The following is a 57,671-nucleotide window of genomic DNA, read 5'->3' as shown; positions in this document are numbered from 1 at the left end:
CTGCTGGGATGGCTGGTGTTGGCCTTCTCCCTCGGCCGGTTTGGTGAGCGTACCTCGGCGCTGATCGGGGTGGGATCCATTGGCCTGTCGGCCCTCACTACCCTGTGGGTCGGCATCGACTTTCTGGGCAACCCGCCTGAGGGTGGCGTCTATATCCAGCGCCTGTGGCAATGGATGGCGGTAGGCAACTTTACCCCGAGCTTCTCGCTGGCACTGGATGGCCTGTCGCTGACCATGCTGGGGGTGGTGACCGGGGTGGGTTTCTTTATCCACCTGTTCGCCTCCTGGTATATGCGCGGAGAAGAGGGTTACTCCCGCTTCTTTACCTACACCAACCTCTTTATCGCCAGCATGCTGTTTCTGGTGCTGGCCGATGACCTGCTGTTTGTCTACCTCGGCTGGGAAGGGGTGGGGCTGTGCAGCTATCTGCTGATCGGCTTCTACTACAAGGATCGCAAGAACGGAGCGGCCGCCCTCAAGGCATTTGTCGTGACCCGGGTGGGTGATGTCTTCCTCGCCATCGGCCTGTTTATCCTCTATCGGGAACTGGGCACCCTCAATATCCACGAGCTGCTGGTTCGTGCCCCGACCCTGTTTGCCGAGGGCTCCCCTGCCCTGTCACTGGCCTGTCTGATGCTCTTGGGCGGCGCGGTCGGTAAATCGGCACAGTTGCCGCTGCAAACCTGGCTGGCGGATGCGATGGCAGGCCCGACCCCGGTCTCCGCGTTGATCCACGCCGCCACCATGGTGACCGCCGGTGTCTACCTGATTGCTCGTACCCACGGCCTGTTCCTGCTGGCGCCGGAGATCCTCCATCTGGTCGGGCTGGTTGGCGCCATCACGCTGGTGCTGGCAGGTTTTGCGGCGCTGGTTCAGACCGACATCAAGCGGATCCTCGCCTACTCCACCATGAGCCAGATTGGTTACATGTTCCTGGCACTCGGTGTCGGCGCATGGGAAGGGGCCATCTTCCACCTGATGACCCACGCCTTCTTCAAGGCGCTGCTGTTCCTCTCCGCCGGTGCCGTTATCGTCGCCTGCCACCACGAGCAGAACATCTTCAAAATGGGTGGCCTGCGCAAGAGCCTGCCGCTGGTCTATGCCTGCTTCCTGGTGGGTGGCTCGGCGCTGGCGGCGTTGCCGCTGGTCACCTCCGGTTTCTACAGTAAGGACGCCATCCTGTGGCAAGTAGAAGCCTCTGGCCAAAGCGCGCTGCTGTGGGCAGGTCTGGTAGGGGCATTCCTCACGTCGCTTTATACCTTCCGGCTGATCTTTATCGCCTTCCATGGCCAAGAGCAGACCAAAGCCCATGCGGGCCATGGTCTGGCTCACCACCTGCCGCTCTTGGTGTTGCTGGTGCTCTCTACCGGCATCGGGGCGCTGATCACCCCGCCGCTGGCTGGGGTACTGCCCGCAGGCCCGGGGGATCACATCGAAGAGGGTCGCCATGCACTGGAGGTAGCCTCCGGCATCATTGCCATCGCAGGCATTGCGCTGGCCGCGTTTCTGTTCCTTGGTGAGCGCCGTCTGGCCACCTCCATTGCCAACAGCGCGCCAGGCCGGCTGCTCAGCACCCTCTGGTTCAACGCCTGGGGCTTTGACTGGCTCTATGACCAGCTGTGGGTCAAACCCTATCTGCTGGCGACCCGTCTGGTCGGGCAGGATCCGCTGGACTGGATGATGGGCCTACCCGCCTGGCTTGCCCTGCGTGGCAACCAGCTGCTGGCCTGGACCGTGACCGGCAAGTTGCGCTGGTATGCCGCCTCCATGGGGATCGGCGCCGTGCTGGTGCTGGCGCTGTTGCTGCTGGGATAACGCGATGAACAACACGAAGATCGTACAGCCGGGCTGTTTGCTCTCCCTGATGGAACAGGGAGCGCAATCTCATATGAACTTGAACGAGAGCTGATACCGTGACCTTACTCTGGATCTTGCTAATTCCTTTTATCGGCGGCTTGCTCTGCTGGCAGATGGAGCGTCTCGGCGGGCAGTTTGTCCGCTGGGTAGCCCTGCTCTCCATGAGCGCCAGCCTGCTGCTCTCCTGTGCCATCTGGCTAAGTGGAGACTTCTCCCTTGCCACCACGGGTCTCGACAGCGCGGGCGTCTCTGGTGCTGCCTCCGCCTGGGCCGCCGAGTGGCGCCTGCCTTGGATCCCGCGCTTTGGCATCTCTTTGCATCTGGCGGTGGATGGCTTGTCACTGTTGATGGTGATCCTCACCTGCTTTATCGGGGTACTGGCCATTCTCTGTTCGTGGAAAGAGATCGTGCAGCGCATCGGCTTCTTCCACCTCAACCTGCTCTGGATCCTGGGCGGCGTGCTCGGGGTCTTTATGGCGCTGGACCTGTTCCTCTTCTTCTTCTTCTGGGAGATGATGCTGGTCCCCATGTACTTCCTGATTGCGCTCTGGGGCCATTCGGTCACTGACGGCAAATCACGGATCAACGCAGCAACCAAGTTCTTCATCTACACCCAGGTAAGTGGCCTTATCATGCTGGTGGCCATCATCGGGCTGGTGCTGACCCACCAGCATGCCACCGGAGTCTTCACCTTCAACTATCTGGAGCTGCTCAATACCCCGATGAGCAAGGGCGTTCAGTGGCTGCTGATGCTGGGCTTCTTTATCGCCTTCGCGGTCAAGATGCCGCTGGTACCGCTGCACGGCTGGCTGCCGGATGCCCACAGTCAGGCGCCGACCGCAGGCTCGGTGGATTTGGCCGGTATTTTGCTCAAAACCGCCGCCTATGGTCTGCTGCGCTTTGCCTTGCCGCTCTTCCCCGAGGCGTCCGCCGAATTTGCTCCCTACGCCATGGTGCTGGGTCTTGTCGGCATCGTGTATGGCGCCATCGTGGCCTTTGCCCAGACCGACATCAAACGGCTGGTAGCCTACACCAGCATCTCCCACATGGGCTTTGTGATGATCGCTATCTACTCGGGGAGCGAGCTGGCCCTGCAGGGCGCCGTGGTGCAGATGATCGCCCACGGTCTCTCCGCAGCCGGCCTCTTTATCCTCTGCGGTCAGCTCTACGAGCGGTTACACACCCGGGATTTGCGCCAGATGGGCGGCCTGTGGGGACGCCTGCGCTATCTGCCCGGCGTGATGCTGTTCTTCTCGGTGGCGTCGCTCGGCATGCCGGGCACCGGCAACTTTGTCGGCGAGTTCCTGATCCTGGTCGGCAGCTTCCAGGTTGCCCCTGTCATCACGGCAGTCGCCACCTTCGGTCTGGTACTGGCCTCGGTCTACTCCCTCATCATGTTGCAGCGCGCCTGCTTTGGCCCCGCCAAGGATGAGAGCATGCTCAAGGGACTGGATCGCCGCGAGCTGACCATGATGATGGTGATCGCGGGCCTGCTGGTTCTGCTTGGCCTCTATCCCCAACCCGTGATTGACACCGCCAGCAGCAGCCTTATCAACGTGCTGCACTGGTATCTGCTGCCGACTGCTGGAGCCCTGCAATGACTTTCTCCGCTTCCCAACTGCTGGCACTGCTTCCCCTGCTGTTGACCACCGGGGCCATGGCGGCCCTGATGCTGGCCATCGCCTGGCGCCGCTGTGTCACCACCGCCTTTACCGTGACCATTGTTGGCCTCAACCTTGCTCTGTTCTCGCTGCCCATCGTGATGGCGCAAGGGGATCAGGGGGTCACCCCGCTGCTGCAAGTGGACAGTTACGCCGTCTTCTACATGGGACTGGTGCTCATCGGCGCCCTGGCCACCTGCACCTTCGGTCAATCGTGGCTGAAAGCCTACCCGGATAACCGGGAGGAGTTCTTCCTGCTGCTGCTGATCGCCACCGCTGGTGGTCTGGTGCTAGCCTGCTCCCGTCACCTCGCCTCTCTCTTTATCGGGATCGAGATGCTGACCCTGCCAATGTTCGGTCTGGTGGGTTACGCCTACCGCGAGCGCCACTCGCTGGAAGCCGCGGTGAAATACATGGTGCTCTCTGCCGCCGCCACCGCCTTCCTGTTGTTTGGCATGGCGCTGCTCTATGCGCAGGCAGGCAGCCTGAGCTTTGCAGCCCTGGGGCAGACCCTGGCCGAGAGCCCGGCTCACCATCCGCTGCTGATGGGCGGTTTGGGGTTAATGCTGGTCGGCTTTGCCTTTAAACTCTCCCTGGCCCCCTTCCACCTCTGGACCCCGGATGTCTACGAAGGTGCCCCGGCACCGGTCGCCACCTTCCTCGCCACCGTCAGCAAGGTGGCGGTCTTTGCCGTGCTGCTGCGCTTCTATCTGGCGGTACCGGCGGCGAGCGATCCCATGATCCACTGGCTGCTGGCAGCCATGGCGGTCATATCCATCCTGGTCGGCAACCTGCTGGCCCTGGTGCAGACCAACGTCAAACGGATGCTGGGTTACTCCTCCATCTCCCACTTCGGTTACCTGCTGGCGGTGATCGTGGCGAGCCGATTCGGCCAGATGCCGGTGGAAGCAGCCGGGGTCTACCTGCTGATGTATCTGTTCACCAGCCTGGGTGCCTTTGGGGTGGTGAGCATGATGTCGAGCCCCTATCGCGGCAAGGATGCCGACTCCCTGCACAGCTATCGTGGTCTGTTCTGGAAGCGCCCCTATCTGACTGCCGTACTGACGGTGATGATGTTGTCACTCGCGGGCATCCCGATGACCCTCGGCTTTATCGGCAAGTTCTACCTCATCGGCGTCACCGTCGAGGCGCAGCTCTGGTGGCTCTCCGGTGCCATCGTGCTCGGCAGCGCACTGGGTCTCTACTACTACCTCAAGGTGATGGTGACCCTCTATCTGCGCGAACCGGGTATGCAGCAGCGCGATGCCAGCGCCGACTGGGCTGGGCACTCTCCTCCGGTGGTTTGGTAGTGCTGCTCTCTGCAGCGCTGGTGGTGTTGCTCGGCCTCTACCCACAACCGGTCATCTCTCTGGTACAGAGTTTCCAGAACGTAGTTCTGCAATAATCCCCTTCTCCAAATCAAAACCGGCAGCCTTGGCTGCCGGTTTTTTTTATCCTCATCCTTTCCCCCGAACCCATTTGCAGAGCATGGATCAACTCTCTCCCTCATCAACATACGCTGCGACAAAGCCATTGGCTGACTGGCCACCTCGCTTGCCTAACCCACTCAGTTGCTCCATAAAAAAACCGGCCAATTGGCCGGTTTCTGTTTTTATGCGCTCGTGCTGTCTCTATTAACCCAGACGAACCCGGGCGTTGCGGAACATCCGCATCCAGGCGCCGTCCTCGCCCCAGTTGTCGGGGTGCCAAGAGTTGGCCACTGTGCGGAACACCCGCTCCGGGTGCGGCATCATGATGGTGGCGCGACCGTCGGTGGTAGTCACTGCGGTGATGCCGTCCGGCGAGCCGTTCGGGTTGGCCGGGTAACGCGAGGTCACCTGACCGCGGTTGTCGACAAAGCGCAGCCCTACCAGACCGCTCTGCTGCAGTGCGCTCAGGTGAGCGGCATCGCGCACCTCGACACGCCCTTCCCCGTGGGAAACGGCAATAGGCATCACCGAGCCTGCCATGCCGGCGAAGAAGGCCGATGGGGACTCCTGCACCTGCACCAGACTAAAGCGGGCCTCGAAGCGCTCGGAGCGGTTGCGCACAAAGCGCGGCCAGAGATCGGCACCCGGGATGAGATCCCGCAGGTTGGACATCATCTGGCAACCGTTGCAGACACCCAGAGAGAGGGTATCGCCACGCTCGAAGAAGCGCTGGAACTGCTCGCGGGCGTTGTCATTGAACAGGATGGACTTGGCCCAGCCTTCCCCCGCCCCCAGCACGTCACCGTAGGAGAAGCCGCCACAGGCCACCAGGGTCTGGAACTCCTCCAGCTTGATGCGACCGGAGAGAATGTCGCTCATATGGACATCGACCGCCGCGAAACCGGCGCGATCGAACGCCGCCGCCATCTCCACGTGGGAGTTGACCCCCTGCTCACGCAGCACCGCCAGACGGGGGGAGACCCCACGGGCAATGTAAGGTGCAGCCACATCCTCGGACGGGTTGTAAGTCAGCTTGGCATGCAGACCCGGATCGGTGGCGTCCTGACGAGCAGCATGCTCCTGATCCGCGCACTCGGGGTTGTCGCGCAGGCGCTGCATCTGCCAGCTGGTCTCGCCCCAGATGGTGCGAAGAGCGGTACGGCTGGCACGATAGACCTCCTGACCGCCCCGCTGCAAGGTGATGAGATCCCCTTCGCGCACTGTGCCGAGCACATGGGAGCAGGCTGCCAGACCGTGACCGGCCAGCAGGGTCATCACCGCCTCTTTATCTTCACGACGCACCTGAATGACGGCGCCCAGCTCTTCGTTGAACAGCGCCGGCAGCAGCTCGCCGCCGATGCGATCGAGCTGGATGTCGAGGCCGCAGTGGCCGGCAAACGCCATCTCGGTCAGGGTGACGAACAGGCCACCGTCGGAGCGGTCGTGGTAGGCGATCAGTTTGCGATCAGCCACCAGCGCCTGAATGGCGTTGAAGAAGCCCTTGAGCTGGACCGGATTGTCGAGATCCGGCGCCTTGTCACCCAGCTGGCGATAGACCTGCGCCAGCGCCGAGGCGCCGAGGCGCTGCTTGCCATTGCCAAGGTCGACGAGGATAAGGTCGGTTTCACCGAGATCGGTACGCAGTTGCGGAGTAACCGTGTTACGCACATCCTCGACCCGGGCAAAAGCGGAGATGAGCAGGGAGAGCGGCGAGGTGACGCTGTGCTCCTTGCCATCCTGCTGCCAGCGGGTCTTCATGGACATGGAGTCCTTGCCCACCGGAATGGTGATACCAAGAGCCGGGCAGAGCTCCTCGCCCACCGCTTTGACCGCCTCATAGAGACCGGCATCTTCCCCCGGGTGACCGGCAGCGGCCATCCAGTTGGCGGAGAGCTTGACCCGCTTCAGCGACCCGATATGAGCCGGCGCCAGGTTGGTGAGCGCTTCCGCTACCGCCATGCGAGCGGAGGCGGCGTGGGAGAGCAGCGCCACCGGGGTACGCTCGCCCATGGACATGGCTTCGCCGTGATAGCTGTCGTAGGTGGCAGCAGTGACGGCGCAATCGGCCACCGGGATCTGCCAGGGACCAACCATCTGGTCGCGATTGACCAGACCGGTCACGCTGCGATCGCCGATGGTGATAAGGAAGGACTTCTCCGCTACGGTCGGCAGACGCAGAACCCGCTCGGCCGCGTCACTCAAAGTGATGCCATCGAGCTGGAGCGCTTTGCCCTGTGCTGGGAGGGTCACCACGTCACGGTGCATCTTGGGCGCCTTGCCGAGCAGCACGTCCAGCGGCAGATCGATGGGCTGATTGTCAAAGTGGCTGTCAGAGAGGGTCAGATGCTTCTCTTCGGTCGCGGTGCCGATGACGGCATAGGGTGCGCGCTCACGTTCGCACAGGGCCTTGAACAGCGGCAGCTTGTCCTGCGCTACCGCTAGCACGTAACGCTCCTGGGATTCGTTGCACCAGATCTCCAGCGGGCTCATGCCCGGCTCGTCGCTCTGGATGGCGCGCAGATCGAAACGACCGCCACGCTCACCGTCGTTGACCAGCTCCGGCATGGCGTTGGAGAGACCGCCCGCCCCCACATCGTGGATAAAGACGATGGGGTTGTCGTCACCCAGCTGCCAGCAGCGATCGATCACCTCCTGGCAACGGCGCTCCATCTCGGGGTTGTCACGCTGCACCGAGGCAAAGTCGAGATCTTCGGCTGACTGGCCGGAGGCCATGGAGGATGCGGCACCACCGCCCAGACCGATGTTCATCGCCGGGCCGCCCAGCACGATCAGCGCAGCGCCGACCGGGATCTCCCCTTTCTGGACATGTTCGGTGCGGATGTTGCCGATGCCGCCTGCCAGCATGATGGGTTTGTGGTAGCCACGCACCTCGACGCCGTTGTGGCTCGGCACCTCCTCTTCGAAGGTACGGAAGTAGCCGAGAATGGCCGGACGGCCGAACTCGTTGTTAAACGCGGCTCCGCCGAGCGGCCCCTCCTGCATGATGTCGAAGGCACTGACGATACGGCTCGGCTTGCCGAAATCCTGCTCCCAGGGCTGCTCGAAGCCGGGAATGCGCAGGTTGGAGACGGAGAAACCGACCAGACCCGCCTTGGGCTTGGCACCGCGACCGGTGGCTCCCTCGTCGCGGATCTCGCCGCCGGAGCCGGTGGCTGCGCCCGGGAACGGGGAGATCGCGGTCGGGTGGTTGTGGGTCTCCACCTTCATCAGGATGTCGACCTGTTCCTGGTGATACTGGTATTCGCCGTTGGCCGGGCTCGGGAAGAAGCGGCCACCCTGGCTCCCTTCCATCACGGCGGCGTTGTCTTTATAGGCAGAGAGGACATGATCCGGCGTCTGCTCGAAGGTGTTCTTGATCATCTTGAATAGCGACTTGGGCTGCTGCTCGCCATCGATGGTCCAGTCGGCATTGAAGATCTTGTGACGGCAGTGCTCGGAGTTCGCCTGGGCGAACATGTAGAGCTCGATGTCGTTGGGGTTGCGACCCAACTTGGTGAAGTTCTCCACCAGATAGTCGATTTCGTCGTCGGCCAGCGCCAGACCGAGCGCCACGTTGGCGTCGGCCAGGGCTGCGCGACCACCGCCCAGCACATCCACCTGGGTGAAGGGGCGCGGCTCGTGGTGAGCAAACAGGGCGGCAGCTTCGCTCATCTCGGCAAACACCACTTCCATCATCCGATCATGGAGCACGGCGGCAATGGCGCTGCGCTGGGCGGCACTCAGCTCACCCTGCCCCTTGATGGTCAGGTAATAGGCAATACCACGCTCCAGCCGCTTGACCTGTTTCAGGCCGCAGTTGTGGGCGATGTCGGTTGCTTTGGAAGACCAGGGGGAGATAGTGCCGGGGCGGGGGGTAACAAGAAACAGCTGACCGCTGGGGGTGTGTTCGGGGATGGTCGGGCCGTAGCGCAAGAGCTGGCCCAAGGTCGCTCGCTCGGGGGGAGAGAGGGGACTTGTCAGCTCGGCAAAGTGCACATACTCGGCATAGACATCCTCTATCTCTACTCCGCTCTCTACTCCACTCTCGTTTCTCATCTGTGCGAAGCGTTGCAGCAGTTTTTGGACACGAAAATCAGACAGTGCTGGGGCACCACGCAAGATATCCATATGACCTTTCTCACCAAGTTTTAAAGTGGGGGGGAATTGAGACGCGCGTATTATAGGGATCTGGCTCACAGCGGACAAACGTTTTTCTCACTTCGTGCAGTGTGACTCTGCGCACACTCTCTGGTATAAAGGTGCCTCTTTTTTGACAAATGCCGATTTTTTCAACAAAGGTACTCACCTACTTGCGCTGCATTTTTCGACTGTTTATCGGGCTGTTGTTGACGCTGACGCTGGTTGGCTGCGACTTCTATAGCCCCTCCAGCCAGCTGGAGCAGATCCGCCAGCGAGGCGAGATCCGGGTTGGCACCATCTATGGTCCCACCTCCTATTACCAGCGTGACGACCTCGCCCAGGGGTTCGATTACGAGCTGGCGCAAAATTATGCCGACTGGTTGGGGGTGAAACTCACCATCATCCCGGTCGACACCACTGACCAACTGGTCACCCTGCTGAAAAAGGGCAAACTCGATCTGGCAGCTGCCGCCATCATGGTCACCCCCGAACGGCGCGAGCTGTTTCGCTTCGGCCCAGGCTTCTATCAGGTCTCTCCCAAACTGGTCTACCGCAACGGCAAACCCAAGCCTGCCTCGTTAAACGATATCAAGGGCAAGCTGGTGGTGGCCGCCGGCTCCACCGGTGAAGATCTGCTCAAAGAGATGAGCAAAGAAAATCCGAAACTAGCCTGGAGCACCAGCGACAACGCCGATGTGGAGGAGCTGCTCAAGCAGGTGGTGGATGGCAAGATTGACTACACGGTGGTGCAGGATACCGTGCTGGCCCGTACCCAGCGCTACTACCCGGAGCTCACCGAGGGGCTGACCCTGGCCCAGAAGCAGACCGTTGCCTGGGCCATGAGCAAGCTGCCCGATGACAGCCTCTATGCCAGCGTGATCGACTTCTTCGGTCAGCGCTTTATGGATGGTGCCATCGCCAAGCTGGACGAGAAGTACTTCGGCCACGTGCAGAACTTCGACTTTGTCGATACCCGCACCTTCCTCAAGCGCGCCAAGAGCCTGCTGCCCAAGTACCAGCCGCTGTTCCAGACTCACGCCAAGAATATCGACTGGCGTCTGCTCGCCGCCATCAGCTATCAGGAGTCCCACTGGGACCCGCAGGCCCGCTCCTACACCGGCGTGCGCGGCATGATGATGCTGACCGAGCCCACCGCCAAGGCGATGGGAGTCAACGACCGGCTTCATCCGGAAGAGAGCATCAAGGGTGGCTCCCTCTATCTGCAACAGATGATGGAGAAGGTGCCGGATTCGGTGCCCGATGACGAGAAGGTGTGGTTTGCCCTCACCGCCTACAACATAGGTTACGGCCACATGATGGACGCCCGCCGCCTGACCAAAGAGCTCGGCAAGAATCCTGACGCCTGGAGCGACGTGAAAGAGGTGCTGCCGCTGCTACAGCAAGCGCGCTGGCACCGCAAGGTACGTTACGGCTATGCCCGTGGCAGCGAGGCGCGCAACTATGTCAACAACGTGCGCCAGTATTACCAGAGTCTGCTCTGGCTCGACAACGAGCAGCAGAAGGCACATCAGCGGGAGAGTCTCGACAACGACAGCGAGCCCGAGCTAGCCGAGCGCCCCACCGCCATCGCCGAAGTGGTCAATCAAATCACCATGCGCTAACCAGCCATTATTCGGCTGTTTTCACGCAAACTTCTCTGTTACCATCGATTCACATCGGAGCCTATCCGAAATCGCATTGTTTTCATTATGTTGAGAGATTAAATAACAGCAATTTCGGATGGGCTCCATCAATGACCCAAGGCCGGGATGGCCACCTGAGTTGGGAGGAGACCAAGATGCAAAAACGTAGAAAAATCAGTCTGGTCAGAAAAGCGAAGTGCAGCTGGAGCCCCAGACGCAAACTCAAGCTTAATGACATCAAGCGCAACCTGTGGCGCAGAAATCGATCCTATACCCTGCTTATTGCAGAGCACACAGCATAAACCCGGCATTCGCCGGGTTTTTTTATCTTCTTTCTCACCTGATTATCGTCTTACACCAGCGCCGCCTTGAACTGTACCGTCCGCTTGGAGATCAGCGAGTTGCAGTGGTTGCAGAAGTAATCCACCGCGCCGCACGCCTTGAGACGCTCCAGCTCCTGCTGGCAGGTGGGGCAGATGGCCGTGACGCGGACATTGACCTGACACTGGCCACAGGTTTGCTCCTTGCTGCGGGTATCCAGTTCAGCCTGGCATGACGGGCAAAACAGGGCTTCCATAATCAACTCCTCGAAAGTGGATCTGCCATGGTCTTGTTCCATGGCAGATCCCCCTCCCCTTATTCCTCACCTTAACATGGCGAGGATAACAAAGCGGCTGCCGGTGAGGGCAGCCGCAAGGACTTATTTCTTCTTCATTTTCAGCAGGCGTTTGCGCTGACGTTCCTGACTCAGGGTCATGGTGTTTTTCTTGCCTTCAAACGGGTTGACCGACTCCTGGAACTCGACCCGGATCGGCGAGCCCATGATCTTGAGGGACTTGCGGAAGTAGTTGATCAGATACCGCTTGTAGGAGTCCGGCAAGTCGTTCAGCTGGTTGCCGTGGATCACGATGCGCGGCGGGTTGTAGCCACCGGCGTGGGCATACTTGAGCTTGACGCGGCGACCATTGACCATCGGCGGCTGGTGATCTTCCTGCGCCATCTGCATGATGCGGGTCAGCATGGCCGTGCTGGTACGACGGGTGGCGGACTGGTAAGCCTCCTGAATGGATTCAAACAGGTGGCCGACGCCGCTACCGTGCAGGGCGGAGATGAAGTGGACGCGGGCGAAGTCGATGAAGCCCAAGCGACGATCCAGCTCGTTCTTCACATCCTCTTTCACCTTCTGATCCAGACCATCCCACTTGTTCACCACCAGCACGACGGAGCGACCGGCGTGGAGCACATAGCCAAGGATGCTCAAGTCCTGATCGGTGATGGTCTCCTGGGCGTCGATCACCAGCAGGCAAACGTTGGCATCTTCGATGGCTTTCAGGGTCTTGATAACGGAGAACTTCTCCACCGTCTCGTGCACCTTGCCACGACGACGCACACCGGCGGTGTCGATAACCACATACTTCTGCTCGTCACGCTCCATCGGAATGTAAACGGAGTCACGGGTGGTGCCGGGCATGTCATAGACGATGACCCGATCTTCACCCAGCATGCGGTTGGTCAGGGTAGATTTACCGACGTTGGGACGACCGACGATGGCGAACTTGATGGGCAGGTCGGCGAACGGGGTCTCCTTGGTGTCCTCTTTGGTATCGAGTTCACCGGCAGCCACCATGCGCAGCAGGGCTTCTTCGTCGAAGTCCTCCTCTTCCTCATCCTGCGCATCTTCATCGGTAGCGGAGTCGACCAGGGTCTCCAGATGGGGAGCCAGGGCCAGTTCCAGCAGGCTCAGCACGCCACGACCGTGTGCGGCCGCGATCTGGTAGACCTCGCCCAGCGCCAGACCGTAGAACTCGGAGACCGCGGAATCACCGTCGATACCGTCGGTCTTGTTGGCCACCAGAAATACCTTCTTGTGGGCCTTGCGCAAGTGCTCGGCGATGGCTTGATCCGCCGCGGTCAGACCGGCACGGGCATCCACCATGAACAGCACGACGTCCGCTTCTTCGATGGCCAGCAGAGATTGCTCGGCCATCTTCAGCTCGATCCCCTCTTCGGTGCCATCGATACCGCCAGTATCGACCACGATAAATTCCAGCTCGCCCAACTTCGCCTGACCGTATTTACGGTCCCGGGTCAGACCGGGAAAATCGGCAACCAGGGCATCCCGAGTACGGGTCAAGCGGTTAAACAGGGTGGATTTCCCCACGTTGGGGCGGCCCACCAGGGCTACTACAGGAGTCATAAAAGCCTCATTCTCAAGACGACAAAGGCTCCGGGTCCGAAGACCAGGAGCCGGATATTCACATTATCGGACGATCAAGGACGCTTGAGGGCGTACAACTTGCCGTCACGGCTCTGCACATACAGGGTCTCGCCATCCACCAGCGGGGCGGCATAGAGACCACTGCTATCGAGCTGCTGCATCGCCTTGATGGTACCGTCGGTACGATCAAGCCAATACAGGTATCCTTCCACATCACCCACCACCACATAGTCACCGAAGATGACAGGTGCAGTGACGGTACGATTTTCCAGCTGGGTGTTGGACCACAGCTCCAGACCGTTGCGACGGTCGATGGCAAACAGATGGCTGCGACTGTCGGTCAGCACGATGGCATTGCCGGTCATCGCCAGATCGCGATAGCCGGAATACTTGCGCTTCCACACTTCATCGCCGGTCATCAGTTTGCGCGCCATCAGCTGACCGTTGTAGGCGATGGCATAGAGCTCATCACCGGCAATCAGCGGGCTGGCATCGACGTCAACCATGCGGTCCAGCTCGGTGGCACCGCGCGGATCAGCCACCTTGGACTGGCGCACAGGCTGGCCGTTGCTCAGCAGGGCGATGCCCACCTTGCCATCGGCACGACCGTAAATCACGGCGCCGTTGGTGATCACCGGTGCACCGACACTGCGCAGGGTCAGCGGTGGTTGCTCTTCGGAGAGCGACCACTGCATCTTGCCTTCATCAGTGTCGAGGGCGATCAGGCTACCGGAGGTGGTCAACACCACCACGCGGCCATCTTCCACCGCGGGGCTTGCCACCACTTCACCGGGCACATTGGTCTGCCACAGCACTTCGCCATTCTCTTCGTTCAGGGCGTAGACCACCCCGTTCTCGGAACCGAGGAACAGCTTGCCGTAACGGGAAACCAGGCCGCCGGAAAGGCGGGCGCTGCGCTTGTCGGCGTTGACCGGCAGGTCGGCCAGATCGACGGTCCAGAGGCGATCACCACTGGCACGGTCAAAGGCGCTGACATCGCCGTCACGGGCCGCCGCATAGATACGATCCTCTTCCACCACCGGCTTGAGCTGGGAGTAGAAGTCACCGATGCCATCACCCACAGTAGATGACCATGCAGTGTCGGCAGTGAAGGCAGATTCAACCTTGGGCAGCGGCGCCATCGGGTTGAGATCCTCTTCGGAACTGAACAGGGAGCAACCCTGCAGAGCGAAGGAGACCGCAGCCCCCAGCGCCACCATCTTGAATAGATTACGCATCCGGTGCCTCACCAGTCGCAACGGCTGGCAAGGCCAGATCGTCCATTTTCAGCTTGAGCTCGGCGCTACCCTGCAGGCCGCCGGCATCCGCCGCCGCCTGATAGGCATCACGAGCCTCTTCGGTCTTGCCCTGCTTTTGCAGCACATCACCACGGGCTTCGGCTACCTGCGCCTTGAAGGCCTCATTCTGGATGGTTGCCAGCTTGGCCAGCGCTTCATCTGCCTTGCCCTGATCATTCAGCACACGGGCCAGACGCAGCGCCGCGATGGGACGAATGCTCTCGTCACCCGTGGTCGCCACCAGCTCCAGCTGCTCGACAGCCAGATCCAGCTTGCCCGCCTTGACGGCAGCTGCAGCCAGTTGCAACGCGGCCAGTTCACCGTAGGAGTCACCCTTGTTGGCGGTAACAAACTGCTGTGCCTGCTCGAAACCGGCGGCATCGCCCTTGGCCAGCTGCTCAATCACCTGGTTGTAAGAGTGGGAGGAGGCCTCCATGGTCTCTTGCTGGTGCTGGTTGTAATAGCGCCAGCCGAACAGACCGACCAGACCGATCACGGTCCCGGCAATCACCGAGGTTCCGTTCTCTTTCCACCACTCCTTGATAACCTCAACCTGTTGTTCTTCGGTGGTATAGACTTCCACAGCTTACTCTCCTTTGGCTGCCAGCAGGGCAATGGCGGCGTCAACCTTGACGGTCTGTTGCTCGGCCTGACCACGCAGATATTTGATAGTGATCTCCCCGTTTTGCACCTCGGTTTCACCAAGGATCAGGGCGATTGCCGCGCCGCTCTTGTCGGCACGTTTGAGTTGTTTCTTGAAGTTGCCACCACCGCAGTGGCTGATCAGGCGCAAGTCCGGCAGGGCATCGCGCAGACGCTCGGCCAGCTGGAAGCCAGCCTGCTCGGTCCCCTCGCCCACCATCGCCAGATATACATCCACCGCCGGGCGGATATCGGCGTTGAGCTCGAGGGTCTCCAGCATCAGCACCAGACGCTCCATGCCCATGGCAAAGCCCACGGCCGGGGTCGGTTGACCGCCCAGCTGTTCTACCAGACCATCGTAGCGGCCACCGGCACAGACGGTGCCCTGGGCACCCAGACTGCTGGTGACCCACTCGAATACGGTCAGGTTGTAGTAGTCAAGACCACGCACCAGACGCTCGTTCACTTCGTATTTGATACCGGCAGACTCGAGCAGGCGCTTGAGTCCCTCGAAGTGGGCCAGGCTCTCTTCGCCCAGATGGTCGAACAGACGCGGGGCATCTGCCAGAATGGCCTGCACCTTTTCATCCTTGGAGTCGAGCACCCGCAGCGGGTTGCTGTACATGCGGCGCTGGCTCTCTTCGTCCAGCTGCTCCTTGTACTGCTCCAGATAGGCCACCAGCGCATCGCGGTAAGCGGCACGCTCGGCGCTCTGACCCAAGGTGTTGAGCTGCAGGGTGACATGCTCGCTGATGCCAAACAGACGCCACAGACGGTGGGTCAGCATGATCAGCTCAGCGTCGATGTCCGGCCCGTTGATGCCAAACAGCTCGACACCGAACTGGTGGAACTGGCGATAACGGCCCTTCTGGGGACGCTCGTGACGGAACATGGGGCCCATGTACCACATCCGGCGTTCCTGGTTGTAGAGCAGACCGTGTTCAATACCGGCACGGACGCAGCTGGCGGTCCCTTCCGGACGCAGGCTCAGGCTGTCGCCGTTGCGATCTTCAAAGGTGTACATCTCTTTTTCGACCACGTCGGTCACTTCACCGATGGCGCGCTTGAACAGATGAGTCTGCTCGACAATCGGCATGCGCACTTCGCTGTAGCCATAGCTGGCAACGACCTGGCGCAGGATCTGTTCAACCTTCTGCCATACCGGGCTCTGCTCCGGCAGGCAATCATTCATACCGCGAATAGCTTGGATCTGTTTTGCCACGTTGATACTCGAGAAAAAGAGGTAAAATTTGGCCGCATTATAGGGATTTTCCCCCCAAGGTAAAATCAGGGAATCCGGATGCGGGATTTAAAATCAGTCACCTGGAAAAAGGGCCACCCAATGTGGCCCTGTTTCGCTCACTCCTTGTCCATCGGGATCCGGTTAGCGGGATCCAGCATGGCGGCGCGGGCGCGAATGCGGCGCTCCAGAGTTGGAATGAGATCCTTGTTGTCGAGCCGATCGACCCGCTGGCCCCCTTCATAGAAGGCACTCTTGTTGGCGGCACCCGCCAGACCAAGATCGGAGACGAGTGCTTCGCCCGGGCCATTCACCACGCAACCGATGATGGAGACATCCATCGGGGTGATGATATCTTCGAGCCGCTCTTCCAGCGCATTGACGGTGGCGATCACATCGAACTCCTGCCGTGAGCAGGATGGGCAAGCGATAAAGTTGATGCCACGGGAGCGAATACGCAGGGATTTGAGGATATCGAAACCGACCTTCACCTCCTCCACAGGATCCGCCGCCAGCGAGATACGCAGGGTATCGCCGATGCCGTCGGTGAGCAGCATGCCCAGACCGATGGCAGACTTCACCGCGCCGGCACGGAAACCGCCCGCTTCGGTGATGCCAAGGTGCAGCGGCTGCTCGATCTGCTTGGCCAGCAGGCGATAGGCACCGACTGCCAGGAACACATCAGAGGCCTTGACACTCACCTTGAAGTCCTGGAAATCGAGGCGATCGAGGTAGTCCACGTGACGCATGGCGGACTCCACCAGCGCTTCGGGGGTCGGCTCGCCGTACTTCTCCTGAATATCTTTCTCCAGCGACCCGCCATTGACCCCGATACGGATCGGGATATTGAGGTCGCGCGCGCAATCGACCACCGAGCGCACCCGCTGCTCGTTGCCGATGTTGCCCGGGTTGATACGCAGGCAGTCGGCACCGTACTCGGCCACTTTCAAGGCGATGCGATAGTCGAAGTGGATATCGGCGACGATGGGGATGCGGGTCTGCTGTTTGATCAGCCGGAAGGCTTCCGCCGCCTCCATGGTGGGCACGGAGACACGGACGATATCGGCACCGACCCGCTCGATCCGCTGGATCTGCTCGATGGTGGCGGCGATATCTGTGGTCTTGGTGTTGGTCATGGTCTGCACGGTAATGGGGGCATCGCCCCCAACCGGTACATTACCAACCATGATCTGTCTGGATTTACGACGAATGATGGGTGATTCGTGAGAAGACATGGGAAACAGATTACTCCTGCGGCAGTGAGAAGCGGGCTGTACGACCGTTGTTGTAACGGCTCATATCAAACGACTGCCCCTTGTAGTCAAGCTTGACGGCCATGGGCGCGCCAATGATGAACTTCAGGGGCTCGGCGCCTTCCAGCACCAGCTCGTCGTTGGCCTTCTTCAGACCACTGAACAGGGTCTTGCCGTTGGCATCCTTCACATCCAGCCAGCAATCGGCGGTGAAGCTCATCTTCAGTTGCGGCGCAGTCGCCGGATCAACGACAGCCTCTTCAGATTCGGTGCCATTGGCACCGGATACCGCAGCATCAGTCGCAGTGCCGACAGCCGCACTGACATCGCTCGGGGCCACAGCCGCAGAAGCAGGCGCCAGGGTAGCCGTCGCATCGGAAACCACCACTGGGGCAGTCATGTCAGTTGCGGCCGGTGCGATGGCTGCGCCTTCCACCGGGGCGGTGTTGATCGCATCGGGCGGCGTGATAGCAGGTTCAGCCGGAGTCGAACTGGTTGCACTCATCTCGGTGGCTGCCAGCGCTTCATCACCGGCGGAGCGGCGTGAAGTACTCTGCCACCACCAGGCGACCGAGAGCGCAATCAACACCAGGATCACCAGCCAGGTCACCACCTTGAGCCGACTGTCGTTGGCTTGCTGGCGGGAGCGACGGGAGAAGCTCTGCATGTCGATATTGTCGGGAGGAGTCAGACCCAGCTTGTCGTAAGCGGCCAAAATGGTCTCGTCGGGGATCCCGACCAGCTTGGCATAGGTACGCAGATAGCCCCGAATAAAGGTATGGGAGGTGTGCTTGTCGTAGGTATCCGATTCGATAGCGGCGATCAGGGTCAGACGAAGGTGAATGCGGGACGCAACTTGTTCTCGTGTCCAGCCAAGCTGTTCACGGGCGTTGCGCAGCAATTGGCCTGGGCCTACTGCCTGGGAGTCGTCTTGGAAATCGTGTTGCTGTTCAATAGTCATTGGCTAAATAACGCTTGGCTTGTTGCGAAGTGGGATATTGCCTTACCAGCTCAGTCCCGAATTGGTGAAGTAATGCCGGCTTGTCCATCGCCTGTGCCAGCTGAAGTCTCAACCAGAGACTCTCCTCGTTCTCGTCTGACACATCGGCAAAACGGGCGAGGTAGGATTGCACATCAGGCAGCTTGCCATCTTTCATGGAAAGCTCGGCCAAGTCCAGCAATAACCCTGGATTGCGGGGATTATACCCCAAGGCCAGGCGATAGTACTCGCCTGCTTTATCATTTCTGCGATTTTGCAGCGCACAAAGTGCCGCATTTTCATAGGTATCGGCAATTTTTACATAGCCTGGCTGAATAACAGCCTGGTTGAACGCCTGATCTGCCTCGGCATACCTGCCGCGATCACAGAGGAAGGCACCATAGTTGTTCATTGCGTCAGCATTGGACGGATCCATGGCAAGGGCGTTCTTGTAATGGGTCTCGGCTGCCTTGAAATCTCCTACCTTCTGGTAAAAGTAGGCAAAACCGATCTGGATCTGGGGGTTGGAGGGGTCATACTGGAGGGCGCGGTCAAGATTGAACTTGGCCTGCTCGGCATTGCCCTGACGCAGGTACTGGATACCCAGGTCAAGGCGGGTTTGGGCAGCCGCCTTGAGGTCAGGACCCACTTCACGCTGGGTCGAGTTCTGGCCAGCGTAAGTGGTCTCGGTCACACAGCCAGGCAGCGCGCAGAGCGCTGCCACTACGATCAATGTACGTGTATCCATTCCCTGTCTATACAATGGCTTAGCATTTAAACCATTTTGACGGAAATCCCATCCTGTTGCATCCGATTTTTGATAGTTCGCTTGGTACGGTCAATCACGTCACCCACCAGCTGACCACAGGCGGCATCGATGTCATCACCACGGGTCTTGCGGACAATTACGGTGAAACCGTACTCCATCAGCACCTTGGAGAAGCGATCGATACGACTGTTGCTCGGCTTGCCGTAAGGGTTGCCCGGGAAGGGGTTGAACGGGATCAGATTGATCTTGCTCGGGGTATCCTTGAGCACCTTGGCCAGCTCGTGAGCATGCTGCATATCGTCATTGATATGATCGAGCAGCACATATTCGACGGTCACCCGACCACCATTGGCATTGGATTTGGCCAGGTAACGACGGACACCGGCGAGGAACTCCTCGATGTTGTACTTGTCGTTGATCGGCATGATCTCTGAACGCAACTTGTCGTTCGGGGCGTGCAGGGAGATAGCCAGCGCCACGTCGATCTGGTCACCCAGCTTGTCCAGCGCAGGTACCACGCCAGAGGTGGAGATGGTCACCCTGCGCTTGGAGATGCCAAAGCCGTAGTCATCCATCATCAGACGCATGGCGGGCACCACGTTGGCGAGGTTGAGCAGCGGCTCGCCCATCCCCATCATCACCACGTTGGTGATGGGACGCTTGCCACCGACCACGCGGGCCGCACGCCACACCTGACCGATGATCTCGGAGACTTTCAGATTGCGGTTGAAGCCTTGTTGAGCCGTGGAGCAGAACTTGCACTCCAGCGCACAGCCAACTTGAGAGGAGACGCAGAGGGTCGCGCGGTCATCTTCCGGGATGTAGACGGTCTCTACCTCCTGATCGCCCACCTGCAGAGCCCACTTGATGGTGCCATCGGCAGAGCGCTGCTCGCGGCTGATCTCGGGCGCCTTGATCTCGGCGATCGCCTTGAGGCGCTCTTTGAGCACCTTGTTGACGTTGGTCATCTGATCGAAATCATCACACCCAAAGTGATAGATCCACTTCATGACCTGATCTGCCCGGAATGGCTTCTCGCCCAGTTCGACGAAAAAGGCACGCATGGCATCCCGATCAAGATCCAGCAGGTTGATTTTTGTTTCGCTCATCAATGGCCTCAGTTCAAACACTTCATCAATTATTGGCTGACGACGTCAGGGGGCGGCATTGTACAAATAATGGGTCTGGCTTTCCACCTGGAGAATAGAGGGATATTGCGTAAACGGCGAAAACAACAAAGGGAGCCGAGGCTCCCTTGGGTCATCATCCACAAAAATCAGCCGCGCGGGCAGATCTCGTTGTCAGAGAAGAAGTAGGCAATTTCGCGGGCAGCGGATGCAGGTGCATCAGAGCCATGCACTGCGTTGCGATCGATGCTCTCGGCATAACAGGCACGCAAGGTACCAGCCAGCGCCTCTTTCGGGTTGGTAGCACCCATGATCTCGCGATTGCGACGGATGGCGTCTTCCCCTTCCAGCACCTGCACCATGACAGGACCAGAGGTCATGAAGCTGACCAGATTGTCATAAAAAGGCTTGCCCTGATGCTCGGCATAGAAACCGGCAGCCTGTTCACTGCTCATGTGCAGCATTTTGGATGCCACCACTTTCAAGCCTGCGCTTTCGAAACGGCTATAGATGGCACCGATCAGGTTCTTGCTGACAGCATCCGGTTTAACGATAGAGAAGGTACGTTCGATGGCCATTGATATCTTTCCTTAACTACAGAGTTTTATTGTTAGAATCCATGTTCGCTGGCGATTATACGTAAACAAAAACCGGAAAAACACACAAACAAGCAACTTTTTATTAAACATCACTCCCTTGCAATCAACATCCACACTCATCTTGACCGAGCAGAGCCGGAAAATATGTGCGCTTGCGCACGATAGTTACCTTAAGCCGCCAAAACCCCATCTTTTGTTCACAATTCGAACAGCATGAAAAAGGCACCCGAAGGTGCCTTGTCTCGCCTATTTGGCTTCCGCCAGCAGGGCCCGCGCTATGGTGCGCATCCCCAGGGTATTGGCCCCCGGCGCCCAGAGGGCATCGCCGTTGTCACTGAAGCAGGCGGCCAGATCGATATGCAACCAGCCCATCCCTTCGTTGGCAACGAAACGGGAGAGGAAACCCGCCGCGTTGGAGGCGCCACCCGGCCCGCCCCCCTTCACCGGACGGCTGTTGGCCGTGTCGGCGTAATGGGAGGGGCACTGCTGGCGGTGCCAGGCCTCCAGCGGCAGCGGCCAGGCAGGCTCATGCTCGGCATCGGCATAGGTCATTGCGCGGCTTACCAACCCTTTGTCGAGGCCGAACAGAGCATTGTAGCGCCCACCCAGCGCCATCACGGCAGCACCAGTCAGAGTCGCGGCATCGATGATCAGCGGTGCGCCGGACTCGCTCGCCAGTTGCAGGCCATCGGCCAGTACCAGCCGCCCCTCGGCATCGGTATTCACAATCTCGACCGTGGTGCCGTTCTTGTAGGTGAGGATGTCGCCCAGCTTGTAGGCGTGGCCGGAGACCAGGTTCTCGGCGCAGCAGAGGATCAGCTTCACCCGCTTGTCGAGCCCGCGCAGCATAGCCAGCGCCAGCGCACCGGTGACAATCGCCGCACCACCCATGTCGCACTTCATGGTGAGCATCCCCTCGGAGCTCTTCATGGAGTAGCCGCCGGAGTCAAAGGTGATCCCCTTGCCCACCAACGCTGCCGCCACCGGCGCCTTGGGGTCACGCCCCGGGTTGAAGTCGAGCTCCAGCAATACCGGTTCACGCGCACTACCGCGGCCCACCTGATAGAGGCCGACCCAGCCCGCCTGTTGCAGCGCTTCGCCTTTCAAAATGCGATGACTCACCTTATCCGGCGCCAGCTCGGTGATAAATGAGGCCGCTTCCACCGCCAGCTCCAGCGGGCCCAACTGCTCCGGGGTGGCATTGGTCATCTCGCGCACCCAGCGGCCGCAGAGCCAACGCGCTTCCAGCTCCTCTCTGTCCTCTTCCGAGGACATGGCCCACTGCAGTTGCACCTCCGCCTTGGGGGTTTGCAGCCCTTGGGCAAAAGCCCACTGCTGTTCACGCTCCCAGTGACCAGCCAGGGTCACTTTCTGGATCCCCTGCTGGCAGAGGCGACGGGCCGCCTGCTGGATATCGAGCAGCGGATTGGCCGTCACCAGATGGATCACCATGCCGTCGGCACGGTGAGAGAGCAGCGCCCCCTCCCCCCACTCGGCCGGTGCAAATTCACGACTCAGCCAGACATTCATGCGGTCACCTCCTGCAGCCAGCGTGCGATGGTGCGCAGACCGTGGCCCTTGGCGCCGGTTGCCCAGAGATCATTGCCCGATTTCTGATAGGAGGCTGCCAGATCCAGGTGCACCCAGCCTTTGCCCTCATCACGTACGAAACGGGAAAGGAACGCAGCAGCCGTGGTGGCACCGGCCGTGCCTTCGGCCGAGGCGACGTTGCCCAGATCGGCAAAGGCCGAGGTGAGCTGGCTGGCATGCCAGGGCTCCAGCGGAAGCGCCCACGCCTGCTCGTTTTCCAACTTGGCGGCGGCCAGCGCACGCAGCTGTTCGGTCTCATCGAGGGCAAACACCGCATTGTAGTCGCGCCCCAGCGCCATCTTGGCGGCGCCGGTCAGGGTGGCTGCGTCAAGGATATAAGCCGCACCGCTGTCGGAGGCCGCCATCAGGCCATCGGCCAGCACCAGACGCCCTTCCGCATCGGTGTTCTGGATCTCGACCGAAACCCCGTTCTTGTAGGTAAGGATGTCGCCCAGCTTGAAGGCGTGGCCGGAGACCAGGTTCTCGGCGCAGCAGAGAATGAGCTTCACCCGCTGGTTCAGACCGCGGCTGATAGCCAGCGCCAGCGCGCCGGTCACCATGGCCGCGCCGCCCATATCGGACTTCATCGGCAGCATGTTGTCAGAGGACTTCATGGAGTAGCCGCCAGAATCGAAAGTGATCCCCTTGCCCACCAGCGCCGCTACCACGGGCGCATTGCGATCACCGGTCGGGTTGTAGTCAAGCTCCAGCAGCACCGGCTCGCGCTCGCTGCCACGGCCAACCGACCAGATCCCGATATGGCCGGACTCGCGCAGCGCTTCACCGGCGGTGATGCGGGCAGTAACCTGATCCCCGGCGATACCACGAATGAGCAACAGGGCCGATTCCGCCAGACTCATGGGGTAGATCTCTTCCGGACAACCATTGGTGATGTCACGTACCCAGCGAGCCGCCTTGAGCAGCGCATCCAGTTCACGGGCTTCCGCGTCGCTCTGCTGGCCAAAATCCAGTTCACGCGCACCCTTGGCGGCGTAGAACCCCTGGGCGAACGCGTAGCGACGCTCCAGATCCCACCCCTCACCAGCCAGCGTCACCCGCTTGATCCCGCTCGATTCGAGGCGACGGGCGGCGCGCTGAACGGTACGCAGAACATCCTTCTCCTGAGCGGCGGCACCAAGATGGATCAGTGCCTCGTCGCCATTGAAACTGAGCTGGGCGCCCTCGCCCCAATAGGCGGCCGCAGCCTGGGTGGATAACGCTACCTTCATCATGTCAGCCATCGTGTTTGCTTCCTTTTTACTGGCACTATGTATAAGCACTCTTTATGGGAAAGAGCTTATTGGCAAAGAGAGAATAACGAATACAAAAAAGGCCGTGCCCCCGAGGGTCACGGCCTTCCACCATATCACTGAAGCACCACAGGATGCTGCACGTGCAATTCACTCATGTGTAATTAATGGCGTTCAGAGGCAAGGTTCAGGGTGTACTTGGGCAGTTCCACCACCAGATCCTCGTCCGCCAGTTTTGCCTGGCAGCTGAGACGGGATTCCGGCTCCAACCCCCACGCCTTGTCCAGCATGTCGTCTTCCAGCTCGTCACTTGGCTCGAGCGAGTCAAAGCCCTCGCGCACCACGCAGTGGCAGGTAGTGCAGGCACAGGATTTCTCGCAGGCATGCTCGATTTCGATACCGTTGCGCAGCGCCACATCCAGAATGGTCTCGCCGCTTTGCCCCTCGAGGGCGGCGCCATCCGGACAGAGTACGGGATGAGGAAGAATGATCAGTTTTGGCATATTACACCTTGTTGACGTTTTGTCCGGTCAGCACCTTGCGGATGGAGGCGTCCATCCGGCGGGCTGCAAACTCGCCACTGACAGCATCGGCTGTCTCAATGGCTTCTTTGATTTGATGGGTTGCGCCGCTGTTGCGCATGGTCAGCAGATGGGCGATGGCGGCATCAATCTCGGCACGCTCTGTCGCATTGAGCAGAGCATCGCCATCGGCGGCCAGCGCCGCATTGAGACTCTCGACCACACGGTCGGCTTCAACCTGCTGCTCGGCCAGCATGCGGGCATCCATATCCTGCTGGGCATTCTCGATGGAGGCACTCAGCATGTTGAGGATATCCTGCTCCGCCAGCCCGTAAGAGGGCTTGACCTGGATCTCGGCCTGCACGCCGGAGGATTTCTCCATGGCGCTGACCGAGAGCAGACCATCCGCATCCACCTGAAAGGTGACGCGAATATGGGCGGCGCCGGCTGCCATCGGCGGAATACCGGTCAGGGTAAAGCGGGCCAGGGAGCGGCAATCGGCCACCAACTCGCGTTCACCCTGTACCACGTGAATGGCCATGGCGGTCTGACCATCCTTGAAGGTAGTGAACTCCTGGGCGCGGGCAACCGGGATGGTAGTGTTGCGCGGGATCACCTTCTCGGCGAGGCCACCCATGGTCTCCAGACCCAGCGACAAGGGGATAACGTCCAGCAGCAGCATCTCGGCATCGGGCTTGTTGCCCACCAGAATATCGGCCTGGATGGCGGCGCCAATGGCGACCACCTTGTCAGGATCGATACTGGTCAGCGGCGTACGCTGGAAGAACTCGCCCACCAGTTCGCGCACCAGCGGCACCCGGGTGGAGCCACCGACCATCACCACTTCCAGCACTTCCACCTGCTCGAGACCGGCATCGCGCAGGGCGCGGCGACAAGCCAGCAAGGTCCGTTTCACCAGCGGGGTGATGAGTTCATCAAACTGGCTACGGCTCACTGAGCCCTGCCAGCCAGCAAAGGTGCACGCCACCTGCTCGGCATCGGTCAGGTCGTGTTTGACGGCAGCGGCCACATCCAGCAGCTCGCGCTGCAGATGGGCATCCAGCTCGCCGGAGAGGCCCGCCTGCTCCTTGATCCAGTCCGCCAGCAGGTGATCAAAATCATCACCGCCGAGGGCGGAATCGCCGCCGGTCGCCATCACTTCAAACACACCGCGGTGCAGACGCAGGATGGATATATCGAAGGTGCCGCCCCCCAGATCGTAAACCGCGATCACCCCTTCCTGACCGGAGTCAAGGCCATAGGCGATCGCGGCTGCGGTCGGCTCGTTGAGCAGACGCAGTACGTGCAGACCGGCCAGACGGGCCGCATCCTTGGTCCCCTGACGCTGGGCATCATCGAAATAGGCGGGCACGGTAATGACCACGCCATCGAGATCGCCCCCGAGTGTCTGGGCGCCACGCTCGGCCAGCTTTTTGAGAATTTCGGCCGATACCTGCACCGGATTGACCAGTCCCTGACGGGTTTGCAGTTGCGGCATGCCATTGTCGGCAGCGATGAACTGGTAGGGCTGCTGGCGGGTATCGATATCGGCCAGCGCCTTGCCCATCATCCGTTTGACCGAGACGATGGTGTTGTGAGGATCGAGCGCCGCTTCGCGCTTGGCATCAATCCCCACTCGAATGGCGTCGCTTTGATAGTGCACTACTGACGGGAGCAGGTCGCGCCCTTGCTCATCGCAAAGGGTATCAGCGTGACCACTGCGAACCGCAGCGACGAGAGAGTTGGTGGTGCCGAGATCGATGCCGACGGCACGTTTGTGCTGATGAGGAACAGCGCTCTGGCCGGGTTCGGCGATTTGCAGTAATGCCATGGGTAATGAAACTTCCAGCGTTAAAGGATCAAGACTCGAGAAGCGAGTCTTCGAATCGTTCCAGCTCTTCGAGGAGCTTGTCGACAAACTTGAGTTTGCGAACGCAATCAGCGGCAACGAGATCTCTGCCGGCGGCAAGAGACTCGGTCAGCTGCTGCATCAACATCTGGTGATCATGCCTGATCTCGCTGCGAAAATCCTTGATGGCGCGCTCAGGGTCGGCGTCATCTTTCAGATCGGCCAGACGCTCACGCCACTCCAGCTGCTGCATCAGAAACGCGGTATCTTGCAGAGTCTGCTGTTCACCACGGATATCAGTGCCACGCAGGGAGAGCAGATATTCTGCACGGCGCAGCGGCGCCTTGAGGGTGGTGAATGCTTCGTTGATCTGGGCGGCACGTTGCACCGCAGCCAGCTGCTCCCGTTCGGGGGCGGTGGCAAAACGATCAGGATGGAATTGGGTTTGCAGCTGGCGGTAGGTATCAGCCAACTGACGGGTATCGAGCTCGAAGCCTTCAACCAGCCCAAACAGCTCGAAATGATTCATGCAAACCTCTCGGAAACGTTCGCCACAACCTCACTCGCCCCTAGCAAATGAGATGTGGTTGAACGGGTCATGGGCGACCCGCTCAACCACAGACGAAGGATCATTGACGTCAAACATCTCAGACACTGAAGCTTTCGCCGCAACCACACTCGCCTTTGGCGTTGGGATTGTTGAACTGGAAGCCCTCGTTGAGGCCCTCCTTGACGAAATCCAGCTCGGTGCCATCCAGATGGATCAGACTCTTGGCATCGACAATAATCTTGACGCCCTGCTGCTCGAACACCTGATCCTCATCGGTCAGTTCATCAACGAACTCAAGCACGTAGGCCAGACCGGAGCAGCCGGTGGTTTTGACGCCGAGGCGCAGGCCAATGCCCTTGCCCCGGTTAGCCAGAAAAGAGGAAACCCGTGCCGCGGCGGCATCTGTCATGGTAATAGCCATACTGCTCTCCGGCGCTTAGAGACCTTTCTTCTGCTTGTAATCGGCGATGGCGGCCTTGATGGCGTCCTCAGCCAGAATGGAGCAGTGGATCTTCACCGGTGGCAGGGCCAACTCTTCAGCGATATCTGTGTTCTTGATGCCAGCCGCTTCGTCCAGGGTCTTGCCCTTGACCCATTCGGTCACCAGGGAGCTGGAGGCGATAGCGGAACCGCAGCCGTAGGTCTTGAACTTGGCATCTTCGATGATGCCTTCGTCGCTGATCTTCAATTGCAGCTTCATCACGTCGCCACAAGCGGGCGCACCGACCATGCCGGTTGCAACGCTGGGATCATTCTTGTCGAAACCACCGACGTTGCGAGGATTCTCGTAGTGGTCGATTACTTTTTCACTGTAAGCCATATCTCACTCCTGCTAATTCTGTTACTCACTGACCAAATAGATCAGTGATGAGCCCATTCGACCGTGTTCAGATCGACGCCGTCTTTGTACATCTCCCACAGGGGGGACATCTCGCGCAGACGACCGATGGAGTCACGAATAAGCTTGACCGCGTAGTCAATCTCTTCCTCGGTGGTGAAGCGACCCATGCTGAAACGGATGGAGCTGTGTGCCAACTCGTCGTTCAGACCCAGTGCGCGCAGCACATAGGAAGGTTCCAGGCTGGCGGAGGTACAGGCCGAACCGGAAGAGACCGCCAAATCTTTCAGCGCCATGATGAGGGATTCCCCTTCCACATAGGCAAAGCTGACGTTGAGGTTGCCCGGAACACGTTGATCCAGATCACCATTGATATAGACGGCTTCAATGTCCTTGATGCCATTCCACAGACGCTGGCGCAGTGCCAAGATACGCTCGCCTTCACTCACCATCTCTTCTTTGGCGATACGGAAGGCTTCGCCCATCCCGACGATCTGGTGGGTCGGCAGAGTACCGGAACGCATGCCGCGCTCGTGGCCGCCACCGTGCATCTGGGCTTCCAGACGAACGCGGGGTTTGCGACGAACAAACAGTGCACCAATCCCTTTAGGACCATACACCTTGTGCGCAGAGACGGAGAGCAGATCCACTTTCAGTGCCTCCACATCTACCGGGATCTTGCCCACACTCTGAACGGCATCCACGTGCAGCAGGATCTTGCGGGAACGGCACAACTCGCCGATGGCGGCAATGTTCTGAACCACGCCGATTTCGTTGTTCACATGCATGATGCTGACCAGGATGGTGTCATCACGCATGGCATTCTCAATCATCTCGATAGTGAACAGGCCGTTGGGCATCGGCTCAAGATAGGTCACCTCGAACCCTTCACGCTCCAGCTGGCGACAGGTATCGAGCACCGCCTTGTGTTCGGTCTTGGAAGTGATGATGTGCTTGCCCTTGCTGGCATAGAAGTGGGCAACACCCTTGATGGCCAGGTTATTGGATTCGGTCGCACCGGAAGTGAAGACGATCTCGCGGGGATCGGCGCCGATCAGATCTGCCACTTGATTACGGGCCAGATCCACCGCCTCTTCGGCTTGCCAGCCAAAGCGGTGAGAACGGGAAGCCGGATTGCCGAACAGGCCATCCATGGTGAGACACTGCATCATTTTTTCTGCGACACGCGGGTCCACCGGACAGGTTGCCGAATAATCAAGGTAAATAGGCAGTTTCATGTTTTTCTCCGTCACAGTCCGGGTCATACAGAGTCCCGCTGTGGAAAGCACGTTTATAGTTGGACTTTCAAGCTCACATCGCCGTGTTCTGCCCGATCAACCAGGGACAACACGGTCTTCATTTGTTCATCTTGCTTGCCGGCAATGCGGCGCACATCGGCCTGGCGTACCAGCTCGGCCAGGGTGATATCCCCGAGGAAGCTGGAGATCCGCTCACTCAGGTCACGCCACAGGGAGTGAGTCAGGCACTGGGTACCGCCGTGGCAGCCGCCCTTGCCGAGGCACTTGGTAGCATCGACCGACTCATCGACCGCAGTGATCACCTGACCAACCGAAATCTCGCCTGGGGCCAAACCGAGGCGATAACCACCGCCCGGGCCACGTACACTGCTCACCAGACCATGTTTGCGCAGGCGGGCAAAGAGCTGCTCGAGATAGGACAACGAGATGCCCTGGCGCTCGGAAATATCGGCAAGGGGGACGGGCCCCTGCTCTGCATGCAGCGCCACGTCGAGCATGGCGGTTACAGCGTAACGTCCTTTTGAAGTCAGTCTCATGTGCCTTACCGTCTTGCGAAGCAATTTAATGGGGCACATGGTCACATACCCGACCAAATCAGTCAAGTATATGGTTGAGTAAATCAGTCGGATTAATCCGGTACGCGCGCTTTCTGCACCGAGGTCAGAATACCGCGCAGAATGTTGAGCTCAGCCGCTTCCGGCCGAGCCCGATTGAACAGGCGACGCAGCTTGCTCATCACATGACCCGGATGGTCATCGGCAATAAAACCGGTCTTCATCAGGGTTTGTTCCAAGTGCTTATAAAACCCTTCCAGCTGGGCGGCACTCGGATAGGCCATCTCCTCTTCAGGCTCGGCGGCCTGCCCCTGCAGCCAGCGCATCCGCACTTCGTAACAGAGGGTCTGCACCGCCATGGCCAGATTGAGAGAGCTGTAATCAGGATTGGCCGGAATGGCCACGTGGTAGTGGCACTTTTGCAATTCGTCGTTGGTGAGACCGGTGCGCTCACGACCAAACACCAACGCAACCGGGTGCTGCATCCCCTCAACCACCGACTTTTCGCCGGCCTCACGGGGATCGAGCATGGGCCAGCTCAGGGTTCGAGAGCGGGCGCTGGAGCCAATCACCAGACCACAATCGGCGATCGCGTCGTCCAGTGTCGGGACGATACGGGCATTGGCAAGCACATCGCTGGCACCAGCCGCCAGGGCGAAGGCATTGTCATCCGGCAAGGCTTGCGGATCAACCAATACCAGCTGGGTCAACCCCATGGTCTTCATGGCGCGTGCCGCAGACCCCATGTTGCCGGTATGAGAGGTGTTTACCAAAACGATACGAATCTGATCCAACATGCCCAGTCAATCTTCAGTCAAAAATGGCGCGCAATTGTAACATAAGAGAACACCATGTTGGCACCGTAAAAGCCGAGCCATTTCAGAACAAAACCACCCGTTTGTATAACAAACCAGCATGAGGGAAGTGAGAGGGGGGGGGACTAAACTTGATGGATATCCGATAAACGGCACAGGAGACACCACGCCATGCTTCCTCCCTTTATCTATGAGAGATTGCCCAGCCTCTACCTGCTGGCAGCCATTGCCATTATTACGTTGAGTGAACAGCCCCTGCTCTGGTTTGCAGGCGCCTTGCTGTTTATCGCCGGAGCGGTGACCTGGATGATGCGCTCCAGCTACCGACGTACCGATCTGATTATCTTTCCGAGCAAACGCTGGCTACAGCCGGAGTGGCTGTATGAAGCGCAACCCTTTATCTGGCTGGCTGCGGGGCTGGCCATGTCACAGCTGCCCGCCCCTGCGGCACTCATCGCCTTGGTGCCCTGTCTGTGGGCCTGTCGTTGCCTCTGGGCACGGCACCATTATCGTCGCCATGCCCATGGGGTGATTGTCCACTTAAGACGGGATCCCGCCCGGCGCCGTCTGCACCGGAGCCTGCGCTGACTCGGTGCGGGCGCGTTCGATAAACGTCGCCAGATCCATCAGGGGATACTTCATCAGGCTTGGCAAGCCATCGAGATCCAGACTGTCCATCAGGTTTTTCACCTCAAGGCCCAGTTCGGTATCCCCTTCTATCTTCAACTTGCGCTGGAAAAAGAGCGAATCCGGATCCTCTTTGCGACCAGCGATGAGGATCAGGTCGTTGGCGGTACCGCTGAAGCAGACATCGGCCTTGTCACACTCGCGAGCTACCACCAGCAGGCCATTCTGCTCACTGATAAACCAGCACAGCTCCAGATCAGAGACTTCGACTTTCAGCCACTTGTCTGCCAGAAACTCGAAATCGCCATCTTCGATAGCCTCTTTGAATACCCGGGCCAGCAAACTCTCCATCAGCTGCTTTTGCAGATTGAAGGGAACCAGCTTGAGGGGATGGCGCAAGAAGCGCGGAGCCTGTTCGACCAGGCGGCGTTGCAGTTGTTGAAACACGATAGACTCCCTTTTTTGCGCATTCAAACACAGGGAGAGTGGCAAGATCCTGTTGGAAATCAAACTTGTGCAGGGTTACCTCAAGAAGGGTAAAGCCACATAAAGCTGCCTCAGGTCAAAAAGCGGGAGTGCATGGCTGCATACAATCAGGGCTCGTTTGCCCTTCATATGCACTCTCGGAGCGTACCAATGGAATTACTCTGTCCGGCAGGCAGTTTGCCGGCACTGAAAACCGCCGTGGATAACGGGGCCGATGCCGTTTATATCGGTTTCAAGGATGACACCAATGCACGCCACTTTGCCGGTCTCAACTTTACCGACAGCAAGCTGGAGAAGGCGGTAGATTATGTGCATCAACATGGTCGCAAGCTGCATATTGCCATCAATACCTTTGCCCATCCCGGGGCCGATACTCGATGGAAACAGGCGGTTGATCGCGGGGTGGCCCTCGGCGCCGATGCGTTAATCATCGCCGATCTCGCCGTGCTGGAATATGCCAGCCGCCACTACCCCGAGATGGAACTCCATGTCTCGGTGCAGGCCAGCGCCACCAATGCCGCCGCCATTCGCTTCTATCAGCAGCAATTCAATATCACACGGGTGGTGCTGCCCCGGGTGCTCTCCATGCATCAGGTCAAGCAGCTGGCCCGCGAGACCGATGTTGGCCTTGAGGTATTCGCTTTTGGCAGCCTCTGCATCATGGCCGAGGGGCGCTGCTATCTCTCCTCCTACATGACTGGCGAGAGTCCCAACACCGTCGGCGCCTGCTCACCGGCCAAGTTCGTCCGTTGGGAAGAGACCGCGAACGGCCTCGAGTCGCGACTCAACGAAGTGCTGATCGACCGCTATGGCCCGGGCGAAAATGCTGGCTATCCGACCCTGTGCAAGGGGCGTTTCGACGTGGATGGCCAGACCTACCACGCGCTGGAAGAGCCCACCAGTCTCAATACCCTGGGTCTCCTGCCCGAGCTGTTCAAGACCGGGATCCAGTCGGTCAAGATTGAAGGGCGCCAGCGCAGCCCCGCCTATGTGGAGCAAGTGACCCGGGTCTGGCGTGCGGCCATCGATGCCTATCAGGCCAATCCCGAGGCCTATCAGGTCAAAGCTGAGTGGGATGCCCAGCTCGCCCGCGTCTCCGAAGGTAGCCAGACTACCCTCGGCGCCTACCATCGTCAGTGGCAATAAGGAGTCCACCCATGCAATTTTCTCTCGGGCCTCTGCTCTTCTACTGGCCCAAAGCCGATACCGAGGCCTTTTACCATGCCGCGGCCGACAGTCAGGCCGACATCATCTATCTGGGGGAGACCGTCTGCAGCAAGCGGCGCGAACTCAAAGTCGATGACTGGATTGCGCTGGCCCGTCAGGTCGCAAACTCCGGCAAGCAGGTAGTGCTCTCGACCCTCGCCCTTATCTCCGCCCCTTCCGAGCTCAAGGAGGTGAAGCGGCTGGTCGACAATGGCGATCTTATGGTCGAAGCCAACGATCTCGGTACAGTGCAACTCGCCTGGGAGGCAGGGATCCCCTTCGTCTGTGGTCCCGCCATCAACGCCTATAACGCCGATGTGCTGCGCATGTTGCTCAAACAGGGGATGAAACGCTGGGTCATGCCGGTGGAGCTCTCCCGTGACTGGCTGATCCAGCTCAATCAGGATCTGGGCTCCCTGCGCGACCAATTTGAGGTGGAGGTGTTTGCCTACGGCCATCTGCCGCTCGCCTACTCGGCGCGCTGCTTCACCGCCCGCTCCCTCGACAAACCGAAAGACAACTGCGAGCTAGCCTGCATCAACTACCCCACCGGACGACTGGCCAACAGCCGCGAGGGGCAGCGGGTGTTCAATCTCAACGGGATCCAGACCCAGTCCGGTTACTGCTACAACCTGGGTAACGAGCTGGCTGGTATGGAAGGTCTGGTAGATGTGGTCAGGCTTTCGCCGCAAGGGATGGAGACGCTGGAGATGCTGGCCCGCTTCAAAGTCAACCGGCAGGGCCAGGCTCCCCTCTCCTTGCAGCAAGGAAGTGACTGCAACGGCTACTGGCGCCAGATCCCCGGCATGAGCCTGGTGGAGTAAACCCGCCATACGCCCAACAAAAAGGCCTCATCGCGAGGCCTTTTTACCACTATCTGGCAGTGGTTCAGGAGGGCTGATCACCCTTGTTACGAGCGCTCTGGGCACCTGGCGGCAAGGGCTTGCGCGCCATCAACTCCAGCTCCAGCAGCGCATAGCGGTGCTCGATGAAGTCATAGACGTTGTTAGATAAGGCCAGCTTGAAGTAGCTGATGGCTTCCTTGCGGTTACCTTTGCCCAGCTCGAACTTGCCCAGATAGAAGTAGGTTTCACACAGGCGCTCGGCAAGCTCCCGGTTATCCTTCACCCCTTTCACCACGTTGCCCATCAGCTGGGAAGCGTTGATCTCGCCGGTATAGAGGCGAACCAGATCCCAGTTCCAGGCGTCGTCATCGTACTTGTTGAGACGCTCGCGCATCCGGCTCATGGCGGCCGACGGGTCGAGTTTCTGCTCAGCCAGATAGAGCCAGATCACCCGATAGGGGTCTTCCGGCTGCGCCTCGTAGAAACGCTTCATATCGGCCGCGGCCAGCTCGGGACGGTTACCGTAATAGAGGGCGATGCCACGGTTGAGATAGGCATAGTCATAGTCCGGCGCCAGTTCGAGGGCGGAATCGAACGCATCATAGGCTTCGTCGTAATTCTGCTGCTGTACCAGATAGACGCCGATGAAGTTGTAGGCTTCGGCGAAATCCGGCTTCTCCCGCAGGGCACGGTTGAAATCGAGCCGCGCGAGGGAACGCAGACCAACCCGATCAAACACCACGGCACGCTCATAGAACAACTCTGCCCGTTGCTCGGTGGTCAGTTCCATTTCACTGAGCATCTGCCCGAGTCGGGCGAGCGCCAGCTCACTCTGGTAGGAGACCTGCAGGGGGGTCGCCAACACCAGTGAAGCAGGCTGCGGCTTGGGAACCTTGGGGGTGTTAACCTGACTGCTACTGCTGCAACCCCACATGGGAAGCAACAACAGGATACCGAGGAGGTATCCAATCCCTTTCCTGACGTTCAATGAACACTCCGACGCTTACGCTTGACCCCGCATATGGTAAAGGTCAACTGCCGCTTTGTCATGTAGCTGTGCCCCTCTACCTCAAATAAATCAGGATTCGACAGGGTATCCGGCATCGCACCAACCGCGAAACCCGCCGTCGACGCTGATCACCTTGCGATAACCCATCTGTTGCAGGTTGTCCGCAGCCAGAATGGAGCGAAAACCACCACCACAATAGAGGTAGAGCTCGGTCTCAAGATCCGGGAACTGGGTCTCGATATCCCGCTCAATCACGCCACGCCCCAGGTATCGGGCACCGGGCAGATGGCCTTTGGCCCACTCGCTCTCTTCCCGCACGTCGATTAGGTGAAACGTGCGCCCTTCGTCCTGCCAGCGCTTGATCTGGTGAACATCGGTTTCGGTAATGCGGGAGCGGATCCCGTCAACCAGCGCCAAAAAACGGGGATTGTGATGCATGACAAACTCCTGTTGTTTAAATCATGTGCGTCAGCAAACGACACGCAGAGATAAGAAAAGAGCGCCATGAGGCGCTCTTCACTGTTACGGCAGGATTTCCTGTTGGTCCGCACCCTCTTTCTCTACCTGGGTGGGCAGCATGTGCTCGCGCTTGACGCCGAGGAACATGGCAAACGCACTCGCCACATAGATGGAGGAGTAGGTACCGAACGCCACACCGATCACCATGGCCACGGCAAAACCGTGGATCAGCGCACCACCCTTGAGCAGCAGCGCCAGCACCACGATAAAGGTAAGGCCGGAGGTGATGATGGTACGACTCAGGGTCTCGGTCATGGAGAGATCCAGAATGTACTCGGTATCCCCTTTACGCACCTTGCGGAAGTTCTCCCGCAAGCGGTCGAACACCACGATGGTATCGTTCAGGGAGTAACCCACCAGGGTCATCAGTGCCGCCAGTACGGTCAGGTCGAACTCGTACTGGAAGTAGGCAAAGACACCCAGCGTGATCACCACGTCGTGCACCAGGGAGAGAATGCCCCCCAGCGCCAGACGCCATTCGAAACGCACTGCCACGTAGGCCAGGATACAGAGGATGGAGGCCAGCATGGCCAGCGCACCGTCTGTCGCCAGTTCATCACCCACGGAAGGGCCGACGAACTCGACGCGTTTGAGCACTGCGCCCTCGTCGAGCTGCTTGGCCGCCGCCAGCACTTCGTTACCCTGTTGTTCTACCTTGACCCCCTCTTTCGGGGTCAGGCGGAACAGCACGTCACGGCTGGAGCCAAAGTGTTGCAGGGTTGCCCCTTCAATCTTCTGCTCTTCCAGAGCGTCGTGGATCTTGTCCAGGCTCACCGACTGCTGGAACCCCACCTCGATGGTGGTACCACCGGTAAAGTCCAGACCCCAGTTCAGCCCCCGATCAAACAGGAAGAACAGGGCTACCACCATCAGCACGGAAGAGAAAACCACACCCGGCTTGGCATAGCGCATAAACGGGATCGGTTTTTCAAAATGTAGAATCTGAAACATCTCTCTATCCTCAGATGGGCAGCTTGTCGATACGCCGTCCACCCCAAGCCAGGTTGATAATGGCACGGGAAACTGTGATGGCAGTAAACATGGAGGCGGTCAGACCAATGCCCAGCGTCAGGGCAAAGCCCTTGATTGCGCCAGTACCGATACCGAACAGGATCACGCAGGTGATCAGCGAGGTCACGTTGGAGTCGGCGATGGTGGAGAATGCCCGATCAAAGCCCAGATGGATGGCTTGCTGAACACCGCGACCGTTGCGGATCTCTTCACGAATACGCTCGTAGATCAGTACGTTGGCATCCACCGCCATACCCAGCGTCAGGACGATACCGGCGATACCCGGCAATGTCATAGTGGCCCCCGGGATCATCGACATGATGCCGACAATCAACACCAGGTTCATACAGAGCGCCAGGTTGGCAACCCAGCCAAACGCGCGGTAGTAGATCCCCATGAACAGCACGATCACCAGCATGGCCCAGCCGATGGCTTCCATACCGCTGTCGATGTTCTGTTGACCCAGGCTCGGGCCAATGGTGCGCTCTTCCACGATCTGGATCGGGGCGATCAGAGCACCGGCACGCAGCAGCAGCGCCAGGTTGTGGGCTTCGTTGGCGTTGTCGATACCTGTGATACGGAACTGGCTGCCAAGACGCGACTGGATGGTGGCGACGTTGATCACCTCCTCCTGCTTGCGGAACTTGCGCTTGCCATCCGGACCCGGTTGACCGACCGGCTTGTACTCGATGAAGACGGTCGCCATCCCTTTACCGACGTTGTCCTTGGTAAAGTTGGCCATCTTGTTGCCACCCTGGCCATCCAGCTTGATGTTGACCTGGGGACGGCTGTACTCGTCGAAACCGGACTGGGCACCCACGATGTGGTCACCGGTCAGGATCACCCGCTTTTGCAGCACCACGGGACGACCATTGCGATCGTTGTAGACCTTGGAGCTGGGCGGGACACGGCCATCGGCCGCAGCCTGGATGTCGGCAGTCTCATCGACCATGTGGAATTCCAGGGTCGCGGTTGCACCCAGGATCTCCTTGGCGCGGGCGGTATCCTGAATACCGGGCAGTTCAACGACAATGCGCTCGGCGCCTTGCTGTTGTACCAGCGGCTCGGCCACGCCCAGTTCGTTGACCCGGTTACGGATGATGGTGATGTTCTGCTCGAGGGCGTACTTCTTCACTTCCTTGATCTTGGCTTCGCTCAGACCAGCCAGCAGGATGAACTCATCCCCTTTCTGCTCGGTAGTGAAAGTCAAATCAGGGTTCTGACGACGCAGATGAGAAACGGCGCGTTCCTGATCGGCTTCGTCACGGAAGATCACCTGCACCTGATCACCGACCCGGCGCACGCCGGAGTAACGGATCTTCTGGGTGCGCAGCTCGGAGCGGAAATCCTGCACCATCTGCTCTTGCTGCTTGGTCAGTGCTTCGGCCATGTCCACTTCCATCAGGAAGTGCACACCACCGCGCAGATCAAGACCCAGCTTCAGAGGCGCCGCACCGATGGCTTCGAGCCAGGCGGGAGTGGAAGGTGCCAGGTTGAGTGCGGTAATGAAGTTGTCGCCCAGCTTGTTGGCAACGATATCGCGCGCCTTCAGCTGGTCTTCGGTGTTCTTGAAACGGATCAGGATAAAACCGTGCTCGAATGCAGCATGTTTGACCGGGATCTTGGCCGCTTCAAGGGTCTCTTTCACCAGATCAAGAGTATCTAGCTTGACTTCGGCACCACGGCTGGCAGAAACCTGCAAAGCCGGATCTTCGCCGTAAAGATTGGGGGCTGCATATAGAAAACCGATGGCGATCACCAGGATCACCATCAGGTATTTCCACAGCGGATAGCGATTCAACACGCTGTGCTCCTTGGGAGATTAAAGGGACTGGATAGAACCCTTGGGCAGAACGGCAGAGACGAAGTCCTTTTTGATGGTGACTTGAGTCTGGTCGTTCAGGGCGATCACCAGGTAATCGCTGTCTGCAGCCACTTTGGCAATTTTGCCAACCAGGCCACCGGAAGTGAGCACTTCATCACCCTTGGACAAGGAGCTCATCAGATTGCGATGATCCTTGGCACGCTTGGCCTGGGGACGATAGATCATGAAGTAGAAGATCAGGCCGAATACGGCCAGCATGATGATCATTTCCATACCACCACCCTGTGCACCCGGTGCTGCGCCTTCTGCATACGCCTTGGAGATAATGCTCATTTAACAACCTCTTATTGATGTAGATTTAAAAAAACAAAATTATATGTTGTTGTTATTTAACGTCATTTTCAGCTAACGGAGGCACAGGCTTCCCTTGCCGACGGTAAAACTCTGTTACAAAGTCGTCTAATTTACCCTGCTCGATCGCGTCCCGCAAACCCTGCATCACACGCTGGTAGTAACGCAGGTTATGAATCGTATTCAGACGGGCACCGAGGATCTCGTTGCACTTGTCGAGATGGTGCAGGTAGCTACGGCTGTAGTTCTTGCAGGTGTAGCAATCGCATTCGGCATCCAGGGTGCTGGTGTCGTTGCGGTGCTGGGCATTGCGGATCTTCACCACGCCATCGGTGGTGAACAGGTGGCCGTTGCGGGCGTTGCGAGTCGGCATGACGCAGTCGAACATGTCGATACCACGGCGCACCCCTTCCACCAGATCTTCCGGCTTGCCGACACCCATCAGGTAGCGCGGCTTGTCAGCCGGAATTTTCGGGCAGACGTGCTCGAGGATGCGGTGCATGTCCTCTTTGGGTTCGCCCACTGCCAGACCACCGACCGCATAACCGTCGAAACCGATCTCCAGCAGCCCCTTGAGGGAGACATCACGCAGATCTTCGTAGACCGAGCCCTGGATGATGCCGAACAGGGCGTTCTTGTTGCCCAGCGCATCAAACTTGTCGCGGGAGCGCTTGCCCCAGCGCAGGGACATCTCCATGGACTTGCGCGCTTCTTCATAAGTGGCCGGGTACGGAGTGCACTCGTCGAAGATCATCACGATGTCGGAGCCCAGATCGTACTGGATCTCCATGGACTTCTCGGGGTCGAGGAAGATCTTCTCGCCATTGATGGGGTGACGGAAGTGGACGCCCGCTTCGGTGATCTTGCGAATATGGCCCAGGCTGAACACCTGGAAACCACCGGAGTCGGTCAGGATCGGGCCCTGCCAGTTCATGAAGTCATGCAGATCGCCGTGGGCACGCATCACTTCCTGACCCGGACGCAACCAGAGGTGGAAGGTGTTACCCAGTAGGATCTGGGCGCCGGTTTCACGCACTTCTTCCGGGGTCATCCCCTTGACGGTGCCGTAAGTCCCGACCGGCATAAAGGCCGGCGTTTGTACCACACCACGTTCAAAGACCAGTTGACCGCGACGGGCACGGCCGTCGGTGGTTTTCAGTTCAAATTTCATTGCTACCTCGGCTGCGTCAGATAAACAGTCTGACAATAGGAGGGCCGCTCACGACCCGGTAAATAAGCTGAAGCTTATGCTTCAACCTGGCGACGGGTGACGAACATGGCGTCCCCGTAGCTGAAGAAACGGTACTGCCCGGCCACGGCTGCCTGATAGGCCGCCATCACGTTGTCATAACCGGCAAAGGCGCTGACCAGCATGATCAGGGTCGACTCCGGCAGATGGAAGTTGGTGACCATGGCATCGACAATCTGGAACTGGTAGCCAGGGAAGATGAAGATATCGGTGTCACTAAAGAAGGGCGCCAGCGGTTTGCCCTGTGCCAGGGTGACCTTGGCCGCGCTCTCCAGCGAACGGACCGACGTGGTACCTACCGCAATCACCCGACCACCACGGGCACGGGTGGCCGCGATGGCATCCACCACCTCTTGCGGCACTTCCGCATACTCGGAGTGCATGTGGTGATCTTCAATCTTCTCAACCCGCACCGGCTGGAAAGTCCCCGCCCCTACATGCAGGGTGACGAAGGCCGTTTCAACCCCTTTGGCCCGAATTTTCTCAAGCAGCGGCTCATCAAAGTGCAGACCGGCGGTCGGCGCCGCGACGGCGCCCGGCTTTTGATTGTACACGGTCTGGTAGCGCTCCTTGTCGGCATCCTCGTCGGGACGGTCGATATAGGGGGGCAGCGGCATGTGGCCGATGGCCTCCAAAATCTCCAGCACCGGACGCGGGTCGAGGAAGTGGATCTCGAACAGGGCGTCGTGGCGGGCGCGCATCTCTGCCTCCACACCACCATCCATGATCATCCGGGTGCCGGGCTTGGGCGCCTTGGATGCACGGACATGGGCCAGCACGCTGTGCTCGTCCAGAATGCGCTCGACCAGTACCTCCAGCTTGCCGCCGCTAGCCTTCTGGCCAAACATGCGCGCCGGAATGACACGGGTGTTGTTGAATACCAGCAGGTCACCCGGATTGAGCTGATCCAGCACATCCACAAATTGACCGTGGCGCAGGGCGCCAGTCTGACCATCGAGCTGCAACAGGCGGCTGGCAGTACGCTCTGCCATCGGATAGCGGGCAATCAGCTCGTCTGGCAGATCAAAATGAAAATCGGATACTTGCATCTTTCACCTCGGGGGGAATCGGCGGCTAGTCTAGTTATCCCCATCTTCCAAGGCAACCCAAAAGACCAAAAACCCAAGAGAGACAAGGGGTAGCGAGCAATATTGAGACACACCTCCGGTTAATGATTCTTTAATGTTCTGTATTGACCCTGATCATGTTTTGCCAATGGGCGCTGGGCTAGGGTGAAAGCAGATACACAAGGAGGCCCACCATGATGACCCTATCCGAAATCATGACCGAACACCCCTTCACTCTGGGTCCGTCAAACAGTGTCAAACAGGCGATGGACCTGATGCAGCAGGAGCGGATCCGACACATTCCCATCGTCGACGAGCAGCACCACCTGCTGGGGTTGGTAACCCTCACCGATATCCTGGCCACCCGGGAATCCAAGCTGCTGCTCATCAGCCCGGAGCGGGAAGCCGAATTTACCGACAGCGTGCAACTCGACGAGATCATGACACGGCAAGTGGCGAGCGTAGATCCTCACGCCGGCATCAAGGAGGCGGCACTCTACCTGCAGCGGCACAGATATGGCTGCCTGCCGGTACTCAAAGGACGCAAGCTGATCGGCATTGTCACCGAGTCGGACTTCATTGCCGTGGCCATCAACCTGCTGGAATTGATGGAAGAGCAGGAACCACCTACCGACTTTTGATAGATTGCCATGTAATTAAATTACAATAAAAGCGTTTTCAGCCGTCAAAATGAGCTGAAATGATGAAACACTTTCATTTTGATTGAAAAATTACACCAAATGCTTGCCTTGTGATCTGTGTCACACTATCATCCCTCTCATGCAATAGTTGCCGAGGGGGAGACGAGGGATTGTGCACCCATTATCTTCCTCTCATATGTCTGCAAGTTTGCACACCCCGTAGTTAGTCTTTGCTGTAAAGCATTTGTTTATATAGCCATTCCTTGTTTGATGACCCGGCCCTGTCGTTGCGATAGCGCCGGGATTTTTTTATCTGCGCTTTTCGGCTTCCCCCTTACCAGCACATCCCCCATCGCTGCGAGCAGCGGCCTCAATCTCCTGCGCCACCTGTTTGCTCCACCGTTTATCTCATCGCGTCATCGTGGCTCTGCAGACCCCTTCTCATGCCTTGAAAAGGCGATGTAGCGCACAGATATTGAACCACGACAAGGAGTTATCTCAGTAGGCCAGAGATATTCATGTTAGGTACAGCCATAGTGAGCTATCTAATAAGTAGATTTAAGCGATTCAAAATTGCGGCTTTTATCGATTAACGGAAGCCCCTATGATGAATCCATCGAAAGTTAAGCGCCTCGTCTGGCAAGACTCTTCAACACCAGACCGGCATATGTACATCACCAAGGAGCAATTACATGTCTACCTACATCAACACTGAAATCAAGCCGTTCAATGCTACCGCCTACCACAATGGCAAATTCGTTCAGGTGTCTGACGCTGACCTGAAAGGCAAGTGGTCCGTGGTCTTCTTCTACCCGGCTGACTTCACCTTCGTTTGCCCGACCGAGCTGGGCGACCTGGCTGACAACTACGCTGAATTCCAGAAGCTGGGCGTCGAGATCTACTCTGTCTCTACCGATACCCACTTCACTCACAAAGCATGGCACGACACTTCTGACACCATTCAGAAGATCCAGTACCCGATGATTGGTGACCCGACTGGTACCATCACCCGCAACTTCGGCGTGATGATCGAAGAAGCTGGTCTGGCTGACCGCGGTACCTTCGTAATTGACCCGCAGGGCATCATCCAGATCGTCGAGATCAACGCTGGCGGCATCGGCCGTGACGCACTGGAACTGCTGCGCAAAGTTAAAGCGGCCCAGTACGTTGCTTCCCACCCGGGTGAAGTGTGCCCGGCTAAATGGAAAGAAGGCGAAGCCACTCTGGCCCCGTCCCTGGACCTGGTAGGCAAGATCTAAGCCTCCCGCTTCCAAGACCGGCCCGCATAAGGGCCGGTCTGCTTTCCGGCATTTCCAAATAGGCCTGAAAGCAGACCGACTCACATTTAATGCCAACTCGCCATTACAAGAAGGAATTCGACCATGTTGGATACCAACCTCAAACAACAGCTGAACACCTATCTGCAGTACATCGTCAATCCCATCGAGATCAGCGTGTCCGGCAACGACAGCGACAAATCTGCAGAGCTGCTGGCACTGGCCAGCGAGATCGCCGAGATGTCCCCCAAGATCACCCAGACCTCTGGCACTGCCGCTCGCAAGCCTTCCATGAGTGTCGCGCCGCAGGGCCAAGCCCCGCGCGTTCACTTTGCCGGCATCCCCATGGGTCATGAATTTACCTCTCTGGTGCTCGCCCTGCTGCAAAGCGGCGGCCACCCCTCCAAGGCCGATGCGGCCGTGCAGGAGCAGATCCGCAATCTCAAGGGTGAGTTCCACTTCGAGACCTATATCTCCCTCTCCTGCCACAACTGCCCGGATGTAGTACAGGCTCTCAACCTGATGGCGACCCTGAACCCCGGCATCACTCACACCATGATCGATGGCGCCCTGTTCCAGGAAGAGGTTGCCGAGCGTCAAATCATGGCGGTACCGAATGTCTACCTGAACGGCCAACCGTTCAGCCAGGGCCGTATTTCACTCGAAGAGATCGTCGCCAAACTCGATACAGGTGCTGCCGAGCGCAAGGCCGCCGAGCTGAATGAGAAAGATCCCTACGACGTGCTGGTGGTGGGCGGTGGCCCGGCTGGCGCCGCAGCGGCCATCTATGCCGCTCGTAAAGGCATTCGCACCGCCATCGTTGCCGAGCGTTTCGGTGGTCAGGTGATGGACACCGTCGGCATCGAGAACTTTATCTCCGTGCCCTATACCGAAGGCCCCAAGCTGGCCGCCAGCCTGGAGCAGCACGTCAAAGAGTACGGCGTTGAAGTGATCACCGAGCAGCGCGCCGCCGCCATCAGCAAAGATGGATATGTGAACGTGGATCTCGCCTCTGGCGCCACTTTGAAGAGCCGCGCCGTGATCCTGGCTACCGGTGCCCGCTGGCGTGATCTGAACGTACCGGGCGAGCTTGAGTACCGCACCAAGGGCGTGGCCTACTGCCCGCACTGCGATGGTCCCTTCTTCAAGGGCAAGCGAGTAGCTGTGATCGGTGGCGGTAACTCCGGCATCGAGGCAGCGATCGACTTGGCTGGCATCGTCGAGCATGTGACTGTGGTGGAGTTCGCCGACACCCTGCGTGCCGATGAAGTGCTGCAGAAGAAGGCTCGCTCCATGAGCAATATCGACATCATCATGAACGCTCGCACCACCGAAGTGATCGGTGATGGCAGCAAGGTGGTCGGTATGGACTACGAAGATCGCACCACCGGCGAGATCAAGCACCTGGCGGTAGCGGGCATCTTCGTCCAGATCGGCCTGGTACCGAACACTGAGTTCCTCAAAGGGAGCGAGATTGCCCTGACCCGCTTTGGCGAGATCGAGATCGATACCAAGGGCGCGACCTCCCTGCCCGGCGTCTACGCCGCAGGGGATGCCACCACGGTACCGTTCAAGCAGATCATCATCTCCATGGGTGCTGGCGCCACCGCCGCACTGGGTGCGTTTGATTACCTCATCCGCAACCCGGCTCCTGAAGCGACCAAGGCTGATGCTGTGACCGCCTGATAAACCCAGCGCAACAAAAAGCCGACGCCCGATGAAGTAAACACGAGCGTCGGCTTTTTTATATCTGCATCGATGCGCAATAAAAACCCCGCAGCAAATGGCGGGGTTGTTCATGACTGGACTTAAACGACGGGCATCACTCCAGCAAGAAAACAGCCTCGATATTATCACTTACCGTGATCTGCTGTTGTTGATAGCTGTTGTCCGCCATATCCGCCGCAGGTGCAGCCATCGCCATGGCCTGCACCACTTTCAGGTTGCGGCTGTAGGCGGTAATGGGCGAAGCGTTGCGGTACTCCACACTGTAGACCTTGCCAAGCTTCATCCCAAACGCCTTGGCCAGAGACTCTGCCTTGGTTTTGGCATCCTCAACAGCATTCAGACGCGCTTGCTCCTTGATGACCTGCGGCGATTTCAACCCGTACTCAATCTGGGACACAGACTCCAGCCCGGCTTTGAGGGCGGTATCCATCAAAGGGCTCAATTTATCCAGTTGATAGAGTTTGACCGCCAATTGCCGCTGGGCACGGTATCCCAGCAATACCGGCTTTTTGTTCTCGCCATACTGATATTCCGGAGAGACCATCAAATTGCCAGCTTCAACATCACTCCGCTTGATCCCCAACCCTTCCAGTTGGCTGAAAAAGGCTGCGACCTTGGTATCGACCTGCTGCTTGGCCTTGAGGCCCTGCTTATCCAGTGCACTCACCGCCACATTGAGGGTGAGCATATCGGGTTCGGTCTTCTGCTCGGCATAACCGCTCACCACCAGATGGGGCGCTTGCGGCACTTCAATCGCCAGCAGCGGAGCACTGACAACCAGAGCGGAAAGAGTAAGAAGGGGACGCCACATAGAAAAAACCTCAATCGGAAAGATTGAGGCCATTATGCCCGTGCAGCTACGGGATTCATATATCGTGCAAGGGGGGGATCTGATCCAGTATCTGATTGGTCAGATCGAGACTAATGGTGACCATGCTGCCGGGATCCTGGCTCTGGTTTGCCATATCCAGCACAGGAGCCGCGCCACAGACCAACACCTCATCATCGAAATGGAACGAGTCCCACGACAGAACGTGTCCTTGCACCGCCTGCCCGATATTGGGGCCACCACTATCCTCCTCCATCGCAGACCAAGGGATGGTATCAGATGGTCCTAGCAAATCTTGCAACAACGGAGAGTGAAAACTGGCCAGCGGATACTCCTGCTGCCCCTGATGATGGCCAACCAGAATCATGTTATGGGCAGACTCGGTATCCATGACCGGCACATAAGTGATAGAGGCCGTAGCGAAGTCAACATAGAGCGAGCCCGCTACATCACCGGCCTCATTCTCAATCTCCATCCCATCCAGCCGATCCCCCGCGATCGAGGCCTGATAGCCAAACTGGCCTGCGCAGGTAATGTTCCCCTGCCCATCCCAGCTATAACGGATGCCATCAATGTCGACCCAGTTAAATGACTGCATGATTACCCCTCTCCTCTACTGCCGCTATCTTATCCATCCCCTGGGGGAAAAAACAGGGGCCAGGCAAGCCTGGCCCCGAGACAGGGTTACGGATCAACCTTCAAGTTACCGTCACCCAACAACTTCTGAATGATCTCCAGGTCACTATTGCCCAAGGTTGTCAGGTCAATACTGTCAAATTTCATGACGTGGGTGGTTCCTCCATTCGTACCATCCAAATCAATCGTCAATGTTGATTTGTTTGTACCTGGCCCATCACTACTGAAATTGAGGTACACATCAAGCCAACCAGAGTTGGCATGTTCGCCAGTGAGCAGCTCGCTTATATCCAGCACATCTCCACCGTCACCAGTTGTGAAGTCTTTGATAACGTCCACACCACCGGCATCACCCGCCCCCCACTTAAAGGTGTCTTTACCGCCTCCACCGGTCAGGGTATCGCTACCAGCACCGCCAATCAGCAGATCGTCACCTTTCTGTCCGTAAAGAGTGTCATCACCTGCACCACCATCCAGAAGGTCATTGCCACCAACCGAACCGTCCTGACCAAAAGAGATATGACCTGCTGCAATCAAGGCCCTCAGTTCACTGTCGGTTGCTCCAGGATGTGTTGCGGCAAAAGCCGCCCAACCGCCATCGACACTGTCAGCATAAATACTGTCGCCAAAGAGGATATCGTTCCCATCGCCTCCCCGCAGAGCATCATTACCGACTACTGCGACATTGATTAACCCCCCGGCAATATTTCCGATAATACCCATCAACTGATTGGCAGTAATGACGTTATCAGCGAGTCCACCGCTCCCTTCAACATCGTCTAACAATTCTTTAGCACTAGCGGATACATTAATGCCAACAGCTTCAATGGTAAAAGCCTGTGCTGTACCTGGACCAGCCGTTTCGATCAATTCGACCTCACTGACGTTATCATTATCATTGCCTGCTGTACCAAGGACGTGTTTTATCGCTGTCTGTGCATTGGCAGAGATGACTCCACCGGAATTATCCAAGGCTCGATTTGGTGCACCATCAGATACGAACAACACCTTGTTCACATCCGCAGCCAAAACAGGGGCTGACGACTGAATCCAATTATTGGCCTGCACCAGGCCGGCCTCATAGTTCGTATAGCCCCCGTTAGCCATGATTGCATTGACAAATGCAATCGCACTTTTCAACTGTTCAAGATTATCAGTACCATTAGCGGTAAGCGTGAACGTACTGCCAACGGGTGCATTTGTTCCAAACTTGACCAAATGTACCTTGATATCACTAGCCCCCGACTCATAGAGATTATTGAGAGATGCAATAACCGATTGTTTCAATGCATCAAGACGGCTGATATTAGTGGTAACCCCCTGAATATTGGTAAAAGGAATTTTGCTATCCATGCTGCCAGAATTATCCAGGACATAGACTATGTTAGCTTTTTGACCTGGTAACCTGGTGGAGCCACCAACATCCCCAATCAGCACATCATTACCCGCCCCCCCTGAATAACGCCTCCAGTCACCGAATCGAACGGACTGGCTATATGATGAGCAACGTGTGAAGAATCGATATCACTGACATTGTGGCCAACTACTAGAACAGACTGGTTGCTACGGATGCAGATCTCCACGTTTGCAGGAGCCTTATCACCATCCCCATCAACCAAGGTGTAGGTAAACAACTGCTTCACTGCACCATCATCACCAAAGATCGCTGGTGATAAATTTGCCTTGGCAACAAAACTATATTCCCCCACATGGGTGCCTTGCAGGTCGATCTTCAGAATACCGAGCTCTGTATTGAGGCTCAATACTTTGGTATCCTTATCGAAACTATAAGTTACCCCCCCCGTACCCAAGATATCGATATCAGTACCACTAGCATTTAGGGTAAAGGTTTGAGCACCTACAGAGACTGATGCAATAAGACCTACTCCATCAGCACCGGAATTATCGTTAGCCAATACATTACCGATTACCCCACCGCCAGCACTTGCCAGGTCAACCAAGGTAGCGGATAGATTTTCCGGTGAGGCAAGAAGATAAGCACCACTACTAGAAATTGGATTAAGGTAGGTACCTGTATTCACATTGATACCAATCGCATGCGCCTGGAACGGATTGGTTTCGGAATTATTATCGTTATCAACATTCCCATTTGTAATAAATGTTTGCCATGCCGTTATCGCTGAAACTTGACCGGTAGGGTCAGGTTCAGGATTACCATCAGAGATAAAATACAACTTGTTTTGTTGGGCTTTATCTGCACCGACATTATTCACATCAAGAAGAATTTGAGCCTTGGCTGTATTAAGCGCTTCCGCATAATTAGTCCATCCATCTGCGCTAAGCGCATTAACTGCGCTTATCAGGTTGATATAACCAGAATCACTAACCGAGTTGAAGTTATAGTCACCAACATTGGAAGAACCCGTTGCGAAGGTCACCAAATTGACATGAATAGGGGCATCTAGCCCTGCGTAAGCTTGCACCAAGTTAGCAACCGCTGCTTTAAGTGCAGCCAGTTTGTCCCCCTTCATGCTGCCAGAGGTATCCAAAACCAGCGTCACATTAACTAGCGGTAATGGTGACTGGATTATGCAAGCTGGGCCATCGTTCACCGCCACCGGCACGTCATCAGTGATGTTCACATTCACCTTGATGCCACCCACCACCGGGTCACCATCGCCATCCTGCGCCGCAAAGGTAAAGCCATCGGTCAGCAACTTAACTACGTTCTCTCCCTCACCTGATACCAGCAGGTTGTCTGCCAGCGTGAAGGTGTATGAACCATCCGCATTCACCAACAAACTGGCCGCAGCACCGGCAACACCAGGTTGCACGGCACCTTTCGCATCGAAGTACACCGTCACCGAGGTCTGGTTTTCACCAATGGTGGCACTGCCATCTGCCCAACTCACGCCAGTAACCTTGCCAAACCCATCCGCCCCCCACGACACGTTGTCGACAATACTACCAGTGAGTGACAACGGCTCACGCTCACCAACGTCATTACCCTCTGACTTATCCTCGCCACGCAAGGCCTGCAAGTCATCCTCATCGACGTCAACAGTGTCACTGCCCCCTGTTTGCTTGAGCACCGGTACGTCATCAGTGATGTTCACATTCACCTTGATGCCACCCACCACCGGGTCGCCATCGCCATCCTGCGCCGCAAAGGTAAAGCCATCGGTCAGCAACTTAACTACGTTCTCTCCCTCACCCGATACCAGCAGGTTGTCTGCCAGGGTGAAGGTGTACGAGCCATCTGCATTCACCTGCAAGCTGGCCGCCGCTCCAGTTGCTTCAGCCTGCACCGCGCCGTTCGCATCAAAGTACACCGTCACAGAGGTCTGGCCTTCATCAATGGTGGCCATGCCACCGCTCCAGCTCACACCAGTCACCTTGCCAAAGCCGTCCGCACCCCAGGCAACGTTGTCCACTATGTTGCCTGTGACTGATAACGGCTCGCGCTCACCAACGTCATTACCCTCTGACTCATCCTCGCCACGCAAGGCCTGCAAGTCATCCTCATCGACGTCAACAGTGTCACTGCCCCCTGTTTGCTTGAGCACCGGTACGTCATCAGTGATGTTCACATTCACCTTGATGCCACCCACCACCGGGTCGCCATCGCCATCCTGCGCCGCAAAGGTAAAGCCATCGGTCAGCAACTTAACTACGTTCTCTCCCTCACCCGATACCAGCAGGTTGTCTGCCAGGGTGAAGGTGTACGAGCCATCTGCATTCACCTGCAAGCTGGCCGCCGCTCCAGTTGCTTCAGCCTGCACCGCGCCGTTCGCATCAAAGTACACCGTCACAGAGGTCTGGCCTTCATCAATGGTGGCCATGCCACCGCTCCAGCTCACACCAGTCACCTTGCCAAAGCCGTCCGCACCCCAGGCAACGTTGTCCACTATGTTGCCTGTGACTGATAACGGCTCGCGCTCACCAGCGTCATTACCCTCTGACTCATCCTCGCCACGCAAGGCCTGCAAGTCATCCTCATCGACGTCAACAGTGTCACTGCCCCCTGTTTGCTTGAGCACCGGCACATCATCGGTGATGTTTACATTCACCTTGATGCCACCCACCACCGGGTCGCCATCGCCATCCTGCGCCGCAAAGGTAAAGCCATCGGTCAGCAACTTAACTACGTTCTCTCCCTCACCCGATACCAGCAGGTTGTCTGCCAGGGTGAAGGTGTACGAGCCATCTGCATTCACCTGCAAGCTGGCCGCCGCTCCAGTTGCTTCAGCCTGCACCGCGCCGTTCGCATCAAAGTACACCGTCACAGAGGTCTGGCCTTCATCAATGGTGGCCATGCCACCGCTCCAGCTCACACCAGTCACCTTGCCAAAGCCGTCCGCACCCCAGGCAACGTTGTCCACTATGTTGCCTGTGACTGATAACGGCTCGCGCTCACCAGCGTCATTACCCTCTGACTTATCCTCGCCACGCAAGGCCTGCAAGTCATCCTCATCGACGTCAACAGTGTCACTGCCCCCTGTTTGCTTGAGCACCGGCACATCATCGGTGATGTTTACATTCACCTTGATGCCACCCACCACCGGGTCGCCATCGCCATCCTGCGCCGCAAAGGTAAAGCCATCGGTCAGCAACTTAACTACGTTCTCTCCCTCACCCGATACCAGCAGGTTGTCTGCCAGGGTGAAGGTGTACGAGCCATCTGCATTCACCTGCAAGCTGGCCGCCGCTCCAGTTGCTTCAGCCTGCACCGCGCCGTTCGCATCGAAGTACACCGTCACCGAGGTCTGGTTTTCACCAATGGTGGCACTGCCATCTGCCCAACTCACGCCAGTAACCTTGCCAAACCCATCCGCCCCCCACGACACGTTGTCGACAATACTACCAGTGAGTGACAACGGCTCACGCTCACCAACGTCATTACCCTCTGACTTATCCTCGCCACGCAAGGCCTGCAAGTCATCCTCATCGACGTCAACAGTGTCACTGCCCCCTGTTTGCTTGAGCACCGGTACGTCATCAGTGATGTTCACATTCACCTTGATGCCACCCACCACCGGGTCGCCATCGCCATCCTGCGCCGCAAAGGTAAAGCCATCGGTCAGCAACTTAACTACGTTCTCTCCCTCACCCGATACCAGCAGGTTGTCTGCCAGGGTGAAGGTGTACGAGCCATCTGCATTCACCTGCAAGCTGGCCGCCGCTCCAGTTGCTTCAGCCTGCACCGCGCCGTTCGCATCAAAGTACACCGTCACAGAGGTCTGGCCTTCATCAATGGTGGCCATGCCACCGCTCCAGCTCACACCAGTCACCTTGCCAAAGCCGTCCGCACCCCAGGCAACGTTGTCCACTATGTTGCCTGTGACTGATAACGGCTCGCGCTCACCAGCGTCATTACCCTCTGACTTATCCTCGCCACGCAAGGCCTGCAAGTCATCCTCATCGACGTCAACAGTGTCACTGCCCCCTGTTTGCTTGAGCACCGGTACGTCATCAGTGATGTTCACATTCACCTTGATGCCACCCACCACCGGGTCGCCATCGCCATCCTGCGCCGCAAAGGTAAAGCCATCGGTCAGCAACTTAACTACGTTCTCTCCCTCACCCGATACCAGCAGGTTGTCTGCCAGGGTGAAGGTGTACGAGCCATCTGCATTCACCTGCAAGCTGGCCGCCGCTCCAGTTGCTTCAGCCTGCACCGCGCCGTTCGCATCGAAGTACACCGTCACCGAGGTCTGGTTTTCACCAATGGTGGCACTGCCATCTGCCCAACTCACGCCAGTAACCTTGCCAAACCCATCCGCCCCCCACGACACGTTGTCGACAATACTACCAGTGAGTGACAACGGCTCACGCTCACCAACGTCATTACCCTCTGACTTATCCTCGCCACGCAAGGCCTGCAAGTCATCCTCATCGACGTCAACAGTGTCACTGCCCCCTGTTTGCTTGAGCACCGGTACGTCATCAGTGATGTTCACATTCACCTTGATGCCACCCACCACCGGGTCGCCATCGCCATCCTGCGCCGCAAAGGTAAAGCCATCGGTCAGCAACTTAACTACGTTCTCTCCCTCACCCGATACCAGCAGGTTGTCTGCCAGGGTGAAGGTGTACGAGCCATCTGCATTCACCTGCAAGCTGGCCGCCGCTCCAGTTGCTTCAGCCTGCACCGCGCCGTTCGCATCAAAGTACACCGTCACAGAGGTCTGGCCTTCATCAATGGTGGCCATGCCACCGCTCCAGCTCACACCAGTCACCTTGCCAAAGCCGTCCGCACCCCAGGCAACGTTGTCCACTATGTTGCCTGTGACTGATAACGGCTCGCGCTCACCAACGTCATTACCCTCTGACTTATCCTCGCCACGCAAGGCCTGCAAGTCATCCTCATCGACGTCAACAGTGTCACTGCCCCCTGTTTGCTTGAGCACCGGTACGTCATCAGTGATGTTCACATTCACCTTGATGCCACCCACCACCGGGTCGCCATCGCCATCCTGCGCCGCAAAGGTAAAGCCATCGGTCAGCAACTTAACTACGTTCTCTCCCTCACCCGATACCAGCAGGTTGTCTGCCAGGGTGAAGGTGTACGAGCCATCTGCATTCACCTGCAAGCTGGCCGCCGCTCCAGTTGCTTCAGCCTGCACCGCGCCGTTCGCATCAAAGTACACCGTCACAGAGGTCTGGCCTTCATCAATGGTGGCCATGCCACCGCTCCAGCTCACACCAGTCACCTTGCCAAAGCCGTCCGCACCCCAGGCAACGTTGTCCACTATGTTGCCTGTGACTGATAACGGCTCGCGCTCACCAGCGTCATTACCCTCTGACTTATCCTCGCCACGCAAGGCCTGCAAGTCATCCTCATCGACGTCAACAGTGTCACTGCCCCCTGTTTGCTTGAGCACCGGCACATCATCGGTGATGTTTACATTCACCTTGATGCCACCCACCACCGGGTCGCCATCGCCATCCTGCGCCGCAAAGGTAAAGCCATCGGTCAGCAACTTAACTACGTTCTCTCCCTCACCCGATACCAGCAGGTTGTCTGCCAGGGTGAAGGTGTACGAGCCATCTGCATTCACCTGCAAGCTGGCCGCCGCTCCAGTTGCTTCAGCCTGCACCGCGCCGTTCGCATCGAAGTACACCGTCACCGAGGTCTGGTTTTCACCAATGGTGGCACTGCCATCTGCCCAACTCACGCCAGTAACCTTGCCAAACCCATCCGCCCCCCACGACACGTTGTCGACAATACTACCAGTGAGTGACAACGGCTCACGCTCACCAACGTCATTACCCTCTGACTCATCCTCGCCACGCAAGGCCTGCAAGTCATCCTCATCGACGTCAACAGTGTCACTGCCCCCTGTTTGCTTGAGCACCGGTACGTCATCAGTGATGTTCACATTCACCTTGATGCCACCCACCACCGGGTCGCCATCGCCATCCTGCGCCGCAAAGGTAAAGCCATCGGTCAGCAACTTAACTACGTTCTCTCCCTCACCCGATACCAGCAGGTTGTCTGCCAGGGTGAAGGTGTACGAGCCATCTGCATTCACCTGCAAGCTGGCCGCCGCTCCAGTTGCTTCAGCCTGCACCGCGCCGTTCGCATCAAAGTACACCGTCACAGAGGTCTGGCCTTCATCAATGGTGGCCATGCCACCGCTCCAGCTCACACCAGTCACCTTGCCAAAGCCGTCCGCACCCCAGGCAACGTTGTCCACTATGTTGCCTGTGACTGATAACGGCTCGCGCTCACCAGCGTCATTACCCTCTGACTCATCCTCGCCACGCAAGGCCTGCAAGTCATCCTCATCGACGTCAACAGTGTCACTGCCCCCTGTTTGCTTGAGCACCGGTACGTCATCAGTGATGTTCACATTCACCTTGATGCCACCCACCACCGGGTCGCCATCGCCATCCTGCGCCGCAAAGGTAAAGCCATCGGTCAGCAACTTAACTACGTTCTCTCCCTCACCCGATACCAGCAGGTTGTCTGCCAGGGTGAAGGTGTACGAGCCATCTGCATTCACCTGCAAGCTGGCCGCCGCTCCAGTTGCTTCAGCCTGCACCGCGCCGTTCGCATCGAAGTACACCGTCACCGAGGTCTGGTTTTCACCAATGGTGGCACTGCCATCTGCCCAACTCACGCCAGTAACCTTGCCAAACCCATCCGCCCCCCACGACACGTTGTCGACAATACTACCAGTGAGTGACAACGGCTCACGCTCACCAACGTCATTACCCTCTGACTCATCCTCGCCACGCAAGGCCTGCAAGTCATCCTCATCGACGTCAACAGTGTCACTGCCCCCTGTTTGCTTGAGCACCGGTACATCATCGGTGATGTTTACATTCACCTTGATGCCACCCACCACCGGGTCGCCATCGCCATCCTGCGCCGCAAAGGTAAAGCCATCGGTCAGCAACTTAACTACGTTCTCTCCCTCACCCGATACCAGCAGGTTGTCTGCCAGGGTGAAGGTGTACGAGCCATCTGCATTCACCTGCAAGCTGGCCGCCGCTCCAGTTGCTTCAGCCTGCACCGCGCCGTTCGCATCAAAGTACACCGTCACAGAGGTCTGGCCTTCATCAATGGTGGCCATGCCACCGCTCCAGCTCACACCAGTCACCTTGCCAAACCCATCCGCCCCCCACGACACGTTGTCGACAATGCTGCCAGTGAGTGACAACGGCTCACGCTCACCAACGTCATTACCCTCTGACTCACCCTCACCACGCGATTTCAGCAAGTCATCCTCGTCCACATTAACCGTGTCGCTGCTACCTTCTTGCTGCAGCACCGGCACGTCATCAGTGATGTTCACATTCACCTTGATGCCACCCACCACCGGGTCACCATCGCCATCCTGCGCCGCAAAGGTAAAGCCATCGGTCAGCAACTTAACTACGTTCTCTCCCTCACCTGATACCAGCAGGTTGTCTGCCAGCGTGAAGGTGTATGAACCATCCGCATTCACCAACAAACTGGCCGCAGCACCGGCAACACCAGGTTGCACGGCACCTTTCGCATCGAAGTACACCGTCACCGAGGTCTGGTTTTCACCAATGGTGGCACTGCCATCTGCCCAACTCACGCCAGTAACCTTGCCAAACCCATCCGCCCCCCACGACACGTTGTCGACAATGCTGCCAGTGAGTGACAACGGCTCACGCTCACCAACGTCATTACCCTCTGACTCACCCTCACCACGCGATTTCAGCAAGTCATCCTCGTCCACATTAACCGTGTCGCTGCTACCTTCTTGCTGCAGCACCGGTACGTCATCCAGCACAACGATATCCAGCGTTGCGCTGGCTGTATCACCGTCATCATCAGTCAAGGTCACCGTTAGGCTCTCACCCAATTGCAGGTCAGAAGCGGGTTGTTGATGAGCTTCATTATCAAGGAGGGTATAGCTGTAGGAGACACTGCCGTTACCGGTAACGGGATCGTAGGTTATTGCGGTGATTTGCAATCCATTGCCCAGCGGTGTCTCAATGGATACAGGCAGAGCAACCACAGTGCCATTGCTGATCAACTGGATCACCCCGATCGCCAGCGTTTGCACGCCATCGGGGGCGCTGAAGGTAAATACTCCACCTTGAGTCAACGCTGTCGCATTGGGGGTTGAACCATCCGCCAGATTGGCATCACTGACCAACACCTCTCCCCCTTCCAGGGTAAGCCCATCAAGGCCAACCTCCTCATCTACCGGAGTAATGGAGATAACGAGTGTTGAAGTCACTGTATCCTGGCCATCAGTTACCTGATAGTTCACCGGGGGAACTGCACCATCATAGTTAGGAGCCGGAGTAAAGGTATAGCTCCCATCCGGATTGATGATCAGCGTGCCCACTCCGGTAATGGTGGCAGCAACACCGGCAGGGACTCCGATATTGATACCCCAGTCATATGAAACGATAGAGGCATCAGCAGGCCCATCTGGATTGGTACTATTGTCGAGCAAATTCCCACTGATCTGAGTGTCTTCCAGGGTCACGGCGGTTTCGCCCAAATCATCAAGCTGATTTTCAAGAATCAAATCTTCGGCCTGATTTTCATTGATGACAGCGGCCGTATCGTAGGTGGTATCAAACCCTGCAGCCGCTATCGTGGCATCGCCTGTTCGATCAATTGTTACGAAACCACCATTACCACTGGCCCCCGCAACTCCACCAATACCGCCACCACCACCGGCCGCTGGTGCCCCACCAGCAGCAGAAGCCTCAAAGTTTTGAGTCGGGTCAACACCCTGCAGAATCGATTCTTGCAATGCGGCAATATCTGAAGGAGCGCCTTCCTGGCTGGCCGCCACTTGCGGTTGAGCAGGTTCAGCGGACTCGGAACCGGCTGGTACATCCGATGCAGGAGTATCGTCATAAGGGGAAAGAGCCAGCTTGGCGTCATCAGCTATGGCCAATTTTGCTCCGGGTTGGAGAATTTCCCCTTTTTGCAGAGGGCGGCTGCTTCCATCAGCCAGCACAATCTCCACATTGCCTTCTATAGCTGAGACAACCACGGACTTGTCGATGATTTGGGTACGCATATCCATTGCTCCAAGGTGACAGATCTTGATGTCTACACCGTAGAAGGAGATAGCGCGCAGTTCCGTTGCAAAAAAGCGTACGTTCGAGAGGAATTCAACAAATGGACGGAAAAAAATCGAAGAGTTGGAATTTCTTAATACAAATCAGAACCCTAGACACAGCCCCATTCAAGGCTGACCTTGAGTTGGTTATAGAAAAATGGCGAAAAGAGAAGTGACTGGTATAAAAAAGGCCCCTATCGGGGCCATTTCCAGCATTTAGTTCAAGACAATGGGAAGGCAGGATGAACAAATCCCTGGTAACCATCGATATGCAACTTGGAAAGCAGTTCCACTTGATGTTGATCCTCGACACGGGTCGCAATGGTGGTCACACCGGCATTGTGTGCGGCGCGGCACACTGCTGCCAGGAATGAGGTGTCAGCCCCCGGCTCCATGACCTGACTGGTATAACCGTGATCGACCTTGACATAAGCCGGCGACAGCTCCTCCAGATAGCCAAGAGACTGGAAGTGACGACCATAGTGGTCAACCCCCCACTGGAAGCCATGAGCTTGCAAGGTGCCCACCAACGCAGCCACGTTGTCTTTATGTTTCATGATGGCAGCTTCAGGTATTTCAAATAACAACCGCTCTTTGAGCTCTGCATGCTCGGTCAGATAGCGCGTCAGCCAGGTTAAAAATTCATCCGAGCAGAGCGAGCCAGCAGTGATGTTGATCGCCAGTACCAGATCAGACTGTTTTTGCAGTAATGGAACGCAAGCATCAAGCACCGCTTGGTCAAACTCGCCACCCAATTTGAACTGTTCAATCGCGGGCAAGAACTGACCTGCAAAATAATCAGTGCCATCCCGAGAGATAGAAGCAAACAGCTCGGCATGCAACCTTGCTCCATTATCAAACCGGCAAGCTGGTTGGGCTTTGAAGCGCCAAAGTTGTCGTGAAATGGCATCTTGTACCAGATCTCGCCAGGCCAAACGCCCCATCAAACCTTGCTCGGTCCCCCCTTCCATCACCACAGCACCACGGCGTTCATTGCGCGCCTTGCCAAGCGCATTATCGGCTTTGGTCAACAAGGCAGAGAGATCATCATTACCATCACGACCGGCAATACCGATGACGGAGAGCGCATCCCCTTCGCCCATTGGATTCACCACCAGATCGGCAATGCGGCTATTAATCACTTCAGCCAGCTCTTTTAGCTGAGTCAGATCGTCAGTTGGACAGAGCAGCGCATATTCCGTCGCGGAGATCCGTGCCAAGGCTGCGCCATCCCACCCTTTTAATTGCTCTTTCAAAGCCTGAGCTATCGATTTGACCATGTTGTCGCGGGCAGCAAAGCCTTCATCGCGATAGATATCATCCAGCATGTCGACCGCAACCAGCATGACGCCACCTTGGCCTGCCTCCGCTATCCATGCGTTTACCTGACCCACAAAATAGGCTCGGTTGCCAAGTCCCGATACGGCATCGACATAAACCCGCTCACGCAATTTCTCGGCCTCATCGGCTTGCTCTTTGAACTGCAACGCCAACTTGCTTGAGAGGGTGTTGATCGCCTGAACGACCTGCTTCAATTCATGAGTTTTAGGCTCCGGGATCGTATGACCGAAATGGTGCAACTCGATCTCGACGGCTTGATCACAGATCTGTTTGAGTGGCTTGAGCAAGTAGTTGAGTGCTCTCATCAACAAAATGGTGGTGATCAAAAAGCCGACCAGAAACCAGCTCGCCAGCTCACTCATCCCACGCCACAACTCGTAATAAGCCTGGCCGGGGTGACCCACTACTTTTAA

General features: G+C 57.8%; 43 protein-coding genes and 1 pseudogene (2 of these 44 running past the window's edge). 10 read left to right on the top strand and 34 right to left on the bottom strand.

Going from position 1 to position 57,671, the window contains the following annotated elements:
* The 3 genes and pseudogenes from nuoL to nuoN all read left to right on the top strand — a co-directional run.
* Positions 1 to 1,815: the 3' portion of an NADH-quinone oxidoreductase subunit L gene (gene nuoL / locus ACTG2J_RS08740; protein ID WP_439997397.1), read on the top strand. 33 nt of this gene lie to the left of the window's left edge; only the last 1,815 of its 1,848 coding nucleotides appear in the window; its start codon lies off the left edge, out of view; its stop codon occupies positions 1,813 to 1,815.
* Between the two features lie 98 nt (positions 1,816 to 1,913).
* Positions 1,914 to 3,458 (top strand): NADH-quinone oxidoreductase subunit M, encoded by a 1,545-nt coding sequence (gene nuoM, locus ACTG2J_RS08735; RefSeq protein WP_136502287.1) that lies wholly within the window; start codon positions 1,914 to 1,916, stop codon positions 3,456 to 3,458.
* Positions 3,455 to 4,923: pseudogene (gene nuoN / locus ACTG2J_RS08730) on the top strand (NADH-quinone oxidoreductase subunit NuoN). Before nuoM ends, nuoN begins: the two are co-directional and overlap by 4 nt.
* A gap of 229 nt (positions 4,924 to 5,152) precedes the next feature.
* Here the strand turns inward: nuoN and purL are convergent.
* Positions 5,153 to 9,076, bottom strand: coding sequence for a phosphoribosylformylglycinamidine synthase (purL, locus tag ACTG2J_RS08725; RefSeq protein ID WP_439997396.1), 3,924 nt, complete (start codon positions 9,074 to 9,076; stop codon positions 5,153 to 5,155).
* A 149-nt stretch (positions 9,077 to 9,225) separates the two neighbouring features.
* On the opposite strand from purL, the gene mltF reads away from it, so the two are divergent.
* Entirely contained in the window at positions 9,226 to 10,710 is a 1,485-nt protein-coding gene (mltF, locus tag ACTG2J_RS08720; RefSeq protein WP_005344877.1) for a membrane-bound lytic murein transglycosylase MltF, read from the top strand.
* Between the two features lie 373 nt (positions 10,711 to 11,083).
* Here the strand turns inward: mltF and ACTG2J_RS08715 are convergent, their stop codons facing one another.
* From ACTG2J_RS08715 to trmJ, 20 genes are all read right to left on the bottom strand, one after another.
* Complete coding sequence (locus ACTG2J_RS08715) at positions 11,084 to 11,308, bottom strand: zinc ribbon domain-containing protein (protein ID WP_439988761.1); 225 nt, start codon at positions 11,306 to 11,308, stop codon at positions 11,084 to 11,086.
* Positions 11,309 to 11,431: 123 nt separating this feature from the next.
* Entirely contained in the window at positions 11,432 to 12,928 is a 1,497-nt protein-coding gene (der, locus tag ACTG2J_RS08710; RefSeq protein ID WP_005333794.1) for a ribosome biogenesis GTPase Der, read from the bottom strand.
* A 74-nt stretch (positions 12,929 to 13,002) separates the two neighbouring features.
* Positions 13,003 to 14,187 carry an outer membrane protein assembly factor BamB gene (gene bamB / locus ACTG2J_RS08705; RefSeq protein WP_121463506.1) on the bottom strand — a complete coding sequence of 395 codons (1,185 nt, stop codon included), beginning with the start codon at positions 14,185 to 14,187 and terminating at the stop codon, positions 13,003 to 13,005.
* The gene (locus tag ACTG2J_RS08700) at positions 14,180 to 14,830 is read right to left on the bottom strand and encodes a YfgM family protein (RefSeq protein WP_040066512.1); all 651 of its coding nucleotides are present in this window, start codon (positions 14,828 to 14,830) and stop codon (positions 14,180 to 14,182) included. Before ACTG2J_RS08700 ends, bamB begins: the two co-directional genes overlap by 8 nt.
* Before the next feature lie 3 nt (positions 14,831 to 14,833).
* Positions 14,834 to 16,111 (bottom strand): histidine--tRNA ligase, encoded by a 1,278-nt coding sequence (hisS, locus tag ACTG2J_RS08695; protein WP_439997395.1) that lies wholly within the window; start codon positions 16,109 to 16,111, stop codon positions 14,834 to 14,836.
* 137 nt (positions 16,112 to 16,248) lie between these two features.
* Positions 16,249 to 17,364 (bottom strand): flavodoxin-dependent (E)-4-hydroxy-3-methylbut-2-enyl-diphosphate synthase, encoded by a 1,116-nt coding sequence (ispG, locus tag ACTG2J_RS08690; RefSeq protein ID WP_439988762.1) that lies wholly within the window; start codon positions 17,362 to 17,364, stop codon positions 16,249 to 16,251.
* Positions 17,365 to 17,374: 10 nt separating this feature from the next.
* On the bottom strand, positions 17,375 to 18,343 hold the full coding sequence (gene rodZ / locus ACTG2J_RS08685) for a cytoskeleton protein RodZ (RefSeq protein ID WP_439988763.1): 969 nt from the start codon (positions 18,341 to 18,343) through the stop codon (positions 17,375 to 17,377).
* The gene (gene tapF, locus ACTG2J_RS08680; RefSeq protein WP_439988765.1) at positions 18,333 to 19,124 is read right to left on the bottom strand and encodes a PilW family type IVa pilus biogenesis/stability lipoprotein TapF; all 792 of its coding nucleotides are present in this window, start codon (positions 19,122 to 19,124) and stop codon (positions 18,333 to 18,335) included. The genes rodZ and tapF overlap by 11 nt, the downstream gene beginning before the upstream one ends.
* A gap of 11 nt (positions 19,125 to 19,135) precedes the next feature.
* Positions 19,136 to 20,239 (bottom strand): bifunctional tRNA (adenosine(37)-C2)-methyltransferase TrmG/ribosomal RNA large subunit methyltransferase RlmN, encoded by a 1,104-nt coding sequence (locus ACTG2J_RS08675; RefSeq protein ID WP_005344856.1) that lies wholly within the window; start codon positions 20,237 to 20,239, stop codon positions 19,136 to 19,138.
* A gap of 167 nt (positions 20,240 to 20,406) precedes the next feature.
* Positions 20,407 to 20,835, bottom strand: coding sequence for a nucleoside-diphosphate kinase (ndk, locus tag ACTG2J_RS08670; protein WP_005333805.1), 429 nt, complete (start codon positions 20,833 to 20,835; stop codon positions 20,407 to 20,409).
* A gap of 267 nt (positions 20,836 to 21,102) precedes the next feature.
* On the bottom strand, positions 21,103 to 22,386 hold the full coding sequence (gene pepB, locus ACTG2J_RS08665; protein WP_439988766.1) for an aminopeptidase PepB: 1,284 nt from the start codon (positions 22,384 to 22,386) through the stop codon (positions 21,103 to 21,105).
* The gene (gene pepB, locus ACTG2J_RS08660) at positions 22,383 to 23,687 is read right to left on the bottom strand and encodes an aminopeptidase PepB (protein WP_439988767.1); all 1,305 of its coding nucleotides are present in this window, start codon (positions 23,685 to 23,687) and stop codon (positions 22,383 to 22,385) included. The genes pepB (ACTG2J_RS08665) and pepB (ACTG2J_RS08660) overlap by 4 nt, the downstream gene beginning before the upstream one ends.
* Before the next feature lie 173 nt (positions 23,688 to 23,860).
* The gene (gene fdx / locus ACTG2J_RS08655; protein ID WP_005333808.1) at positions 23,861 to 24,199 is read right to left on the bottom strand and encodes an ISC system 2Fe-2S type ferredoxin; all 339 of its coding nucleotides are present in this window, start codon (positions 24,197 to 24,199) and stop codon (positions 23,861 to 23,863) included.
* A 1-nt stretch (position 24,200) separates the two neighbouring features.
* A complete protein-coding gene (gene hscA, locus ACTG2J_RS08650; RefSeq protein WP_439988769.1) occupies positions 24,201 to 26,048 on the bottom strand; it encodes a Fe-S protein assembly chaperone HscA in 1,848 nt (615 codons plus the stop codon).
* A gap of 28 nt (positions 26,049 to 26,076) precedes the next feature.
* Positions 26,077 to 26,595: a co-chaperone HscB gene (hscB, locus tag ACTG2J_RS08645; protein WP_005351031.1), complete on the bottom strand. Its 519-nt coding sequence runs from the start codon at positions 26,593 to 26,595 to the stop codon at positions 26,077 to 26,079.
* A gap of 118 nt (positions 26,596 to 26,713) precedes the next feature.
* The gene (iscA, locus tag ACTG2J_RS08640) at positions 26,714 to 27,037 is read right to left on the bottom strand and encodes an iron-sulfur cluster assembly protein IscA (RefSeq protein WP_005333812.1); all 324 of its coding nucleotides are present in this window, start codon (positions 27,035 to 27,037) and stop codon (positions 26,714 to 26,716) included.
* Between the two features lie 15 nt (positions 27,038 to 27,052).
* Complete coding sequence (iscU, locus tag ACTG2J_RS08635) at positions 27,053 to 27,436, bottom strand: Fe-S cluster assembly scaffold IscU (RefSeq protein ID WP_005333813.1); 384 nt, start codon at positions 27,434 to 27,436, stop codon at positions 27,053 to 27,055.
* A gap of 41 nt (positions 27,437 to 27,477) precedes the next feature.
* Positions 27,478 to 28,692: an IscS subfamily cysteine desulfurase gene (locus ACTG2J_RS08630; RefSeq protein WP_021229687.1), complete on the bottom strand. Its 1,215-nt coding sequence runs from the start codon at positions 28,690 to 28,692 to the stop codon at positions 27,478 to 27,480.
* Positions 28,693 to 28,745: 53 nt separating this feature from the next.
* Positions 28,746 to 29,249: a Fe-S cluster assembly transcriptional regulator IscR gene (iscR, locus tag ACTG2J_RS08625; protein ID WP_026035025.1), complete on the bottom strand. Its 504-nt coding sequence runs from the start codon at positions 29,247 to 29,249 to the stop codon at positions 28,746 to 28,748.
* A 92-nt stretch (positions 29,250 to 29,341) separates the two neighbouring features.
* Entirely contained in the window at positions 29,342 to 30,064 is a 723-nt protein-coding gene (gene trmJ / locus ACTG2J_RS08620; RefSeq protein ID WP_157160992.1) for a tRNA (cytosine(32)/uridine(32)-2'-O)-methyltransferase TrmJ, read from the bottom strand.
* Between the two features lie 189 nt (positions 30,065 to 30,253).
* Here trmJ and ACTG2J_RS08615 point away from each other — a divergent pair, with 189 nt between their 5' ends.
* Positions 30,254 to 30,670, top strand: coding sequence for a hypothetical protein (locus tag ACTG2J_RS08615; RefSeq protein ID WP_005351023.1), 417 nt, complete (start codon positions 30,254 to 30,256; stop codon positions 30,668 to 30,670).
* Here ACTG2J_RS08615 and ubiT read toward each other — a convergent pair.
* Positions 30,623 to 31,156: a ubiquinone anaerobic biosynthesis accessory factor UbiT gene (ubiT, locus tag ACTG2J_RS08610; protein WP_157160993.1), complete on the bottom strand. Its 534-nt coding sequence runs from the start codon at positions 31,154 to 31,156 to the stop codon at positions 30,623 to 30,625. The genes ACTG2J_RS08615 and ubiT overlap by 48 nt on opposite strands.
* 189 nt (positions 31,157 to 31,345) lie before the next feature.
* Between ubiT and ubiU the strand changes: the two genes are divergently transcribed.
* Both ubiU and ACTG2J_RS08600 read left to right on the top strand, forming a co-directional pair.
* Entirely contained in the window at positions 31,346 to 32,341 is a 996-nt protein-coding gene (gene ubiU, locus ACTG2J_RS08605; RefSeq protein WP_439988770.1) for a ubiquinone anaerobic biosynthesis protein UbiU, read from the top strand.
* A gap of 11 nt (positions 32,342 to 32,352) precedes the next feature.
* A complete protein-coding gene (locus ACTG2J_RS08600) occupies positions 32,353 to 33,225 on the top strand; it encodes a U32 family peptidase (protein ID WP_120414047.1) in 873 nt (290 codons plus the stop codon).
* Positions 33,226 to 33,289: 64 nt separating this feature from the next.
* On the opposite strand, the gene nlpI is transcribed toward ACTG2J_RS08600, so the two are convergent.
* From nlpI to queA, 7 genes are all read right to left on the bottom strand, one after another.
* Positions 33,290 to 34,234 (bottom strand): lipoprotein NlpI, encoded by a 945-nt coding sequence (gene nlpI, locus ACTG2J_RS08595; protein WP_005351017.1) that lies wholly within the window; start codon positions 34,232 to 34,234, stop codon positions 33,290 to 33,292.
* A 90-nt stretch (positions 34,235 to 34,324) separates the two neighbouring features.
* Positions 34,325 to 34,693 (bottom strand): rhodanese-like domain-containing protein, encoded by a 369-nt coding sequence (locus ACTG2J_RS08590; RefSeq protein WP_019446086.1) that lies wholly within the window; start codon positions 34,691 to 34,693, stop codon positions 34,325 to 34,327.
* A gap of 84 nt (positions 34,694 to 34,777) precedes the next feature.
* Complete coding sequence (secF, locus tag ACTG2J_RS08585) at positions 34,778 to 35,725, bottom strand: protein translocase subunit SecF (RefSeq protein WP_005337322.1); 948 nt, start codon at positions 35,723 to 35,725, stop codon at positions 34,778 to 34,780.
* A 10-nt stretch (positions 35,726 to 35,735) separates the two neighbouring features.
* Positions 35,736 to 37,589: a protein translocase subunit SecD gene (gene secD / locus ACTG2J_RS08580; protein WP_005337324.1), complete on the bottom strand. Its 1,854-nt coding sequence runs from the start codon at positions 37,587 to 37,589 to the stop codon at positions 35,736 to 35,738.
* 18 nt (positions 37,590 to 37,607) lie between these two features.
* The gene (yajC, locus tag ACTG2J_RS08575) at positions 37,608 to 37,943 is read right to left on the bottom strand and encodes a preprotein translocase subunit YajC (protein WP_005337327.1); all 336 of its coding nucleotides are present in this window, start codon (positions 37,941 to 37,943) and stop codon (positions 37,608 to 37,610) included.
* A gap of 52 nt (positions 37,944 to 37,995) precedes the next feature.
* Positions 37,996 to 39,132, bottom strand: coding sequence for a tRNA guanosine(34) transglycosylase Tgt (gene tgt, locus ACTG2J_RS08570; RefSeq protein WP_005337329.1), 1,137 nt, complete (start codon positions 39,130 to 39,132; stop codon positions 37,996 to 37,998).
* A gap of 74 nt (positions 39,133 to 39,206) precedes the next feature.
* A complete protein-coding gene (gene queA, locus ACTG2J_RS08565; RefSeq protein WP_005344678.1) occupies positions 39,207 to 40,259 on the bottom strand; it encodes a tRNA preQ1(34) S-adenosylmethionine ribosyltransferase-isomerase QueA in 1,053 nt (350 codons plus the stop codon).
* A gap of 212 nt (positions 40,260 to 40,471) precedes the next feature.
* Between queA and ACTG2J_RS08560 the strand changes: the two genes are divergently transcribed.
* From ACTG2J_RS08560 to ahpF, 3 genes are all read left to right on the top strand, one after another.
* Positions 40,472 to 40,918 (top strand): CBS domain-containing protein, encoded by a 447-nt coding sequence (locus ACTG2J_RS08560; RefSeq protein WP_013723842.1) that lies wholly within the window; start codon positions 40,472 to 40,474, stop codon positions 40,916 to 40,918.
* A 692-nt stretch (positions 40,919 to 41,610) separates the two neighbouring features.
* A complete protein-coding gene (gene ahpC / locus ACTG2J_RS08555; RefSeq protein WP_005337335.1) occupies positions 41,611 to 42,177 on the top strand; it encodes an alkyl hydroperoxide reductase subunit C in 567 nt (188 codons plus the stop codon).
* Positions 42,178 to 42,300: 123 nt separating this feature from the next.
* Positions 42,301 to 43,881, top strand: a complete 1,581-nt coding sequence (gene ahpF / locus ACTG2J_RS08550) for an alkyl hydroperoxide reductase subunit F (protein WP_439997393.1) — start codon at positions 42,301 to 42,303, stop codon at positions 43,879 to 43,881.
* Positions 43,882 to 44,017: 136 nt separating this feature from the next.
* On the opposite strand, the gene ACTG2J_RS08545 is transcribed toward ahpF, so the two are convergent.
* From ACTG2J_RS08545 to ACTG2J_RS08525, 5 genes are all read right to left on the bottom strand, one after another.
* Entirely contained in the window at positions 44,018 to 44,734 is a 717-nt protein-coding gene (locus ACTG2J_RS08545) for an SIMPL domain-containing protein (protein WP_005337338.1), read from the bottom strand.
* A 55-nt stretch (positions 44,735 to 44,789) separates the two neighbouring features.
* Positions 44,790 to 45,350: a hypothetical protein gene (locus ACTG2J_RS08540; protein WP_439997392.1), complete on the bottom strand. Its 561-nt coding sequence runs from the start codon at positions 45,348 to 45,350 to the stop codon at positions 44,790 to 44,792.
* Positions 45,351 to 45,436: 86 nt separating this feature from the next.
* Positions 45,437 to 46,825, bottom strand: coding sequence for a type I secretion C-terminal target domain-containing protein (locus tag ACTG2J_RS08535; RefSeq protein WP_439997391.1), 1,389 nt, complete (start codon positions 46,823 to 46,825; stop codon positions 45,437 to 45,439).
* Entirely contained in the window at positions 46,819 to 55,875 is a 9,057-nt protein-coding gene (locus tag ACTG2J_RS08530; protein WP_439997390.1) for a retention module-containing protein, read from the bottom strand. The genes ACTG2J_RS08535 and ACTG2J_RS08530 overlap by 7 nt, the downstream gene beginning before the upstream one ends.
* A 263-nt stretch (positions 55,876 to 56,138) precedes the next feature.
* Positions 56,139 to 57,671, bottom strand: partial view of an EAL domain-containing protein gene (locus ACTG2J_RS08525; protein ID WP_042056178.1) — the 3' portion only. It continues 393 nt past the right edge of the window; only the last 1,533 of its 1,926 coding nucleotides appear in the window; the start codon falls outside the window, past its right edge — the gene reads right to left on this strand; the stop codon is at positions 56,139 to 56,141.

The organism is Aeromonas sp. 6P (assembly GCF_051919525.1).
Classification (GTDB): domain Bacteria; phylum Pseudomonadota; class Gammaproteobacteria; order Enterobacterales; family Aeromonadaceae; genus Aeromonas; species Aeromonas veronii.
This window is presented reverse-complemented; position numbering and strand designations above follow the sequence as displayed.

Coding starts and splice junctions, on each gene's coding strand:
- purL (WP_439997396.1), bottom strand. CDS start 9,076: ATGGATATCTTGCGTGGTGCCCCAGCACTGTCTGATTTTCGTGTCCAA.
- mltF (WP_005344877.1), top strand. CDS start 9,226: ATGCCGATTTTTTCAACAAAGGTACTCACCTACTTGCGCTGCATTTTT.
- ACTG2J_RS08715 (WP_439988761.1), bottom strand. CDS start 11,308: ATGGAAGCCCTGTTTTGCCCGTCATGCCAGGCTGAACTGGATACCCGC.
- der (WP_005333794.1), bottom strand. CDS start 12,928: ATGACTCCTGTAGTAGCCCTGGTGGGCCGCCCCAACGTGGGGAAATCC.
- bamB (WP_121463506.1), bottom strand. CDS start 14,187: ATGCGTAATCTATTCAAGATGGTGGCGCTGGGGGCTGCGGTCTCCTTC.
- ispG (WP_439988762.1), bottom strand. CDS start 17,364: ATGTCTTCTCACGAATCACCCATCATTCGTCGTAAATCCAGACAGATC.
- rodZ (WP_439988763.1), bottom strand. CDS start 18,343: ATGACTATTGAACAGCAACACGATTTCCAAGACGACTCCCAGGCAGTA.
- ACTG2J_RS08675 (WP_005344856.1), bottom strand. CDS start 20,239: ATGAGCGAAACAAAAATCAACCTGCTGGATCTTGATCGGGATGCCATG.
- ndk (WP_005333805.1), bottom strand. CDS start 20,835: ATGGCCATCGAACGTACCTTCTCTATCGTTAAACCGGATGCTGTCAGC.
- pepB (WP_439988766.1), bottom strand. CDS start 22,386: ATGAATGTCTGGCTGAGTCGTGAATTTGCACCGGCCGAGTGGGGGGAG.
- pepB (WP_439988767.1), bottom strand. CDS start 23,687: ATGGCTGACATGATGAAGGTAGCGTTATCCACCCAGGCTGCGGCCGCC.
- fdx (WP_005333808.1), bottom strand. CDS start 24,199: ATGCCAAAACTGATCATTCTTCCTCATCCCGTACTCTGTCCGGATGGC.
- hscA (WP_439988769.1), bottom strand. CDS start 26,048: ATGGCATTACTGCAAATCGCCGAACCCGGCCAGAGCGCTGTTCCTCAT.
- hscB (WP_005351031.1), bottom strand. CDS start 26,595: ATGAATCATTTCGAGCTGTTTGGGCTGGTTGAAGGCTTCGAGCTCGAT.
- iscA (WP_005333812.1), bottom strand. CDS start 27,037: ATGGCTATTACCATGACAGATGCCGCCGCGGCACGGGTTTCCTCTTTT.
- iscU (WP_005333813.1), bottom strand. CDS start 27,436: ATGGCTTACAGTGAAAAAGTAATCGACCACTACGAGAATCCTCGCAAC.
- ACTG2J_RS08630 (WP_021229687.1), bottom strand. CDS start 28,692: ATGAAACTGCCTATTTACCTTGATTATTCGGCAACCTGTCCGGTGGAC.
- iscR (WP_026035025.1), bottom strand. CDS start 29,249: ATGAGACTGACTTCAAAAGGACGTTACGCTGTAACCGCCATGCTCGAC.
- trmJ (WP_157160992.1), bottom strand. CDS start 30,064: ATGTTGGATCAGATTCGTATCGTTTTGGTAAACACCTCTCATACCGGC.
- ACTG2J_RS08615 (WP_005351023.1), top strand. CDS start 30,254: ATGCTTCCTCCCTTTATCTATGAGAGATTGCCCAGCCTCTACCTGCTG.
- ubiU (WP_439988770.1), top strand. CDS start 31,346: ATGGAATTACTCTGTCCGGCAGGCAGTTTGCCGGCACTGAAAACCGCC.
- ACTG2J_RS08600 (WP_120414047.1), top strand. CDS start 32,353: ATGCAATTTTCTCTCGGGCCTCTGCTCTTCTACTGGCCCAAAGCCGAT.
- ACTG2J_RS08590 (WP_019446086.1), bottom strand. CDS start 34,693: ATGCATCACAATCCCCGTTTTTTGGCGCTGGTTGACGGGATCCGCTCC.
- secF (WP_005337322.1), bottom strand. CDS start 35,725: ATGTTTCAGATTCTACATTTTGAAAAACCGATCCCGTTTATGCGCTAT.
- yajC (WP_005337327.1), bottom strand. CDS start 37,943: ATGAGCATTATCTCCAAGGCGTATGCAGAAGGCGCAGCACCGGGTGCA.
- tgt (WP_005337329.1), bottom strand. CDS start 39,132: ATGAAATTTGAACTGAAAACCACCGACGGCCGTGCCCGTCGCGGTCAA.
- queA (WP_005344678.1), bottom strand. CDS start 40,259: ATGCAAGTATCCGATTTTCATTTTGATCTGCCAGACGAGCTGATTGCC.
- ACTG2J_RS08560 (WP_013723842.1), top strand. CDS start 40,472: ATGATGACCCTATCCGAAATCATGACCGAACACCCCTTCACTCTGGGT.
- ahpC (WP_005337335.1), top strand. CDS start 41,611: ATGTCTACCTACATCAACACTGAAATCAAGCCGTTCAATGCTACCGCC.
- ahpF (WP_439997393.1), top strand. CDS start 42,301: ATGTTGGATACCAACCTCAAACAACAGCTGAACACCTATCTGCAGTAC.
- ACTG2J_RS08545 (WP_005337338.1), bottom strand. CDS start 44,734: ATGTGGCGTCCCCTTCTTACTCTTTCCGCTCTGGTTGTCAGTGCTCCG.
- ACTG2J_RS08540 (WP_439997392.1), bottom strand. CDS start 45,350: ATGCAGTCATTTAACTGGGTCGACATTGATGGCATCCGTTATAGCTGG.
- ACTG2J_RS08530 (WP_439997390.1), bottom strand. CDS start 55,875: ATGCGTACCCAAATCATCGACAAGTCCGTGGTTGTCTCAGCTATAGAA.